Source organism: Sinomonas atrocyanea, from assembly GCF_030811715.1.
In the GTDB taxonomy this organism is placed as follows: domain Bacteria; phylum Actinomycetota; class Actinomycetes; order Actinomycetales; family Micrococcaceae; genus Sinomonas; species Sinomonas atrocyanea_A.
On the sequence record NZ_JAUSRH010000003.1, the window covers coordinates 114,341 to 170,801 of the forward strand.

Below are 56,461 nucleotides of genomic sequence, written 5' to 3' on the forward strand. Positions count from 1 at the left end.
TCGACCCACATGCGGCTCCAGCTTGCCGCGTCGGCAGCCAGGAGCCGCGCAGCGTCAGCGTCGATGGGGCCGTATCCGATGATCTCGCCTGGGGCATCGGAGGTGCCGCACAGGGTGCGCGCCGGGACCGTGACGATGAGTTCCGTGCGTGTCCCGTTGGGCAGGCAGGAGGGAGCACCGTTCGTCGTGCCCGAGCCTCGTGGGATCCGAGGGGCCCCTCCTGGGCCGGTGAGCAGGTCCGCTGGGCCGGTGAGCAGGTCCGTGAAGACGTCGAGGCGGAGCTGGCTGATGCCGCGCGACTCGCTCGGTGCCTGCAGCGAACGGGCGAGCGCCTCAAGCCGTGTGTCGATCGCCGCGCCGGCCTCGAGCGGGAGATAGGCCGTCAGCCAGCACATGCCGTCCGGGGCCGGTTCCAGGTCGACGCGCCGTCGCGCTGCCGCTTCGCGCTTGCGGACCGCGAGCGGCTCCGCGGCGTACTCCTCCACGAGCCGGCGCAGCTTCCGCCGCAGCGCGCCCTGCGATGGGATCAGGTCCGGGTCCTCGGGGCAGGCGTGGGCGAGGGCCCGGGCAGCGAAGGCCGCAACCCTCTCTGCAGGGACGGGCAGCGCTGCCTCGACGATCGCCATGGCGCGTCGATGCGGGAGACGTCCCGCCTCCATGGCATCGAGGACGCCGCTCCATGGCTCCGCCGTGAGCTCGAGGGCCTCGGCGACCTGGGCATGGGCGCTCCGTTGCGGGATCTTCAGCGCGGCCGCCACCTCGGAGGCGGCAATGCCCGGGGCATCGGCGCGGCGCACCGGATCCGATGAGGCCCCGCCCACCGCGACCGTGAGGGCAGCGAGCATGCGGCTCCGCTCGGCGGCCATCTGCGCCTCGCGCGCATCGAGCTCCTTGAGGGCGTCCACGAGCCGGTCCGCTCGCTCGAGCTGTGCTGCGGCGGCGGCCCCAGGAGCGGTGGCACGCTCCCTCCGGTCATCGTCCTCCCACAGCGCCAAGAGCCACGAAGGAGGCACGGGCGGTTCGCCGACCGGGGGATCGTCGGCGAAGCAGTCGAAGCTGTCTTCCCATGCCATAGCTTCACTGTAGAAGAGGGGTCCGACAGTTCTCGCTGCGCGCAGATCCGGTCCGCTCGGCCGGCGCACCTCAGGCGTTGCGTGCGCGGCGGAAGATCCAATGGCGCAGGAGGCTGAAGCGGACGGCGGTCGCGACCCACCCGGCGATCGTCGTCGTCCAGAGCTCCGCCGCGACGTCGGCCGAGGGCTGCACCCAATGCAGTCCCTCGAGGCTGCCCGCCGTCAGCAGCAGGGCGACGGCGAGGGCCACGAGGCCGTTGAGGTGGTCCTGGGCGAGCTTCGCCGTGCCGCGCACCCTGAAGGTGAAGCGCCGGTTCAGCGACGTGTTCATCACCGAGGTGATGATGAGGGCCACCGCGTTCGCGGTCTGCGCCCCGAGCCACGGCCGGCACAGCGCGTACAGCGCGAGCGAGCTCAGCGTGCAGACGATGCCGACCCCGGTGAAGCGCGTGAGCTGGCGGACCACGGGCACGCGCCAGCCCTCCCGCAGCGACCAGCCGCCCCGCAGGAACGGCAGCTTCCCGGGCGACGCGGGCAGCACGCCCCGGGCCGCTCCGCGCAGGCCCCGGGCGCGTGCCGGGGACGAGGGGTCCGCAGCGGCCTCGGGCGGGGTCTGCGGGTTCTCCATGCCCTTCACCCTTTCACGCGGCCCTGTGGCTGTGCTGTGCCGTCAATGTGACCATTGCCACTCGCGGCCTGCCGTCATCGAGGCCGGGCCCCACTGGGAGGCCAGGCCCCCCTGGGAGGGCAGGGCGCCCCCGAGGCGGGCCGCCCCTCAAGGCAGGCCGACGACGGCGCGGTGCGGCGCCGTCGTCGGCCGTCCCCTCGTGGCGCGGGACCGGCTAGTCCCGCCGGGTCCGGTTGGCGACCACGGGGGCTGCGCCGGTGAAGCCGTCCCGTGCTGCGGCGATCTCGTGGATCCGCTCCCGCGAGGCGTACCAGCCGATGACCATGAGGACGCAGGCCACGGCGGTCGCGAGGAGGGTCCAGGGCGAGTCTGCGAGCACCATGATGAAGACGGCGACGAGGAACACGAGCGTGATGTAGCCGGTGTACGGGGCGCCCGGCATCCGGAAGGCGGGGCGTTCCGTCCAGCCCTTCTTGGCCCAGCGGTGGAGCTGCATCTGGCAGACCACGATCGTGAACCAGGTGGAGATGATGCCGACGGAGGCGACGTTGAGGACGATCTCGAAGGCGTCGGCGGGAACGAGGTAGTTCAGCGGGACGCCCAGGAGCGAGACCACCGCGGTGATCGCGATGCCGCCGTAGGGGACGCCTGCCTTGTTCATGCGCAGGGCGAACTTCGGGGCGGAGCCGGCGGCGGCCATGGAGCGCAGGATGCGCCCGGTGGAGTAGAGGCCGGCGTTGAGGGAGGACAGGGCCGCGGTGAGGACCACGAGGTTCATGATCACGTCCACGCCCTGGACCCCGATGGAGCCGAAGAAGGTCACGAAGGGGCTCACGCCCTTCTGGTACGCCGTGTAGGGCAGCAGGAGGGAGAGCAGGACCACGGAGCCGACGTAGAAGACGGCGATGCGGACGACGACCGAGTTGATGGCCCGGGGCATGATCTTCTCCGGGTTCTGGGTCTCGCCGGCCGCGGTGCCGACGAGCTCGACCGAGGCGTAGGCGAACACGACGCCCTGCATCAGCAGGATCATCGGGGCGAGGCCCATGGGGAAGATGCCGCCGTGGTCCGAGATGAGGGAGAACCCGGTGGTGGCACCGGTGGGGGTGCCGAAGAGGACGAAGTAGATGCCGAGGGCGAGGAACGCGAGCAGCGCCGCGACCTTGATCAGCGCGAACCAGAACTCCATCTCGCCGAACACCTTCACCGAGACCAGGTTCAGGGTCAGCACGAGCACGAGGGCGATCAGGGCCCAGGCCCACTGGGGCACGGCCGAGATCCACGGCACGTATTTGCCGAAGAAGTGCATGTAGAGGGCGGCAGCGGTGGTGTCCACGATCGTGGTCATGGCCCAGTTGATCCAGTAGAACCAGCCGGAGATGTACGCGGCCTTCTCGCCGAAGAACTCGCGGGCGTAGGAGACGAACGAGCCGGACGAGGGCCGGTGGAGCACGAGCTCGCCGAGCGCCCGGAGGATGAGGAAGACGAAGGCGCCGCAGATCGCGTACGCGAACACGAGCGAGGGACCGGCTGCGGCGAGCCGGCCGCCGGCGCCCAGGAACAGGCCGGTGCCGATGGCGCCGCCGATGGCGATCATCTGGATCTGGCGCGCCTTGAGGCCCTTGTGGTAGCCGGCATCTTCGGCGTGGATCACATGGTCAGCCGCATGGGCGTGGCCGTGGTCCTCGAGATGGTCGGCGACTTCGGCGCTGCTCGGAGGCTGGGGGCGTGAGGAGGACATGGGTCCCTTTCGGTGTCAGGGGGACGTTCCGGGGTGGGAAAGGGTGCGAGGGGAGCTTTGGAGGAAGGTGGGGGCAGAGGGGCGCCGTCAGGCGCCGAGGTTGGCGAGCCTCTCCGGACGGAGGAGCTCGTCGAGGCGGTCCGCCGTGAGGAGGCCGCGCTCAAGGACGAGCTCGGCGACGCCGCGCCCGCTCGCGAGCGCCTCCTGGGCGATGGCAGTCGCCTGAGCGTACCCGAGATACGGGTTCAGCGCGGTGACGAGGCCGATCGAATGCTCGACGGTGCTGCGCAGCCGCTCGACGTTCGCGGTGATCCCGTCCACGCACCGCTCGGCGAGTGTATGGCACGCGGCTGTGAGGTGCGTGATGCTCTCATGCAGGCTGTGCACGATGATCGGCTCGAACGCGTTGAGCTGCAGCTGCCCGCCCTCGGCCGCCATCGTGATGGTGACGTCGTTGCCGATCACCTCGAACGCGACCTGGTTGACCACCTCCGGGATGACGGGGTTGATCTTGCCGGGCATGATCGAGGACCCCGACTGTACCGCCGGAAGGTTGATCTCCGCGAGCCCGGCTCGCGGGCCGGAGGCGAGAAGGCGGAGATCGTTGCAGATCTTGGAGAGCTTGACCGCGACCCGCTTGAGCACGCCGGAGAGGTGGACGAACGCGCCCATGTCCTGGGTGGCCTCGATGAGGTCGACGGCGGTCACGAGCGGAAGCCCCGTGACCTCGCCGAGGTGCCGGCAGGCGGTCTCGGCGTAGCCTGCGGGCGCGTTGAGGCCGGTGCCGATGGCCGTGGCCCCGAGGTTGATCTCGTGGATGAGGCCGGAGGCCTCGCGCAGCCGCTCGCGGTCCTCGCCGATGGTGACGGCGTAGGTGCCGAACTCCTGGCCCAGGGTCATGGGGACCGCATCCTGCAGCTGCGTGCGCCCCATCTTCACGACCGTGCGGAACTCGCTCGCCTTCGCGGCGAACGCGTCCTCGAGCGCCACGAGGGCCGCGAGGAGGTCCTCGATGCCGAACACGGTCGCGACGCGCACCGCGGTGGGGTAGACGTCGTTGGTCGACTGGCTGAGGTTGACGTGGTCGTTGGGGTGCACGGCCGCGTAGTCGCCCTTGCGCCGTCCGAGGATCTCGAGGGCGCGGTTGGCGATGACCTCGTTGGCGTTCATGTTCGACGACGTTCCGGCGCCGCCCTGGATGACGTCGACGACGAATTCGTCGAGGAGACTGCCGCCGAGGATCTCCTGGCAGGCGCCCTCGATCGCGTCGGACCGCTCGCCGTCGAGCAGGCCGAGTTCGCGGTTGGCCCGGGCGGCGGCGAGCTTGACTGCGGCGAGCCCCCGTACGAGGTGGGGGTTGGTGGAGAGGCGGCGGCCCGTGATGGGGAAGTTCTCCACGGCCCGGAGGGTGTGCACGCCCCAGTACGCCTGGTCGGGGACGAGCCGGTCGCCCAGGAGGTCGTGCTCGGAGCGGTAGCCCTCGGGCACGTCTGCGCCGAGCTCTGTGCCGGTGGATCCCGACTGGTCGTCGCGTGCGACTGCGGCGTCTTCTGCGGCGGTGGTGGGGGAGGCCATGGTGGTGCCTTTCTGGCGTGGCGGGGTCTGGTGGAGCAGGTGGGGTGGCTGGCTGGGCGGCGTGGGGCGCCGCGGCGACCTAGACGGCGGCGGGCGGGAGGGCGCCGTCGAGCGCGGTGAGCACGCCGACGGCACGGCCCCCGCCGAGGACGGGCTGCGTCGCGAGGGCCGCGAGCGGGCCGCCCTCGCCCGCCTCGGGGAGCCCAAGTGCGGCCAGGGAGCGCACGGCGATCGGCATGCGGGCCCGGTCGCCGCCGTCGGAGACCTTGACGCCCACGGCGCGGCCGTCGGGCAGGCCCACGAGCTGGACGCCCTCGAAGCCGTCCTTGGCGACGGCGCCCGGCACCGCCCGCATGAAGGCGGTGACGTCCCTGCCGTCGCCCGCGACCATCTCGGGGTGGAGGCTCATGGCGCGCCCGACGGCGGCCTCCGGGCTGCCGCTGCCCTCTGCGGCGGCGCGGGCGATCCTGCCGTAGGCGCGGGCCATGCCGATCAGGCTGAGCGCCGGCAGCGGGGTGCCGCAGCCGTCGGTGGTCCAGCCTGCGGGCTCCTCGCCCGTCAGCTCGGCCACGGTCTCGGCGACGAGTCGCTGGAGGGGATGCGTCGGGGCGAGGTAGCCGGCGGTCGGCCAGTCGTTGAGGGTGCACACGGCGGCCATGGCGGCGTGCTTTCCTGAGCAGTTCTGGCAGACGCGGTCCGCGTGGCCGCCCGTGGCGATCCACTCCTCGCGCTCGCGGACCCCGTAGGGCAGGTCAGTCGTGTTTGCGAGCACTGCCTCATCGAGGCCATGGAGCGAGAGGATCCGCCGGGTGCCCTCGCGGTGGGCGGGGCCGCCGGAATGGCTTGCGGCCGCGAGGGCCAGCAGTTCGGCCGGCAGGGAGAGGCCGGCGCGGACCAGGGCCACGGCCTGGAGCGGCTTGAGCGCCGAACGGGGGAAGAACGGGGCCTCGGGGCTGCCCGCACCCCAGAGTAGCGCGCCCTCGGCGTCCGTGGCAGCGACCGTGCCGTAGTGCACGCCCTCCACCGCCCCGCCGCGGAGCTGGACGGCGAGGGGCACATGGGCGGGAAGCGCGGCCGCACCGGCGGACGCTGCGGAGCTGTGCGTGGAGGAGGGGGCAGAGGAGGTCATGGCTCGCTAGGGTTCGGGGTGGATGGGACCGTGCGGATGGGACTGTCAGGAGCGGGCGGGGCCGGTCGGGCCTGCGGCGGGCGTGCCCATCACCGCTGGCCGAGCCGCTCGACGGCTTCGTCGACCGCAGCGAGGTGCCTGGCCATCGCGGCCTCGGCGCGTTCGGCGGAGCCGGCTTCGATCGCCTCGAGGATCTCCTCGTGCTCGCGGTCGGAGGCGGCCTGGCGGTCGGCGAGGAGGTTGAGGGTCTCGGACTGGTGGGCCAGGGCCTCCCGCAGGTCGGAGAGGACGTCCTCGAAGACGCGGTTCCCGCTCGCCTTGGCGATGGTGCCGTGGAAGACGGCCTCGAGGGCAACGCGGGCAGCCGGGTCGTCCTCGGCGGCGGTCTCGGCAACGATGCCCTTGAGCGTCGCGAGGTCCTCGTCGGTGCGCCGCAGCGCGGCGAGCCCGGCGGCGGGCACCTCCACGTGGGGGCGGGCCTCCGTGAGGTCCCGGGCCGAGTAGCGCCCCAGCACGAGGTCTCCGGTGGCCCGCGCGGAGACGACGAAGGTCCCCTTGCCGGTGTGCGTCTGGGTGAGCCCGAGAGCTGCGCACGAGCGGAGTGCCTCGCGCACCACGGACCGGCTGACGCCGTAGCGCGCGGCGAGGGCGGCCTCCGAGGGCAGCTTCCCGCCCACGGGGACAGACCCCGCTTCGATCTCGGAGCGCAGGTCTGCGAGGACAGCCTCCGCGGCGCTCACGCGGACGAGGGGGCGGCGCGACGTTGCGCTGTCCTGCTGTCCGCGTGTAAGGCTGTCTGACAGGTTCACGGCGACCACTATGGCAGACGTCACAGCGGGGTGTCAAACAGCGGGAGGGCCGACAGTCGATGCTAGGGTGCCGCCGCCCGGGAGTCGCCCCCGCGACGTCGTCATGCTCCCCGCGGGGCGCGCTCTCCGACCGGGACGTCTGCCGTCAGGCGGTTCTCCGGGCCGGGGAGCGGGCACGCCCACGCCTCGTCGTACGCACAGCTCGGGTTGTAGGCGAAGTTGAAGTCCAGGACATACCTCGCGCCGTCGGCCACGTCGCCGGGGCCGGCGCCGAGGAAGGCGCCCTTGATCGAGTCGAGGAGGTACCGGCCGGCGCCGTAGGAGCCGCCCGGGCGGCCCGCTGTCGCATCGCGGAACGGCACGAACAGCCCGCCTCCGTATCCGGCGTGCTCCCAGGCGGCGAGGCTTCCGAGGCCGGGCAATTCGAAGGTGCCGATCCGGACGAAGGCCACCACGCCGTCGGTTCCGGTGGCGACGCGCCGCTCCTGCCCGGCCCCCTCGGGCGCGAGCGGAACCTCGAAGCGATAGGCAGGGTCATACGGGGCGACGGGCAGCCCGCGGAAGCGCACACGGTCGCGGGGCGGCAGAGGCGAGGCGGGGTGCGTGGCGAACAGGTCGTCGCGCCCGAGCCGCCACAGCTCGTGCCCCTCCCGGGGCGCCGTTGCGCGGACGCGCTCGTACAGCGAGAAGACGCGAAGGCGCCAGTCGGCCACCTGGTGGGGGAGCGGGGCGGTGGCGGGCCGGGCAGCCGCCGGATCGTCCTGTGGGCCGAAGGGATGCTGCTCATCGGGCATGGCGACAGCCTACGGGAAGGGCCCTTCGCTAGGGTTGGACCATGGTCGCCGCCAGCAGCACCGAGCCGCCGCGCAAGTCCCCGCAGGCCGTCCACCGCGGGCGCGGCGCTGTCGGTATGCGCCGCACCGCCCGCGCGCGCCGCACCGCCTGGGCGCTCCGCGCAGCCGCGGTGCTCGCCGCCGCCATGCTCGTTGCCGGCTGCGGCGCCGGCTCCAACGCGCCGGTCTGGACGGGGGTGCCGAGCGCAGGGACGGCGTCCGCCGCGCCCGGCGGTCCCAGCGCCGGAGGCCCGAGCGCGGGCGGTCCGACGCAGAGCGGTACGGCCAGCGGGGCCGGCACGCCCTCGCCCGGGGCCACGAGCGCCACGTGGAAGACGTACACGGACCCGGCGAAGAAGGTCAGGTTCGAGCTGCCCGCCGACTGGATCGTCCAGAGCACCGGGCCCGCCGCCGGCGCCGCGCCGGGCTCGCTGCACATCGAGGTCAAGAAGGCGGACGGCACTTTCGTCGCGGCACTCCAGACCGGCCTGCCCGTCCCCACCTCTGCGCCGTGCGACGCGGCGCAGGCCAAGCCCTATTCCGTCCTGAACAGCGTCCCGGTCACGGTGCCGTTCGCGGACGGCCCGGGCGTCATCACCCCGCGCTTCGTGTTCCGGGTGATCCAGGGCTACAAGTACTTCGGGTCGTTCGGGCTCACCGCGCTCGCGACCTCCGCCCAGGACGGCAAGGCGTGCAGACTCGTCAACATCGTCCCGGGGCCCGCTGGGATCGGCGGCTACTCGTTCGCGGACTCCGTCGAGGTCGTCCCGCCCTCGCCGCAGGCCCAGGTTGCGCCGCTGTCGTCATTCGATACCCTTGCTCAGGCGTCGGCCTATGTCCGCGACTCGGGCGACTTCGCCGACGCGCAGCGCATGATCATGTCGCTGGCCTTCACGCAGAACTAGCCCTCCTGGAGCCCCATGCAGCGCACCGTCGGTGCCCACCTGAAGTTCACGACCGCGCCGCACACCAAGCTGGCCATGGCCATCGCCGTGGCCCGCGTCCCCGGGTACACCTCGTTCGAGGAGGAGCTCGTGGTGACTGCCGGCGACCAGAGGGTGGAACCGCGCGAGCTCCTCGACGGCCACGGCGGCCGCTTCCACGTCCTCGAGCTCGCGGAGCCCACTGAGGTCGAGGTCTCCTACCGGGCGGCCGTCGAGGGGACCGGCGCGGCGGGCCCCGTCGACGAGATGGAGCTCATCCGCTATGTGAGGCCCAGCCGCTACGCGGAGAGCGACCGCCTCCTGCCCACCTCGTACGCCCACTTCGGCCAGCTCGGCGGACTCGAGCTCGTCCAGGCCGTGCGGGACTGGGTCAACGCCCAGCTCGCCTACGTCAGCGGATCCTCGCGGGGGACCGACGGGGCCGTCGAGACCCTCCTGCACCGCCGCGGCGTCTGCCGGGACTTCGCGCACCTGGCCATCGCACTCCTGCGGGCCAAGGACATTCCGGCCCGGCTCGCCGCCGTCTACGCGCCGGGCCTGCGGCCCATGGACTTCCATGCCGTCGCCGAGGCGTTCGTGGACGGCGCGTGGCACGTGCTCGACCCCACCGGGCTGGCACCGCGGGCCTCGATGCTGCGCATCACGGCCGGACGGGACTCCTCGGACACGGCCTTCCTCTCCACGGTCGGCGGACGGCTCACGCTCAAGCAGCTGACCGTGACGGCCGAGGCCGCCGACCTCCCCGCCGAGGATCCCGCGGCGCTCGTGGCCCTCGGCTGAACCCGCGGGCGCCGCCGGCGGGGTCAGAGCGGGTGGTCCGCCACGACGTGCTCGCGCAGCCGCGTGGTGAGGTCGCGCAGCGAGGCGAGGTCGCCGGCGTCGAGCGCGCCGCCCATGATGCGGTTGATCTCCCGCACGTGGGCGCGGCCCACCTCCCGCTGGACGCGCGCCCCCTCCTCGGTGAGGCGGACGACGACGCCGCGGCCGTCCGCCGGGGTGCTCTCCCTCGCCACGAGCCCCTGCCGCTCGAGCCGCTCCACGAGCCTGGACAGGCTGGACTGCGCGAGCAGGACATGGTCGTTGAGCTCGTTGAGCCGGAGCCCGCGTCCCTCGCATCCGCTCAGGGTGAAGAGCACGTCGTAGCTGTTGATGCCGAGCGTGCGGAACGCCGGGTCGCGCTGGAGCCGCCGCATCACGGCGACCTGCGCGCGGAAGAGCGACTCCCATGCCTCGGAGACCTCCCGGACCGACGGCGCCGCGTGGGGCACCGGACCCTCGGCCGTCATTGGGCCGCGGCCTGGGCCACGGCCTCACCGGCAGCGGCCTCCTCGGCGCGGCGTGCAGCCACGCGCGCGGCATGCATCGGCGCCTCGGGGACATCCGCGGGGCGTCCCTCCGCGAAGCCGGCCCGGAGCTCCGGGAGCACCTCGCCGAGCAGGTCGAGCTGCTCGAGGACGGTCTTGAGCGGCAGGCCGGCGTGGTCCACGAGGAACAGCTGCCGCTGGTAGTCGCCGAAGTAGTCGCGGAAGGCGAGGGTCTTCTCGACGAACTCGGCCGGGCTGCCCACCGTCAGCGGCGTCTGGGCGGTGAAGTCCTCCATGGAGGGGCCGTGGCCGTATACCGGGGCGTTGTCGAAGTAGGGCCGGAACTCGCGCTTGGCGTCCTGGGAGTTGGGCCGGATGAAGAACTGCCCGCCCAGGCCCACGGTCGCCTGGTGCGCCTTGCCGTGCCCGTAGTGCTCGAATCGCTCCCGGTAGAGGTTGATGAGCCGGATGTAGTGCTCCTTCGGCCAGAAGATGTTGTTGGCGAAGAACCCGTCGCCGTAGTACGCGGCGAGCTCCGCGATCTGAGGGGTGCGGATCGATCCGTGCCACACGAAGGGGGCGACGCCGTCGAGGGGTCGCGGCGTGACCGTGAAGCCGTTCAGCGGGGTGCGGAACTTGCCGCTCCAGGTGACCACTTCCTCGTCCCAGAGGCGGCGCAGGAGCGCGTAGTTCTCGATCGTGAGCTCGAGGGCGTCCTGGGGGTTCTTGCCGAACCAGGGATAGACCGGGGCCGTGTTGCCGCGCCCGAGCACGAGGTCCGTCCGGCCGCCCACGAGGTGCTGGAGCATGCCGAAGTCCTCGGCGATCTTCACCGGGTCGTTGGTGGTGATGAGCGTCGTGGTGGTGGAGAGGATGAGCTTCTCGGTCTGCGCGCCGATGTAGGCCAACAGGGTCGTGGGGGAGCTCGGGTAGAACGGCGGGTTGTGGTGCTCGCCGGTGGCGAAGACGTCGAGGCCCACCTCCTCGGCGTGCTTGGCAATCGTGACGATCGCCTGGATCCGCTCGCCTTCGGTGGGCAGGTGGCCCGTCGTGGGGTCGAGGGTGACGTCGCCGACGCTGAAGATGCCGAACTGCATGAAACGACCTTTCATCGGGCCCGGGCGGCGGCCGCCCGGCTAGATCAATGCATTTGCATCTATCTCAACGGCGGACCGCCGCCGGACATTCCCGGGGGCGGCGGAGTCAGTCCTTCGCGGCGCGGCGTCCGCTGACCCGCGGCACGGCCCCGGTGGTCCAGTCGCCCTCGGGCTCGGCGCCGTCCTCGTCGGCCGCCTCGGCCACGGGCGTGCGCGTGAGGTCGCGCAGCAGCCTCCGGCGCTCGAGGCCGCCCTCGACGAGCCGGTACAGGACCGGGACCAGCACGAGGGTGAGCGCGGTGGAGGAGACGAGGCCGCCGATCACGACGACGGCGAGCGGCTGGGCGATGAACCCGCCGCCGCCCGTGAGGCCAAGGGCCATGGGCGTGAGGGCGAAGATGGTCGCGAGCGCCGTCATGAGGATCGGGCGGAGGCGCTGGCGCGCGCCCTGCTCGATCGCCTCCGCGAGGGGCAGGGCCCCGCGGCCGGGCGCAGGCCTCCGGTACTGGTTGATGAGGTCGATCAGCACGATGGCGTTCGTCACGACGATGCCCACGAGCATGAGCAGGCCGATGAGGGAGGGCAGTCCGAGGGGGATCCGGGTCGCGAGGAGCAGCAGGATCGCCCCGGTCGCCGCGAACGGCACCGACACCAGGAGCACGAGCGGCTGGAGCAGGCTCTTGAACGCCGCGACCATGATCACGTACACGATCGCGATGGCGGCGAGCAGCGCGAGCCCGAGCTGCTGGAAGGACTGCGCCTGCTGGCTCGCAGCACCGCCCACGGACGCCGTCGCCCCGCCGTCGAGCTCAAGTGCGGCCACGCGCTTGGTGACCTCGCCGCTCACCGAGCCGAGGTTCGCGTCGCCGGGCGTCACGGAGACCGTCGCGGTGCGCTGCCCCGCGGTGCTGGTGACCGTCACCGGGACGTCCACGGCCGCCACGGAGGCGATCTGCCCCAGCGTGAGGCCGCCCGGCGCGCCGGGGATCGGGATGGCCCGGACGGCCCCGATGCTCTGGAACTGCGTGCCCTTGCCGATCCGCACCGGGTAGTCGGTCGTGTCGATGCGCACGGTTCCGGCCGGGATCGGGCTCACCGTCGAGGCCAGCGCGGTGCTGACCTGCTGCTCGTTCAGCCCAGCGGCGGCAGCCTTCGCACGGTCCACCTTGACCTGGACCACAGGCTGGGCCGCCGCGAGGTTGCTCGCCACGTCCGTCGCGCCGGGGACGTCCTTGAGCGCCGCGACCACTGCGTCATTGGCCTTCGCCAGCGAGGCCGAGTCGGGCGCCTTGACGGTCACGTCGACGGTCGACGCCGTGCCGAATCCGCTCTGCTGGCTCCCCACGGAGACGGTCCCGACCCCGGAGAGGCGGCCGACGGCGTCGCGCACCTGCTGCTGGAGCGCCGCCTGGTCCTTCGACTCGTCGGTGATGACGGTGAAGGTGGCGTTCGAGGCGCCCGAGGAGAGGAACGCGCTGAAGCCGGTGGTCGAGTTGCCGATCGTCACCTGGACGGTCTGGACGCCGTCCACGTCCTTGAGCACGTCCTCGACCTTGGCCGCCGCCGCACTCGTCGCGTCCAGGCTCGTGCCCGGGGCGAGCTTCTGCGTGACGGTGAAGTTGTTCTGGCCCGTGTTCCCGAGCAGGTTGGTGGGCAGGAGCGGCGCGAGGGCGAATGTGCCGACGAGGATGAGCGCTCCAGCCACGAGGGTGATGGCCGGGTGCTTCTGGGTGCTGCGGAGGATCGGCAGGTAGCCCCGCTGGAGCGGGCTGCGGCGCTCCTTCTCGTGGGCTTCGGCCTCGACCTCGGCCCGGTTCGCCGCCCCGGTGGGCCTGTGGCCGAGGAACCAGTACGCGAGCACGGGCACGATCGTGAGGGCGACGACGAGCGAGGCGAGCAGCGCCATCGTGACGGTGAGCGCGAACGGCCGGAACAGCTCTCCGGCGAGGTTCCCCACGAACGCAATCGGCAGGAATACCGCCACGGTCGTGAGGGTGGAGGCTGTCACCGCGGCGGCGACTTCGCGCACCGCGTTGAGGATCGCCGTCGTCTTCTCCTCGCCGTAGCTCAGGTGCCTCTTGATGTTCTCGATGACCACGATCGAGTCGTCCACGACGCGCCCGATCGCGATCGTGAGAGCGCCGAGCGTGAGGATGTTCAGCGAGTAGCCCGCGGCGAACAGCCCGATGAACGTGATGAGGAGTGAGAGCGGGATCGAGACCGCCGTGACGAGGGTCGATCGGACCGAGAGCAGGAACACGAGGATCGTCAGGACCGCGAAGCCGAGGCCGAGCGCTCCCTCGGTGGTGAGGTCGCGGATGGACTTCTCGATGAACGGTGCCTGGTCGAATACCGTGGTGAGCTTCGCGTTCGAGCCGAGGTCCGAGGCCAGCTGGGGGAGTGCGTCCCGGACGGCGTGCGAGATGGCGACTGTGTCACCCTCGGGCTTCTTCGTCACGGACAGGGCGAGGGTCGGCTTGCCGTCAGTCCGGGTGATCGACGTCGCGGCATCGTCCTCGATCGTCACGGCGGCGACGTCGCCGACCGTGGTGGGCTGCTTGGCTCCCGTGAGCGGCAGCGACTTGACCGCGTCCGTGGAGTCGACTGGGCTGCCGGCCTGGAGCGAGAGTGACTTCCCCTGGTCCGTGACGGTCCCGATCGGCACGAGCGCGCCGTTGTTCTGCAGGGCCGTGCGGATCGAGCCGATGTCGACGCCGCGGCCCGCCATGGCGGCCGGGTCCGGCTGGATCTGGAGGTGCTGTGTGGCGCCTCCGGTCACGTCCACGCTGCGCACGCCGTCGATCTTCGTGAGCTTCGGAACGGCCTGCTGGATGAGCTGGGCGTCCAGCTGGCTGAGCGGCTTGTCCGAGGAGGCGGCGATGAAGACGATCGGGAAGTCGCTGATGCTGCCGGCGAGCGTGTTGGGGGAGGCGTCGGCGGGCAGCTGGGACTTGACGTTGGAGATGGCCCGGTCGATCTGGTTCCGCGCGCGGTCGAGGTTGGTTCCGTACTGGAACGAGAGCCTGATCGTCGATACCCCGGTGCGGGAGGTCGAAGCGCTGCTCTCGAGTCCCTCGACGGCCTGGAGCGACTTCTCCAGGGGCTGGCCGATCTGCTTGTCCACGACGTCTGGCGAGGCGCCGGGCATCGAGGTGACGACAGTGAGCTGGGGGAACTCGATGGAGGGGATGAGCTCCTGTTTGAGGCTCGTCGCCGTGATGACCCCGAAGACCGAGGCGAAGACCATGATGAGCGCGATGAGCGCCCTGTTCGCCATGGACAGGCGGGCGAGCCGGAACATCGGTGGCCCTTTCACGTGAGGGCGGCCGTTCCGCGGACGGTGGCCGGGAGTCGTGGACTGGTAGCGAAATGGCCCGCGTCCTCAGCCGAGAGGACGCGGGCCGGAGACGGACGCTGGCCTAGTGGGCCGGGGCCGCGAGTCCGAGGGCCGCCGAGGTGGTGGCGGCGATCTCTGCGGCGAGGTCCGGGTGGTCGTTGAGCTTGATGCCGTAGCCGGGCATCATCTCGCTCAGCTTAGGCTCCCAGCCCTTGAAGTTCTTCGGGAACGCGCGCTGCATGAGCTCGAGCATGATCGGCACGGCCGTGGAGGCTCCGGGCGAGGCGCCGAGGAGGGCGCCGATCGAGCCGTCGCGCGAGGTGATGACCTCGGTGCCGAACTGGAGGACGCCGCCCTTGGCCTGGTCCTTCTTGATGATCTGCACGCGCTGGCCGGCCGTGATGAGCTCCCAGCCTTCCCCTGAGGCGTCCGGGTAGTACTCCCGCAGCGCCTCGATCTTCTTCTCGTGGCCCTTGGCGACCTCCTTGACGAGGTAGGCCGTGAGGTCCATGTTGTCCTTCGCGACCGCGAGCATCGGAATGATGTTGCCCGGCCGGATGGAGAGCGGAAGGTCCCAGAGGGAGCCGTTCTTGAGGAAGTTCGTGGAGAAGCCGGCGTACGGGCCGAAGAGCAGGGAGCGCTTGCCGTTGACGTAGCGCGTGTCCAGGTGCGGGACGGACATCGGCGGTGCGCCGACCGAGGCCTGGCCGTAGACCTTCGCATTGTGCCGGAGCGCGATCGACTCGTCCGTGCTGCGCAGGAACTGCCCGGACACGGGGAAGCCGCCGTAGCCCTTGCTCTCGGCGATGCCCGAGTCCTGGAGCAGGTGCAGCGCACCGCCGCCGGCGCCGACGAAGACGAACTTGGCATGGATGCTGCCGCGCTCGCCCGAGGCCTTGTGCCGCGTGGAGACGTTCCAGCCGCCCCGCGCTCGCTCGAGCCCGGCCACGTCGGTGCCGTAGTTGACCTCGACGCCGTTGCCCGCGAGGAACCCGACGAGCTCACGGGTGAGCTGGCCGAAGTCCACGTCGGTGCCCTCGGCGACCCGGGTCGCCGCGACGCGCCCGGCGCCGCGGCCCTCCATGACGAGGGGGGCCCACGCGGCGATCTGGGCCGGGTCCTCGCTGTACTCCATCGTGGAGAAGAGGGTGTTGGGGTGGAGCGCCTCGTAGCGCCTGCGGAGGAAGTCCGCGTGGGCGTCGCCGATGACGAAGCTCATGTGCGGCACGTTGTGGATGAACCCGGACGGGTCGGTGATGCTGCCGTCGGCCACGAGGTGGGACCAGAACTGGCGCGAGAGCTGGAAGCCCTCGTTGATCCCCAGCGCCTTCGCGGGGTTCACGGAGCCGTCCTTGGCCTGCGGGGTGTAGTTGAGCTCGCAGTACGCGGAGTGCCCCGTCCCGGCGTTGTTCCAGGGGTCCGAGCTTTCGAGCCCCGCCTCGTCGAGGCGCTCGAAGAGCACGATGCTCCAGCTCGGTTCGAGCTTCTTGAGGAAGGCGCCGAGGGTGGCGCTCATGATGCCCCCGCCGACCAGAACGACGTCGGCAGATCGGGTGGTGGAAATGAAGGTCACTGAAGTCTCCCTGCACAAATGGACCAGTGGCAGAATATCCCCCGGCCGCCCGGATCGCTAAATCCCCGAAGGGTTGCAGTCAAGACCCCTCCGCAGGATTTTTTTTCGGGCCGTCTATGCGCCGGGGGCGAGCGTCACGTGGTTGAACGTCTCGTTCAGGACGGGCGACGTCGGGTAGGTCGCCACCCGCGCGGAGACCGCCACCGCGGAGATCGGGTACGCGATCGGCACCGCCGGGGCACTCGAGCCGATCTGGCCGTTGACGTTCTGGTACGCCTGGGTGCGCTCGTTGCCGTCCGGCAGCCCGCGGGCGCGTTCGATCTTGCTGAAGATCTGGGCGTCGAAGAAGCCGAACTCTCCGCTCTTGGCCCCGAAGAGGGGCGCGAGGAAGTCGTCGGGGTCGCTGTAGCTCCCGTAGCGGCCCAGCAGGTGGAAGGCGTGGTCCCCGGCGGTCGTGACCTTCTGCAGGTACCCGTCGGCCCAGTCCACCGGCACCGGCTTGATGTTCAGGCCCAGCAGCGTCAGCTGGGCAGAGAGCTCGGCGTAGACCTTCTCGGGGTCGGGCAGGTAGAGCCGTGTGACATTGAGCGGGTAGTAGAAGGGGAGCTCCTCGCCCTTGTAGCCCGCCTCGCTCAGGAGCCGCTTGGCCTTCTCGGGGTCGTAGGCCGGGAAGCCGCCCGCGGCGTTGAAGCCGCTGAGCTTCGGTGGGACGAACTGCGAGGCGGACTTCGTGTCCTCGAGGAAGAACGGCTTGATGACCGCGTCCTTATTGATGCCCATCGCGATGGCCTGGCGCACCTTGTCGTTCTGCAGGAGGGGCACGGCCTGGTTCATCCCGAGGTACATGACCGAGAACGGGTCGCGCCGCACCACCTGCAGGCCCTTGCGGACCAGGGTCTCGATGTTCTGCACGGTCACGGCGTCGTAGCCGTCGATGGTCCCGGCCAGGAGCGCCCGCAGCCGCGCCTGCGGCGTGTCGTACACCACGAGCGTGAGCTGGGAGATCTGGCCCCGGGCGCCCCAATAGGTCGGCGAGGACTCCAGGACCACGGAGTCCTTGGTCCACTGGCGGAACCGGAACGGGCCGGTGCCCACCGGGTGCTGGGCGTAGCGGGAGATCTTCGTCCCCGACGAGGGCTGGTCCTCGACGTCGGCGGTGCCGGCTTTGAGCGCCGCGGGGGAGGAGATCGCGAAGGCGGGGGTGGTCATCGCGGCGAGGAAGCTCGTGAGCGGCTGGGTGAGCTCGATGCGGACCTCGTGCTCGCTCACTACCGTGCACCGCTTGTAGACGGACAGGGACGCCTGGTCGGAGTGGGCCTTGAACACCGCGGTGAAGGCGAGCCCTGTGTGGTTCGAGCGGAACTGCGGCGAGAACGCGTACCACCGGTCGAAGTTCGCCTTCACCGCTGCGGCGTTGAACGGGGTGCCGTCGTGGAAGGTGACGCCCTCCCGGAGGGTGAACGTCCACGAGAGGAGGTCTGTGCTCTGGGTCCACGAGGTGGCGAGGGACGGCGCGGGCGCCCCCGTGTCGGGGTCGCTCGTCACGAGGCATTCGAGGACCTGGCGCGTGACGCGCCATGACTCGATGTCGGCGGTGACGGCCGGATCGAGTGCGATCGGCGGTGCCGGGGTGGCGAAGGTGAAGGACGCGCTGGGCGCAGTGGACCCGCTCGGACTCGGCGACGGCTGCGGATTGGGCGAGGGCGTGCATCCGGTCAGGAGCACCGCCGCCGCTGCCGCCTGGAGGAGTTCCCTCCGCCTCATGGTCCGCGCGCCACTCACGACCTGTCTCACGCCTTTCGCTCCCCGCCGCATGTCCGGCGCCCTTGTGTCCCTGGGTGTCGACCTGCTCGGCCGGGTGTCCGCCCCGAGGAGGCCGGACTGGGGCCGGAGGCGGTGCGCGAGGAGGGACTTGAACCCTCACGTCCGAAGACACAGGAACCTAAATCCTGCGTGTCTGCCAATTCCACCACTCGCGCGGCACCCCGCCTCTGGCGGGGCAACTCGATCAGTGTACCGGCAGGATCTTCAGGTCCCGCTGGAGCTTGGCGACGTGGCCCTTCGCCCGGACGTTGTACTGCGCGAGCTCGATCCGCCCGTCGGCGCCGACCACGAACGTGGACCTGATCAGGCCCTGGTAGGTCCGCCCGTAGTTGACCTTCTCGCCCCACGCCCCGTACGCCTCCGCGACGCTGTGGTCCTCGTCGGCGAGGAGCCGGAACCCGAGGTGCTGATCCGCGGCGAAGCGGCGCACGGCCTCGGCCGGGTCCGGCGAGATGCCCACCACAGTGAGTCCGGCGTCGGCGATCGCCGCGAGGCTGTCGCGGAAGTCGCAGGCCTGCTGCGTGCACGCCGGAGTGTTGGCCTGAGGGTAGAAGTAGACGACGGTCCTCTGGCCCGCGAGGTCCGCGAGCGACGTCGTCCCGCCGTCGGAGTCGGGGAGCGAGAAGGCGGGGGCGGCGTCGCCCGCCGCGAGTCGGTGGGAGGGTCCAGTCGTGGTCACGCACCGAGCCTAGCGTCAGTCGGCGCGGTGCCCCGAGAGACCAGTGCGCGGGCCCCAGCTGCGTGTGAGGCACCTCACCTGCGCAGCCGCCCGGTCGATTTCGCTTTTCGAAAGACGTCCTGTAGAGTTTCATGTCGTTGCGGGGCACGGAGACGGGTCGGAAACGGCCGGTCGGACCGCGGCGAAGATGCGCCTCTAGCTCAACTGGCAGAGCAATTGACTCTTAATCAATGGGTTCCGGGTTCGAGTCCCGGGGGGCGCACCACAACCCCTTCCCGACCCGCGGAAACGCGGACCGGGGAGGGGTTTCTTCGTGTTCGCGCAGCATAGATGCCGAGCTGGTCAGCGAGGCGCTGTCTCCGGGCCCTATTCCTCTGGGGACGGCAACCGCCGGGCGCGACCATTGCATGCGGAGGTGATTCCCATGTTCACTCTTCGCACCCTCGGAGGAATCGGGCTGATCGCAGCAGGAGCCAGCTGGCTTTGGCTCACCCCCGGCTTCGCCAGCCGCGGCGACACGTCCGGCCCCCTGTGGGCGGTCACCACCGGACTGAGCCTCCTGACTGTCCTCGGCTTCTGCATTGCCACCTGGGGACTCTTCGCGCGGTGGGGATGGTGGGAGCAGGCAGCGCTCGCCTCGGCGGCACTGGGCCTCATCGCTGTCGTCTCCTACCTCATCGCCGCGATCAGCGGAGGAGAGGCGCCGTTTGCGGCAGTGTTCGAGGCCATGGTGCACGTCCTCATGGTCGGGGTCGTTGCCGGCCTCCTGCTCGTCCCTTCCCTGGAGCGGTGGGTCAACCACCAGGTCATGGGCTGACATCCTGTGAAATGCGCTACGGCCGGCACAGCTTCGGCCTGTACCTTGATCCCGGCATTGACAGTTCAGAACACGATGGGGATGCGGATGGGACACGGTAGCCAGGCCCTTGGCGGGCGCTACGGGGTGAGGGGCGAGGACCTGCCGGATGGTCGGAGGCTCGTACGCCGCGCGATCTTCGACAGCGTGCAGTCAGCGGCCTTCGCCGCGGACCGGAAGCTGGCGGCGGGGCTCGACGTGGGGCGCCGCGCCGCCCGCGCGGTCTACACCACCGGGAGGGCAGCCGTCGTGGTTCTGGGACTCGTGCTCGGGCTCCTCGTCATCACCGAGAGCATCAGCCCTGTGGCCGCCGCGCTGCTGGCCGTCGCCCTGCTGATCACGCCCGACCTGCTCGCGCGCCTCCACCGGATGTGGGAGGCCAGACAGCAGGGCACCCTTGCCGGCCTCTCCGGGCGTGAGGCGTTCTTCCACCATGCCGGGCCCTGGCTGGCTCCGATCCCCGCGGGGGAGCGGCTGGCGAAGTACCTGGTGCTGCTGACGGCCGGCGAGGTCGCGCTCTCCGGTGTCCTGCTGACCTTGGAGGCTTCTGACGCCGGACCGCTCGCACTGGTCGCGACCACGGTCTGAACCCAGGGGGCCGTCGGAGTGCCGGCGCGTTGACAGTCCTCGCAGTCCTCGGACCTCCGCGCCGCCATCGGATCTCACTGTCCCCTCCACAGGTGGTAGCCGAGGATGAGGAGCGGCCAGGCGACCGTGGCGCCCAGCAGGAAGACCCCACCGGCCGCGACGGCGATGGTCTTGACGACCGACATCAGTGGATATCTTCCTTCTCGTACTGGACTGCCCCGTGCTGGACTGCCTCGTACTGGACTGCCTCGCGGCGGACTGCATGGTCCTCGCGCGTCCCGGATCCGGGGTGGAGGACGGCGGCATGACGCGTCCTCGCCGGGCTGCCGTCGAGACTCGGCAGGGCAGGCAGTTCCGCGAGGTGGCCTCCGCGGTGTCCCGCCCGGAGCTCGCACCTCGACATGAAGCTGGTCTCGTGCAGCTCGAGCTCCGCCCGGTAGGTGCAGCGCTGGCTCTCCGGGAGGGCCGATGATTCCGTCACGGTGGTGTCCATTCCGTCCGGGTGGCCCGCGTTCCGGCCCACTGCCTTCTGATGGCGCGTCGATGCCACAGGGGTGCATGGCATGGGTCACACTCTAGGTCGCCGCCGGCGCGGAGGAGCGCACGCCGGTCGTGTCGCGCCGTGTCGACTGGCGTTCCGGGAGGCCACCGCGAGGGCCCCCGCCCAGAGGATCATCTGGGCGGGGGCCCTTCATCTCGCGCGGCCAGTCATCTCGCGCGGACAGTCGTCTTGCGCGGACAGTTGTCTTGCGCGGACGGTCGTCTCGAGCGGACGGCTGGGGCCGCCGAGGCAGCCTGAGGCGCTGCGCCGGGCTACTGGGCCAGAGGCGTGTTGCCGTAGTTGGCGTGGCACGCACCGCCGGAGAGGACATCACCCGGGGTCACCTTGTAGGTGCGGACGGACGGGTTGACGATGACGGTGTGCGCCGCGCCGTTGGCATCGGTCAGGGTCGAGCCGCACGCGTCGGCGGCCGCCTGGGTCCCGGAGGAGCCGCCGATCCAGACGTCGAACCAGACGGTGGTGCCTGCAGGGGCACCCGAATGGCAGGGCCCGTCCTGGGGGGTGGCCCCGTCGCCGCAGGTGTCCTCGACGATGAGGTACTTCTGCAGGTTGGGGATGTAGAGCCGGGTCCCGGCGGGGTAGTCGAGGGTATCGACGCCGCCCGTGATGGAGTGGCCGACGGCGACCGTGACCGGATCCGCCCAGGTGCCGGTGCCGCCCGCGGTCTTGTGCACGATGGGGTGGGAGACCTCGGCGGATCCCGCGGGGGTGTTGTCCCAGTACCCGTACCCGGTCGTGTACGCGGTGGTGACCACCGTCCCCGTCTCGTGGACGACGGCCGGGGCCTTCGGGGCAGCAGGAGCGGGGATCCGGGCCACCGGGACGGCGGCAGGGGCCGGGGCCACCGGGCGGTTCGCGGCACTGGGGGCCGGCAGGGCCACGGGGGCGGCGGCCGTGGGCGCGGCAGTGCTCGGGGGCGCCGTGGTGGGCTTGGCGGTGTGCTGGGCGGCGGGGGACTTCGTCGCGGTCGGCGTCGCATCGGGGGTGGCACTTGCTCCGGCGGAGCTCGGCAGGGCGGTTCCGTGCTGGGCGGCACCCGCGCACCCGGTCAGGGTGAGCAGCAGGGCGGCCGCGGCGGTGGACAGTTTTCTGGCGTGCTTCATGCAGGAGTTCTCTCTGGGTCTTCGTACTCGACATCGGCGCACGGCCCCCCAGTGCGCCAAGTCCAAGAGCGTAGTCGCGCTCCTGCGCGAGGCGAAACCGAGAGTCTGCCCCCGGCGGTCACTGCAGCGTCGGGGCCTCCCCGAAGTTCGCGTGGCACACCTGGCCCGAGAGGACGTCACCGGGGGTCACCCGGTAGTTGTGGATGCTCGGATCGAGGATGACGGTGTGGATGCCCGTCAACGTGGCCTGGCACTGCCTGGAGTCGGAGTTGCTGCCGGACGCTCCTCCGATCCAGATGTCGAACCATACCGTCGCCCCGCGGCGGGCGGCCCGGCCGAGGTTGTGGCACGGGATGTCCTGCGGGGTGGCCCCGTCCCCGCACGCGTCCTCGACGATGAAGTACTTCTCGAGGCTCGGGATGTACATGCGTGTCCCCGCGGGAAAATCGAGAGTGTCGACGCCGTTGCTGATCGAGTGGCCGACGGCGAGGGTGACGGGGTCCTGCCACGTTCCGGTGCCGCCCGCGCTCTGGTGCAGGACGGGGTTGGAGATGATGGTGGACCCGGGCGGGGTGTTGTCCCAGTATCCGTACCCGGTGGTGTAGGCGGTGCTGATGACCTTGCCGGATTCCTGCGGTGAGACGGTGCGGGCGGCGGAGGCGGACCCGGAGGGGGAGCCGGAGGCAGGAGACGGTCCGGGGCCCGGGGAGCCGGAGCAGCTGGTCGCCGCGAGCAGCACCGCGGCCGCCGCGGTCCAGGCCAGCCTCCTCCGCAGTGTAGTCATGGCGTCAGGCGCCCGCGGCGGGGCGCGGAGGCGCCGGCGTGGTGGCCGACGCCGGGACCGCGCGCACCAGGGGCGCGCGGCCCCGGTGGCGCCCCCGGCGCGCCGTCGAGCGGTCCTCGCGGAGGACCGTCCAGACGGCGAGCGCGAGAAGGATCACACCCGAGATGGCGATGACCACCCAGTCCACGGCAGCCTCCCTGCGTGAGTAGTCGGCACGGCTGAGGCCATTAGACCCTCGCGCCACCCTGCCCGTCCAGAGACTTCTGGGGCACAATCACGCCACCGTGCGCCCCGCCGCCATGGGCTAGAGGCCCACCAGATCGCGCAGGAAGGACGCGAGGTCGGCGGCGTCGTCCTCCTGGGCGAGGGTGACGGCAGAGCCGGCTCCGAGTTCGCAGGCCGGGCGCAGCGTGAAGGTGACCACGCGCCCGGTGCTCGTGGCGACGTCGAAGGCGCCGGGGGCCGGCTCCGAGACATACGCGAGGTTGGTGAGGTCGATCGTCGTCGGCTGTCCGGTCCCCGCGAGGGTCCCCCGGTCGAACGGGGCAAGGACGAGCTCGACGGGCCGGCGGCGGTAGCCGAGGACCAGCCCGGTGGGGACGGGGGCCCCGGGCCGGGGCCCCAACACGGACCCCCCGCACTCCGTCACACACACGAGGTTGTAGTCCCCGTAGTTGGGAATCTGGCTGTCGAAGACGTAATGGAGCGCGGCCTTCAGCGCGTCGTCGGGCTCGGGGGCGCGCCCGGTCGGGGCAGTGCTGCTCACAGTTCTCCTCTCGCCGAAGGCCAGTCTACGTACTCGGGGGCCGCCGGGCCCGGTACCGCACCGTCCACGCCTGTGCACGTGGCTCCGTCCCGAGCACGGCCCGCGAGCGCCTCGCCAGTACCCTGTGCCCATGGACTTCCGCCGACTGCTCCTGCTGAGGGAGCTCGCCGACCGCCGTACGATCGGTGCGACGGCCGATGCACTCGGCATCACCGCCTCGGCCGTCTCCCAGCAGCTCAAGCTCCTGCAGGAGGAACTCGGCGTCGTCCTCATCCAGCGCCAGGGGAGGGGCGTCCGCCTCACCGAGGCCGGAGAGGCGATGGCCGCGGCGGCGGCCGGCGTCGCCGTCGCGATGGCGCGCGCCGAGGCCACCGCCGACGGCTACCGCAGGGGCGAGCAGGCGAGGGTGCAGGCCGTGTTCTTCCCCAGCGCGGCCGAGATGTTCCTCCCCGGCCTGCTCGACCGCGTCGCCGCGTGCGAGGGCCTGCGCCTCGACGCGCGGCTCGAGGACCCCAACGCCCAGGGGTTCGTCGATCTCGCCGCAGACGCCGACCTCGTCCTGGGCCACTCCGTCAACGGCCCGGAGGAGTTCCTCCGCGATGGGCTCGTGGTCGAGCCGCTGCTCGAGGAGCCGCTCGACGTCGCGCTGCCGGGCGACCACCCGCTCGCCGCCCGGGACGTCCTCGAGCCCGACGATGTGGCGTCCTGGCCGTGGATCGGCGTCCCAGCGGGCTTCCCCTTCGACACGGTCCTGCGCCAGATCGAGCTGCAGGCCGGCCGCGTGGTCGACCGCGTCCAGCTCATGCCCGACCTGCGGGCCATGGAGGCGCTCGTCCGCGGCGGCCACGGGCTGAGCCTCCTGCCGCGCTTCACCTCCCGGGGGGCCCTCCGCAGCGGCCTGGTCCTGCGTCCCCTGACCGGCGTGCAGGCGCGCCGCAGCGTCGTCCTCCTGGCCCGCGCCGACGTCGCAGCCCGGCCCACGGTGCGCTCGGTCATGGACATGGTCCACGCCGAGGCCGAAAGGATCGTCCGCGAGGACGCCGCGGAGGCGTGATTCCCGCCACACCGCCGTCCTAGACTGTGCGCCATGACTGAGCAGCAGAGCCCCCCTCAGCAGGTCCAGACCGACGCGGCGCCCACGGGTGCGGACGCCAAACCCCGCAGCCGGGTGGTGACAGACGGCATCCACGCGGCCCCTGCCCGCGGGATGCTGCGGGCGGTGGGGTTCGGCGACGAGGACTTCGCCAAGCCTCAGGTCGGGATCGCGAGCTCGTGGAATGAGATCACCCCGTGCAACCTCTCGCTGGACCGCCTCGCCAAGGCAGCCAAGGAGGGGGTCCACGCCGCCGGCGGGTTCCCAATGCAGTTCGGCACGATCTCGGTCTCGGACGGGATCTCCATGGGCCACGAGGGCATGCACTTCTCGCTCGTCTCCCGCGAGATCATCGCGGACTCGGTCGAGACCGTCATGCAGGCCGAGCGGATCGACGGCCAGGTCCTCCTCGCGGGCTGCGACAAGTCGCTGCCCGGGATGCTCATGGCCGCGGCCCGCCTCGACGTCGCGAGCGTCTTCCTCTACGCGGGCTCGATCATGCCGGGGTGGGTCAAGCTCGAGGACGGCACCGAGAAGGACGTCACGCTCATCGACGCCTTCGAAGCCGTCGGGGCCTGCGCCGCCGGCAAGATGTCCCGGGGAGACCTGGATCGGATCGAACGGGCCATCTGCCCGGGCGAGGGCGCCTGCGGCGGGATGTACACGGCCAACACGATGGCCTCGGCTGCCGAGGCGCTCGGCATGTCGCTGCCCGGCTCCGCGGCGCCGCCGTCCGCCGACCGGCGCCGGGACATGTTCGCCCACCGCTCCGGCGAGGCCGTGGTCAACCTGCTCCGGCGCGGCATCACGGCGCGGGACATCCTCACCCGGGAGGCGTTCGAGAACGCGATCGCGGTGGTCATGGCCTTCGGCGGCTCGACCAACTCGGTCCTGCACCTGCTCGCGATCGCGCGGGAGGCTGAGGTCCGGCTCGAGCTCGAGGACTTCAACCGGATCGGGGACCGGGTCCCGCACCTGGGGGACCTCAAGCCCTTCGGCCGCTATGTCATGTACGACCTCGACCGGGTCGGGGGAGTGCCCGTCGTCATGCGCGCGCTCCTCGACGCGGGGCTGCTGCACGGCGACGCCCTGACGGTCACCGGCAGGACGGTCGCCGAAAACCTCGCCGAGATCTCGCCGCCGGACCTGGACGGGAAGATCGTGCGCGCCATGGACAACCCGATCCACGCCACCGGCGGCCTCTCGATCCTGCACGGCTCGCTCGCCCCGCAGGGCGCCGTCGTCAAGACGGCCGGGTTCGACGCGGAGGTCTTCGAGGGCACCGCCCGCGTGTTCGAGCGGGAGCAGGCAGCGCTCGAGGCGCTCGACCGGGGCCAGATCGCGCCCGGGGACGTCGTCGTCATCCGCTACGAGGGCCCCAAGGGCGGCCCCGGCATGCGCGAGATGCTGGCCATCACCGGCGCGATCAAGGGGGCCGGGCTCGGCAAGGACGTGCTCCTGCTCACCGACGGCCGCTTCTCGGGCGGCACCACCGGGCTCTGCATCGGCCACGTCGCGCCGGAGGCGGTCGACGCCGGCCCGGTCGCCTTCGTGCGCGACGGCGACCGGATCCGCGTGGACATCCCCCGCCGCAGCATCGACCTCCTCGTGGACGAGGACGAGCTGGCTGCGCGCCGGGAGGGCTGGTCGCCGATCCCGGCGAAGTTCACCCGCGGCGTCCTGGCCAAGTACGCCAAGCTCGTGCACTCCGCGAGCGAGGGCGCCGTCCTCGGCTGAGCCGGAGACCGGGGCGCCGCAGGCCGTCTCACGAGCGTCTCACGGTGTGGATGGGAGTCCGCATCGTGAGACGCGCCCTGACCAAATTGACACTCAAAAGCCCAATTCGCGAGACTGTGGGCATGCAGATCGCCCCGACGAGCATGGTGCTCGATGTCGTCCTTGCCCAGCGCGTGGCTCACTGAGCCCGTCTGGCACGATCTGTCACGCGCAACCCCTCGAAACGCCAGGCGGCCGAGGGGTTGTTTTCGTTGGAGCACACCTTCGCCACGAAGATCCTAAGGAAGAGACTGATGAGCAAAGGAACGCCGATCAGCCCATCGCTGATGGCTTCGAAGCCGTCCGCAGCCAAGGCCGCGGATCCTGTCGACACCGTCGACTCTGCCTCTGCCGTCCTGGGGCCCAACCGTGTTGTTGAGCCCACAGAGATGACTGGATCTGAAGCAATTGTCCGCTCGCTCGAGGAACTGGGCGTGGACGATGTCTTTGGTCTACCGGGCGGCGCGATCCTGCCGACCTACGACCCTCTGATGGCTTCGAAGATCAACCACGTGCTGGTGCGCCACGAGCAGGGCGCCGGCCACGCTGCCCAGGGGTACGCGATGGTCACCGGCCGTGTTGGAGTCTGTATCGCGACGTCGGGTCCGGGAGCCACCAATCTGGTGACCGCGATCGCCGACGCGCACATGGACTCCGTTCCCCTCGTCGCCATCACCGGGCAGGTCTCGAGCTCGGTCATCGGCTCGGACGCGTTCCAGGAAGCGGACATCGTCGGCATCACCATGCCGATCACGAAGCACTCCTTCCTCGTGACGAAGGCCGAGGACATCCCGCGCACCCTCGCCGAGGCGTTCCACCTCGCCTCCACCGGCCGCCCGGGTCCCGTCCTCGTCGACGTGACCAAGGACGCCCAGCAGGCCAAGACCATGTTCAGCTGGCCGCCCCGGATCGACCTGCCGGGCTACCGCCCGGTGACCCGCGGGCACAGCAAGCAGGTGCGCGAGGCGGCCCGCCTCATCGCCGCCTCCTCGAAGCCCGTGCTCTACGTCGGCGGCGGCGTCGTCAAGGCCCACGCCTCGGCCGAGCTCCTCGCCCTCGCGGAGGCCACCGGCGCTCCCGTCGTCACGACGCTCACGGCCCGCGGAGCCTTCCCGGACTCCCACCGCCAGCACCTCGGCATGCCCGGCATGCACGGCTCGGTCGCCGCGGTCACGGCCCTGCAGCAGGCCGACCTGCTCATCACCCTCGGCGCGCGCTTCGACGACCGCGTCACGGGGGTCCTGAGCACGTTCGCCCCGAACGCGAAGGTCATCCACGCCGACATCGACCCGGCCGAGATCTCCAAGAACCGCACCGCGGACGTTCCCATCGTCGGCTCGGTGAAGGAGATCCTGCCCGAGCTCACCGAGACGGTCGCGGGGCTGTACGCCAAGGACGGCGCCCCGGACATCACCGCGTGGTGGTCGTTCCTGGACCGGCTGCGCGAGGACTACCCGCTCGGGTGGACCGAGCCCGAGGACGGGCTCCTCGCCCCGCAGCGCGTCATCCAGCGCATCGGCGAGCTCACCGGCCCGGAGGGCATCTACGTGGCCGGCGTCGGACAGCACCAGATGTGGGCGGCCCAGTTCATCAAGTACGAGCGCCCGCACGCCTGGCTCAACTCGGCCGGCCTCGGCACCATGGGCTACTCCGTGCCGGCGGCCATGGGCGCCAAGGTCGGCAACCCGGACCGGCCGGTCTGGGCGATCGACGGCGACGGCTGCTTCCAGATGACCAACCAGGAGCTCGCGACCTGCGCGCTGAACAACATCCCTATCAAGGTCGCGGTCATCAACAACTCCTCCCTGGGCATGGTGCGCCAGTGGCAGACGCTCTTCTACGACGGCCGCTACTCGAACACCGATCTGCAGACCGGCGCGGACACCGTGCGCATCCCGGACTTTGTCAAGCTCGGCGAGGCCTACGGATGCGCCTCCTTCCGCGTGGAACGCGAGGAGGACATCGACACCGTCATCGCGCAGGCGCTCGAGATCAACGACCGCCCCGTGGTCATCGACTTCGTGGTGAGCCCGAACGCGATGGTCTGGCCCATGGTGCCCTCCGGGGTCAGCAATGACCTGATCCAGGTGGCCCGCAATTCCACCCCCGATTGGGAAGAGGAGGACTGAGCATGTCGCGCCACACCCTGTCCGTTCTGGTCGAGGACAAGCCCGGCGTGCTGACCCGCGTCGCGGGCCTCTTCGCCCGCCGCGCGTTCAACATCCACTCGCTCGCCGTGGGGCCCACGGAGGTCGACGGCGTCTCGCGGGTCACCGTGGTCGTCGACGCCGAGGGCGATCTGCTCGAGCAGGTCACCAAGCAGCTGAACAAGCTCGTGAACGTCATCAAGATCGTCGAACTGCTGCCGGAGAACTCGGTCCAGCGCGACCACCTGCTGATCAAGGTGCGGGCAGACGCCGTCACGCGCCTGCAGGTGACCCAGGCCGTGGACCTGTTCCGGGCCTCGATCGTGGACGTCTCGACCGATTCCCTCGTCGTCGAGGCCACGGGCACCTCGGAGAAGATCCAGGCCCTCCTCGCCGTCCTCGAGCCCTTCGGGATCCGCGAGATCGTCCAGTCCGGCACGCTCGCTGTCGGCCGCGGCTCCCGGTCCATGAGCGACCGCGCGCTCCGCGCGAGCTGACCCGCGCCGCGGGCCCCGGACCCGCGGCCGCCCCCACACCTCACAACGCAATCAAGGAGAACCAAGTGACAGAGCTGTACTACGACGACGACGCAGACCTCTCGATCATCCAGGGCCGCAAGGTCGCCGTGATCGGCTACGGCAGCCAGGGCCACGCCCACGCCCTCAACCTCCGTGACTCCGGCGTCGACGTCCGCGTCGGCCTCAAGGAGGGCAGCAAGAGCCGCGCGAAGGCCGAGGAGCAGGGCCTGCGCGTCCTGACCCCGCGCGAGGCCGCGGAGGAGGCCGACGTCGTCGTCATCCTCGCCCCCGACCAGGTGCAGCGCCACCTCTACGCCGAGGACATCGCCCCGGCGCTGAAGGAGGGCGACGCCCTCGTCTTCGGCCACGGCTTCAACATCCGCTTCGGCTACATCCAGCCGCCGGCCGGTGTCGACGTCATCCTCGTCGCACCGAAGGCCCCGGGCCACACCGTCCGCCGCGAGTTCGTCGCCGGCCGCGGCATCCCGGACATCATCGCGGTCGAGCAGGACGCCACGGGCAAGGCCTGGGACCTCGCCAAGTCCTACGCGAAGGGCATCGGCGGCACCCGCGCGGGCGTCATCAAGACCACGTTCACCGAGGAGACCGAGACGGACCTCTTCGGCGAGCAGGCCGTGCTCTGCGGCGGCGTGTCGCACCTCGTCCAGGCCGGCTTCGAGACCCTGACGGAGGCCGGCTACCAGCCGGAGATCGCCTACTTCGAGGTGCTCCACGAGCTCAAGCTCATCGTGGACCTCATGTGGGAGGGCGGCATCGCCAAGCAGCGCTGGAGCATCTCCGACACCGCCGAGTACGGCGACTACGTCTCGGGCCCGCGCATCATCTCGCCGGCCGTGAAGGAGTCCATGAAGGAGGTCCTCGCGGACATCCAGTCCGGCGCCTTCGCCAAGCGCTTCATCGACGACCAGGACAACGGCGCCGTCGAGTTCAAGGCCCTGCGCGAGAAGGAGGCCGGGCACCCGATCGAGGCGACCGGCAAGGCGCTGCGCGCCCACTTCTCCTGGCAGCAGCAGGACGCCGACTACACCGAGGGCTCGGCCGCGCGCTGACCCCGGCACCGCAGCGGCGGGCGAGGCCCTCGCCCGCCGCTGCTCCTCTCTGGGCGCGGCACCCGGCCCCAGAGACTCCATCGCTCCGCCCCGAACCGCCCCACCCCTGCCTGATCTGGAGAGGCCCCCGCCCCGTGACCACCAAGCCTGTCGTCCTCCTCGCCGAAGAACTCTCGCCCGCCACCGTCGCCGCCCTCGGACCGGACTTCGAGATCCGCTACACCGACGGCGCCGACCGCTCCCAGCTGCTGTCCGCGATCGCGGACGTCGACGCGATCCTCGTCCGCTCCGCCACGCAGGTGGACGCCGAGGCGATCGCCGCCGCGAAGAAGCTCAAGGTCATCGCCCGCGCCGGCGTCGGCCTCGACAACGTGGACATCAAGGCCGCCACCCAGGCCGGCGTCATGGTCGTGAACGCCCCGACCTCGAACATCGTCTCCGCCGCCGAGCTCACGTGCGGGCACATCCTCTCCCTCGCCCGCAACATCCCGGCGGCGAACACGTCGCTCAAGGGCGGGGCGTGGAAGCGCTCCAAGTACGCCGGCACCGAGCTGCTGGACAAGAAGCTCGGCGTGATCGGCCTCGGCCGCATCGGTGCCCTCGTGGCCGCACGCATGCAGGCGTTCGAGATGGACGTCCTCGCCTACGACCCGTATGTCACGGCCGCGCGGGCCGCCCAGCTGGGCGTCAAGCTCGTGAGCCTCGACGAGCTCCTCGCCCAGAGCGACTTCATCACCATCCACATGCCCAAGACCCCCGAGACCGTCGGCATGCTGGGCAAGGACGCGTTCGCGAAGATGAAGAACACCGCCTACGTCGTCAACGTGGCCCGCGGCGGCCTTGTCGACGAGGAGGCCCTCGCCCAGGCGCTCGAGGACGGCCAGATCGGCGGTGCCGGCATCGACGTGTTCGCCAAGGAGCCCAGCACGGACCTGCCGTTCTTCGGCCACGAGAACGTCGTCGTCACCCCGCACCTCGGCGCCTCGACGGACGAGGCCCAGGAGAAGGCCGGCATCTCGGTCGCCAAGAGCGTCCGCCTCGCCCTCGCCGGCGAGCTCGTGCCCGACGCCGTGAACGTCGCCGGCGGCGTCATCGCCCCCGACGTCCGCCCGGGCATCCCGCTCATCGAGAAGCTCGGCCGCATCTTCACCGCCCTCGCGCACGACTCGGTCACCCAGATCGAGGTCGAGGTGGCCGGCGAGATCGCCAACCTCGACGTCAAGTCGCTCGAGCTCGCGGCCCTCAAGGGCGTCTTCACCGACGTCGTCTCCGAGAAGGTCTCCTACGTCAACGCCCCGGTGCTCGCAGAGCAGCGCGGCGTGGCCGTGCGGCTGCTCACCACGACCGAGGCGGAGGACTACCGCAACGTCCTGACCATCCGCGGCCTCCTCCAGGACGGCACCCAGGTCTCGGTGGCGGGCACGCTCACCGGCCCCAAGCAGGTCCAGAAGCTCGTGGGCATCAACGGCTACGACGTCGAGATCCCGATCTCCGAGCACCTCGTGGTCATGTTCTACTCCGACCGCCCGGGCGTCATCGGCACGATCGGCCACATCCTCGGCATGAACCAGATCAACATCGCCGGCATGCAGGTGGCCCGCGCCGACGTGGCCGGCCAGGCCATGGCCCTGCTCACCGTCGACTCCGCGATCCCCGCCACCGTCCTCGAGACGGTCAAGAGCGAGATCGGCGCGACCGTCCTGCGCGAGGTCGACCTCGAGGACTGACCGCCCGCTCCTGCCCGCCCAGCCGGGCACGCACGACGGCGACCCCCGCCGCCCGCGGTGGGGGTCGCCGTCGTCCGTGGTCACTTTCGCCGCGTTTCGCTGTGCTTTGGCCGTCGGCCCGGCGGATCCGGTAATTTCTTAGGGTGAGTCCCGCATCTGAGAAGACACCCTTCTACATCACCACCGCCATCACGTACCCGAATGGGGCCCCGCACATCGGGCACGCGTACGAGTACATCTCCGCGGACGCCATGGCGCGCTTCAAGCGGCTCGACGGCTTCGACGTCTTCTTCCTCACGGGCACGGACGAGCACGGGCTCAAGATCGCCCAGACCGCCGAGCGGGAGGGCCTCACCCCCCAGCAGTTCGTGGACCGCCAGGCCGAGGTGTACCGCGAGGTCCACGAGCTGCTCGGCACGAGCTACGACCGCCTCATCCGCACCACCGACGCCGACCACTACGGCGCCGCCCAGTCCATCTGGAAGCGGATGGCGGACGCAGGGGACATCTACCTCGACAAGTACGAGGGCTGGTACTCGGTGCGCGACGAGGCGTTCTACACCGAGGACGAGACCGAGGTGCGCGACGGCGTGCGGTACTCGAAGGAGACCGACACCGAGGTCACCTGGACCGCCGAGGAGAGCTACTTCTTCCGGCTCTCCGCCTACCAGGACCGGCTCCTCGCGTACTACGAGTCCCATCCGGAGTTCGGTGCGCCGCAGTACCGGTTCAACGAGGTCATCTCCTTCGTCAAGCACGGGCTCGAGGACCTCTCCATCTCGCGGACCTCGTTCGACTGGGGCGTCCCCGTCCCCGACGCGCCGGGCCACGTCATGTACGTGTGGGTGGATGCGCTCACCAACTACCTCACGGGCGTGGGCTACCCGGACGTCGAGTCCGAGCAGTTCGAGCGGTTCTGGCCCGCGGACGTGCACATCATCGGCAAGGACATCTCCCGCTTCCACGCGATCTACTGGCCGGCCTTCCTCATGAGCGCGGGCCTCGAGCTGCCCCGGCGGGTCATGATCCACGGCTTCCTGCAGAACAACGGCGTGAAGATGTCCAAGTCGCTCGGCAACGTCGTGGCGCCCGCGGACATGATCGCCCAGTACGGCCTCGACGCCGTCCGCTACTTCTTCCTCCGCGAGGTGCCCTACGGTGCCGACGGCAGCTACAGTCACGAGGCCATCGTCGGACGCATGAACGCGGACCTCGCCAACAACCTCGGCAACCTCGCCCAGCGATCGCTGTCAATGGTCGCGAAGAACCTCGAGGGTGTGGTCCCGGAGCCGGGGGAGTTCACCGACGCCGACCGTGCGGTCCTCGACGCCGCGGCTGCCCTGCTGCCCGCCGTCCGGGGGGCCTTCGACCGGCAGGAGTTCTCCCGCGCGCTCGAGGCGATCTGGTCGGTACTCGGCGACACCAACGCCTACTTCGCCGAGCAGGCCCCGTGGGTGCTGCGCAAGACCGACCCGGCCCGGATGGCCACGGTCCTGTACGTGACGCTCGAGGTGGTCCGCCAGGTCGGCGTGCTCGTCCAGCCCGTCATGCCTGCCTCCGCGGCCCGGCTGCTCGACGTCCTCGGCCAGCCCGAGGGCGAGGCGCGCCTGTTCGCGGCACTCGGCACCCCCATCGCCCCCGGCACCCGGCTGCCCGCCCCGGCGCCCGTCTTCCCGCGCTACGAGGAGCCGGCCGGCGTCTGACGCGCGGAGGCTCCGGGGACGCGCCCGGGGCGCCGCCGCCGATTCACGCGCGGCCCGGCGGGGTACGGTCCTGACATGGTGTCGATCGAGCCCGCGAGGGGACTGTCAGCGGACGCGGCCGCGGAACCGGCAGCCACGGATTCCGCCGCCACGGACTCCACGGCCGCGGACTCCACCGCCGCGGACTCCACGGCGGGGGAGAACATCGCGGAGGCTGCCCGGGCCGCGGCGGGGGAGTGGCCGGGCCGCGCGCTCGGGCTCGCCCGCCGGCTGGGCGGCACCGCACCGTTCCCCGGCGAGGGCCGGACGAGCGAGCTGTGGGACCTGTTGGCCGCCCTCGGGGCCGCTGACCTCTCCGTGGCACGGGTCGTCGAGCCCCACCTCGATGCCCTCGCCATCCTCCGCCAGGCCGGGCTCGGCCGGCCCGAGACCGGGACCGTCTGGGGCGTGTTCGCGGCCGAGGGGCCGGGAGTGAAGCTCAAGGCCCGCCGCACGGCCGAGGGCTGGCGGCTGCAGGGGACCAAGCCCTGGTGCTCGCTCGCGGGGGCGCTCAGCCACGCGATCGTGACCGCGCACACCGGCCCGGACACGAGGCGCGCCTTCGCCGTCGGGCTCGGACACCCCGGGGTGGCGGTCCGCGAGGGCGGGTGGCACGCGCTCGGCCTCCCCGGCATCCCCAGCGGCCCGGTCGAGTTCGACGGCGTGCCCGCCGAGCCTGTGGGCGAGGACGGCTGGTACCTCGAGCGGCCCGGCTTCGCGTGGGGCGGGATCGGCGTCGCGGCCGTCTGGCACGGCGGCGCCCTCGGGGTGGCCCGGCGGCTGTGGGCCGCGGCCTCCCAGCGGACCCCAGACCAGATCGCCCTCGCGCACCTCGGCGCGGCGGACCTCGCGCTCGGGACCGCCCAGGCGGCCCTGGCCGACGCCGCCGCGGCCGTGGATGGGGGCGTGGCCGAAGGGGCCGCGGGGGCGCTCCTGGCGCTGCGCGTGCGGGGAACCGTCGCGGCGGCGGCCGAGACGGTCCTTGGGGTCGTCGACCACGCCCTCGGGCCCGCCCCGCTCGCCTTCGACGCCGAGCACGCCCAGCGGGTCGCGGACCTGCGGCTCTACCTGCGCCAGCACCACGCCGAACGGGACACCGCGGCCCTCGGCCGGGCACTGCTGGAGGCGGGGGAGCAGCCGTGGTGAGCTTCAGCCACCTCGACGCCGGCACCCCTGAGGCCCTCTGGGTCCGTGACGAGCGCCTCGCTGCGACGCCCCCGCTGGACCTCGCGGGGCTCCGCGCCCTCGTGGTCCTCGCCGCCCACCCCGATGACGAGACGCTCGGCGCCGGCGGCCTCATCGCCCACGCCGCCCGCTCGGGCGCCGCGGTGCATGTGGTCGTCGCGACAGACGGCGAGGCCTCCCACCCCGACTCGCCAACCTTCAGTCCCGAGCTGCTCGCCGAGATCCGCCGTGGAGAGGTCCGGGCCGCGGTCGGCGCGCTCGCCCCGTCGGCCACCCTCCGATGCCTCGGCCTCCCCGACGGCGCCCTCGCCGACCACGGCCCGGCACTCGAGCGGGCGCTGGGAGAGGCCGTCCGCGACGCGCTCGGTGAGGAGGCCGCCGGAGGGGACTGGGCCGGCGTCGTGCTCGCGGCACCGTGGCGGCACGACGCCCACACGGATCACGACGCCGCGGGCGCCGTGGCCGCGCGCGTGGCGGGCGAGGCCGGCGTGGCGCTGCTGGAGTACCCCGTGTGGATGTGGCACTGGGCCGCCCCCGGGAGCCCGCAGGTTCCGTGGGCAGAGGCCCGGCGGCTCGAGCTCGCCCCTGCGGTCAGGAGCGCCAAGGAGCGGGCCCTCGCGCTGCACGTCAGCCAGACGTCGCCGCTGTCGGAGCACTCCGGCGACGAGGCGCTGCTCAGCCCCGGCATGCAGGAGCACTTCGAGCGCGGCTTCGAGCTCTACTTCGCCTCGCCTCCGCGGGACGCCGGGGCGACCTTCGACGCGGTGCACGCCGCGAGCCCGGACCCTTGGAACTTCACGACCAGCTGGTACGAGCGGCGCAAGCGGGCCGTCACCCTCGCGGCCCTCCCGGCCGCGCGGTACCGGCGGGCGCTTGAGGTGGGCTGCTCGATCGGCGTCCTCACCGGTGAGCTGGCCGAGCGGGCCGATGAGGTCGTCGCGACCGACGTCAGCCCGCGGGCCCTCGAGCGGGCGGCGGAGCGCCTGCCCCACGCCGCTGCCATCAGCTGGGAGCACCGCCGCCTGCCGCAGGAATGGCCCGAGGGCGCCTTCGACCTCATCGTCGCCTCGGAGGTCGGCTACTACTTCGGCCCCGCCGAGCTGGACGAGTTCGTGCGGCGGTGCCTCGGGAGCCTCACGGACGACGGCGCGCTGGTCGCGTGCCACTGGCTCGGCGCCATCGACGGCTGGCAGCTCACCGGCGAGGACGTGCACGCGCGCCTGCGGGCCGAGGCTGGCCTCGAGACCGTGGTGCACCACCGAGAGCGGGACTTCCTGCTCGAGGTCTTCGCGAAGCCCCCCGCAGCGTCCGTGGCGCAGCGCGAGGGCCTCGCATGAGCGGAAGGCACGCGATCTCGGACGTCGTGGTGGTCATCCCGGCCAAGGACGAGGAGGAACTGCTTCCGGGCTGCCTGCAGTCGGTCGAGGTGGCCGTGCGCGAGCTCGCGGCGGCGGCCCCCCGTGTCCGCGTGGGCGTGACCGTTGTCCTGGACGGCTGCCGCGACGGATCGGCGGATGCCGTGGCGCGGTGGCCCCGGGCGCGGACGGTCGAGGGCGAGGCCGGGGGCGCGGGCGCGGCGCGGCGCCTCGGGGTGCGGCATGCGCTGTCCCGGGCAGGGGCGCCGAGGGATCGGGTCTGGATCGCCTCGACCGATGCGGACAGCAGGGTGCCGCGGGACTGGCTCGTCGAGCACGTGGCCCTCGCGGAGTCCGGCGTCGGGCTCCTGCTGGGCACCGTGGTGCCCGACCCCGCGGACCTCGATCCGGAGCGCCTCGCCGCCTGGCACGGCGCCCACCGGCTCGCCGACGGACACGGCCACGTCTTCGGGGCGAATCTCGGCGTACGGGCGGACGTCTACGGTGCGGCCGGGGGATTCCCCGCGCGGGCCTCGGGGGAGGACGAGGCGCTCGTCCTGGCCGCGAAGGCGCTCGGCGTGCGGTGGCGGGCCACCGACGCCTGCCGGGTGGTCACCTCGGGGCGGCTGCGCGGACGGGCGCCCGGCGGCTTCGCCGACTACCTCGCGGCCGCCCTGCCCTCCTAGCCCGATCCCGCGAGGTCACCCCGTGGGTGCGCGAGGTCACCGGGTGGGTGCGCGAGGTCACCGGGTGGGTGCGTGAGGTCACCCCGTGGGTGCTGTACAGGGCGGTACCCGGTCAGCAGGGCCTGTTGCTACGCAGCCGGAAACAGGGCGTGCGGGGTCGTGAGGAAGGCGCGCACCTTCGCACGGAGCGCTACCGGATCGTCGAGTTCCGGCCAGTAGATGTTGAGTACGCGCCACCCGGCGGCCACCAGCCGGGCTTCTCGTTCCTGCTGAGCGGACACCTTGGCATCCGGCGGCCCGTAATCAAAGTACTTGGCGTATCCGTGGACCTCGATGACGACCCGGCGATCGACCCAGGCGAAGTCGACGCGCTCGCGGCCGCGCGCCGTCGTGATCCACCGCTGGAGTTCCGGCTCTGGAAGGTTCCATTCCTCCAACAGCAGCCGGAGCCTGGTCTCAGCGGGTGACTCTGACCGGCCGTCGGCCGCCTCAAGGACCTCGCGTGCCCTCCTGATTCCGCGGGTCCCCTTGGCGTCAGCGACGAGCTGACGCAGGACGAGGTGGTCGGCGCCGTGGGCGAGCCCAGAGTCGGCGATGACGACGGCGAGTTCGAACGGCAGCATGCGGGCGCAGTCGAGGATGGTGCGCTCGAGCGAGGTTACCGCCAGGCCGTTGACAATGCGGATCTGCGTCTCAGGGATGCGCTGGTTGTGGCGCACCACGTCGTCGTTCGGACCGCAATCGCCGCGGCGTCCGGCGTGCGCGACATGGACGAGAGGGCGGCAGCGCCAGACTGAAAGTCCCCAGATCAGGGCAGCAGAGGTGTAGGAGTAGACGTGCGAGCCGCCGGTTGCGGCTGCGTTGTGCGCGCAGATGCGGACAACCATGGGATCCGGCGTCCCCGCCAGCGGCGCCGTATAGATGCCTCGCTCGCGCCGCACCAGGTCCCCGGATTCGGTCAGGGCACGGATGGCGCCGGGACTGATCCCGGCGGAGACCAGCATTGATCGCTGCAGCATCGGGACAGGAGAGAGCGCGTCGTCGCCGAGTTCTTGGAGCACGCGGCGCTCATGGGGATTGAGGTTGAGGTCCATGCCTGGAGTCTGGCGCAGCAGTCCCGTTCTTAGACCGACTGGGATGCTGTATGTGGACAACCGGTGCGGATCGGTTGCCCTACAGGGTGACCTCGCGCCTCCGCGGGGTGACGTCGCGGGCCTTTGGGGTGACCTGGCGCCTCCGCGGGGTGACCTCGCGGCTCTGCGGGGTGACTTCGCGGCTGCCCCGGCGAACCGTCCGAATAGCGAGACTGCGTGCCCAGCATGTGGATGCCTTCGCTAGGCTGACCCCATGACGCAGACGCAGCTCGACCTCGCAGTGATCCCCGGAGACGGCATCGGCCCCGAAGTGACGGCCGAGGCGCTCAAGGTCCTCCACCGCGCCCTCGAGGGCACCGGCCTGGAGGTCAAGGAGACGCACTACAGCCTCGGCGCGCAGCACTGGCTCGAGACCGGCGAGACCCTCTCCGAGGAGACGCTCGCGGACATCCGCGGCCGCGACGCGATCCTGTTCGGCGCCGTCGGCGCGGCCCCGGGCGATGCCCGCATCCCCTCGGGCATCCTCGAGCGCGAGGTCCTGCTCAAGCTCCGCTTCAGCCTCGACCACTGCGTCAACCTCCGCCCGTCGACGCTGTACGCCGGGGTGCCCACCCCCCTGGCGGCGCCGGGCACCATCGACTTCGTGGTGGTCCGCGAGGGCACCGAGGGCCCGTACACCGGCAATGGGGGCGCCCTGCGCACGGGGACGCCCCACGAGATCGCCACAGAGGTCTCCGTCAACACCGCCTACGGGGTCGAGCGCGTGGTGCGGGACGCCTTCCGCCGCGCGACCACGCGCCGGAACAAGGTCACCCTCGTCCACAAGCACAACGTCCTGGTCTACGCCGGCCACCTCTGGAAGCGCACCGTCGAGGCCGTCGCGGCGGAGTTCCCCGGCGTCGAGCACGACTACCTGCACGTCGACGCCGCGACGATCTTCCTCGTCACCGACCCGTCGCGCTTCGACGTCATCGTCACGGACAACCTCTTCGGCGACATCCTCACCGACCTCGCCGGCGCCGTCACCGGCGGCATCGGGCTCGCCGCCTCCGGCAACATCAACCTCGATGGCACGGCGCCGAGCATGTTCGAGCCGGTCCACGGCTCGGCCCCGGACATCGCCGGCCAGCAGAAGGCCGACCCGACGGCGGCGATCCTCTCGGCCGCGCTCCTGCTCGAGCACATCGGCCAGGCCGAGGCGGCGGCGCGCATCCAGTCGGCGGTCCGCGCCGACGTCGAGTCCCGAGCCCAGGCCGGCGCCCGCACCACTGCCCAGATCGGCGACGCGATCGCGGCCCGCCTCTGAACCGGCGCTGGCGGGACGGCCGACGGCGGGTGCCCACCCGCCGTCGTCCGTCCCTCCGTCCGGACACTGCGCAGGCGTAAGCTGGTGGAACTGACAGGCCCCGGGCCCCGGCAGCGACGCCGTCTGCCCGACTGATGTGGAGGAATCATGACTCAGAACGCCCTCGGCGTTGAATTCGAACGGCGGCTCTCGGAGACCCCGAAGAGCGCCGAGGAGCGTGCCGCGGTCCTGGCGAACCCGGGCTTCGGCGACTACTTCACGGACCACACGGCGGTCATCGACTGGAAGGTCGATGCCGAGGGCAACGGCGGCTGGCAGAACGCGCGCATCGAGCCCTACGGCCCGATCGCCATGGACCCGGCCGCCGCCGTGCTGCACTACGGCCAGGAGATCTTCGAGGGCCTCAAGGCCTACCGGCATGCCGACGGCACGGTGTGGACGTTCCGCCCCGAGGCGAACGCGCGCCGCTTCAACAAGTCGGCCCGGCGCCTGGCGCTGCCCGAGCTTCCGACCGAGGTCTTCCTCGAGTCCCTGCGCCAGCTGGTCTCCGTGGACCGCGACTGGGTTCCCTCCGGAGACGGGGAGTCGCTCTACCTGCGCCCCTTCATGATCGCGACCGAGGCCTTCCTCGGCGTGCGCCCGGCCCGTGAGGTGTCCTACCGGGTCATCGCGTCGCCGGCCGGCAACTACTTCGGCGGCGAGCTCAAGCCCGTGTCGATCTGGCTGTCCGAGAACTACGCCCGCGCCGGCCACGGCGGCACCGGCGAGGCCAAGTGCGGCGGCAACTACGCGGCGTCGCTCGCGGCCCAGCTCGAGGCCGAGGCGAACGGCTGCAAGCAGGTGCTCTTCCTCGACCCGACCAACGACTTCGCGGTCGAGGAGCTCGGCGGGATGAACATCTTCTTCGTCTTCAAGGACGGCACGCTCGTCACCCCCGCGCTCAACGGCAACATCCTCCACGGCGTCACCCGCGACTCCGTGCTCCAGCTGGCCGCCGACCGCGGCCTCACCGTCGAGGAGCGCAAGATCACCATCGACGAGTGGCGCCAGGCCGTCGCCGACGGCACCCTCGCCGAGGTCTTCGCGTGCGGGACCGCCGCGGTCATCACGCCGATCGGCGAGCTCAAGACGGCCGAGGGCTCGCTGGTCACGCCCGAGCTGGGCGCCGATTCGGTCGCCATGAGCATCCGCGAGCAGCTGCTCGGCATCCAGACCGGCAAGGTCGAGGACCTGCACGGCTGGCTGACCCAGCTCGCCTGAGCCCTTGGGCCCCGGGCCCTGAGCACTTGGGCCCTGAGCCCGGCCCCCTTCCGGGCTCCGCGCGAAGGCGCACGACGGCGCGTCCCCGCCCAGGCGGGGGCGCGCCGCTCTTCGTGGGGGATCCGCAGCCGCCGGAGCGCCCGTCAGCGGTCGGCGAGCGCCACGGTGGCCCCCGCGGTCGCGGCGACCAGGCCGGCGTCGTGCGAGGCCATGACGATCGCCGTCCCGGACTCGCGGCGGCCCGCGAGGAGGGCGCCGAGCGCGTGGGTCCGCTCGGCGTCGAGCCCCTGCTCGGGCTCGTCGAGGACGAGCAGTGAGGCCGGCTGCACGAGGGCGAACGTGATCCCGGCGGCCTGGCGCTCCCCGGCGGAGAGCTCCGAGGGGAAACGGTGCAGGATGCGGGTCAGGCGCAGCGCCTCGAGGACCGCGGCGAACCGGCCCGTGGCCGCCTCCCCGCCCCAGCTGACCGTCAGGAGCGTGAGGTGCTCCTCGAGCGTGAGGTCCTCGTAGAACGGCGGCGCGCCGAGGGCGGAGCCGATGTGGGTGTTCCGCCGCCTGGCGAGCGGGCCGCCGTAGGTCAGGGTGCCGGTGGTGGGCGTGTCGCGGCCGAGGATGAGGCGCAGGAGGGTCGTCTTCCCGGAGCCGTTGGGGCCGGTCACCGCGACGCACTCGCCGGCCGCCACCGAGAAGCTGACCGGGTCCAGGAGCGGCTCGCCGGCGACCTCCTTCCCGAGCGAGTCGGCGATCAGGAGGGGTACGTCGGTCGGGGTCGCCACCCGTTCGACTCTAGGGGAGCGCGCGCGGCGCGCCCAAGGCGGGACCTCCGCCGCCCCGGGCTCCGGGCCCGTCCCGGCACCTGCGGGCGGCCCGGGGACGCCGCGGTAGGGTAAGGCCCATGCGCATTGCCCGTTGTGTCAGCATCTCGGCCGCGGACGCGGCCCCCTTCTACGGCGTGGTCCAGGGAGAGCCCGGCCACGAGACGGTCGCCGCCATCAAGGGCGATCCGTTCTTCAACGGCGTCGAGCCCACGGGGGAGACCCATCCGCTCGAGGACGTCCGCCTCCTGGCGCCCATCATTCCCCGCAGCAAGGTTGTCGGGATCGGGCGCAACTACGCGGACCATGCCAAGGAGATGGGCAGCGACCTGCCCACCGAGCCGTCCATGTTCCTCGTCGCGAACACGGCCGTGGTCGGCCCCGGCGATCCCGTGGTGCTGCCCGAGTGGAGCGAGGAGGTCTCCTACGAGGGCGAGCTGTGCGTGGTGATCGGACGGATCTGCAAGGACGTGCCCGCCGAGAAGGCCGCGGACGTCATCTTCGGGTACACGGTCGGCAACGACTTCACGGCCCGTGACAAGCAGCGCACGGACCTCCAGTGGGCTCGCGCCAAGTCCTTCGACACGTCCAAGCCGCTGGGGCCGTGGATCGAGACGGACCTCGACGTCGAGGACCTCCGCCTCACCACGACGCTCAACGGCCAGACCAAGCAGGACGGCACGACCGCGGACATGGTGTTCGGCGTCAACGAGCTCGTGGCCGCGGTGTCCGCCGCGTTCACCCTCCTCCCCGGCGACGTCATCATGACGGGGACGCCGGCCGGCGTCGGCCTCGTGCGCGACGGCGACCGCGTCGAGGTCGAGATCGAGGGCCTGGGCGCCCTCGCCAACCCCGTCGTGCGGCGGTAGCGGGGCCGGAGGTCCAGGAGGTGGCTTCCGGACGCCCCTAGAATGGGGAGCACTATGACTTCCTCGCCCGCTGAGCCCCTGCTCGATCCCGCCTCGATCCCGTCCGTCATGCCCCACACCCCGGTGCGCGTGCGCTTCTGCCCGTCCCCGACCGGGACCCCGCACGTGGGCATGGTCCGCACTGCCCTCTTCAACTGGGCGTACGCCCGGCACACGGGGGGCACGTTCGTGTTCCGCATCGAGGACACGGATGCTCAGCGCGACACGGAGGAGAGCTACCAGCAGATCGTCGAGGCCCTGCGCTGGCTGGGCCTGACCTGGGACGAGGGCATCGACGTCGGCGGCCCGCACGAGCCGTACCGCCAGTCCCACCGCCTGGACCTCTACAAGGACGTGGCCGCCAAGCTCAAGGACGCCGGCTTCCTCTACGAGTCGTTCTCGACTCCGGACGAGATCGAGGCCCGCCACCGGGCCGCCGGCCGGGACCCCAAGCTCGGCTACGACAACTCGGACCGCGACCTCACCGAGGAGCAGAAGGCCGCGTTCCGCGCCGACGGCCGCGAGCCCGTCCTGCGGTTCCGGATGCCGGCGGAGGACGTGGTCTTCGACGACCTCATCCGCGGGGAGATCCGCTTCAAGGCCGGCTCGGTGCCGGACTTCGTGGTCGTGCGCGCGGACGGCTCGCCCCTGTACACGCTCGTGAACCCGGTGGACGATGCGCTCATGGGCATCACCCACGTGCTCCGCGGCGAGGACCTCCTCTCCTCGACGCCGCGCCAGGTCGCGCTCTACCACGCGCTGCACGCCGTGGGCGTCGCGAGCTACATGCCGATCTTCGGGCACCTGCCCTACGTCATGGGCGAGGGCAACAAGAAGCTCTCCAAGCGCGACCCGCAGTCGAACCTGTTCCACCACCGGGACCGCGGCTTCATCCCCGAGGGCCTCCTGAACTACCTCGCGCTCCTGGGCTGGTCGCTGTCCGCCGACGAGGACATCTTCACCGTGGACCAGCTCGTGCAGCACTTCGACATCGCCGACGTGCTGCCCAACCCGGCCCGCTTCGACCAGAAGAAGGCCGAGGCCATCAACGGCACCCACGTGCGCATGCTCGAACCGGCCGACTTCCGGGACCGGCTCGTCCCCTACCTCCGCGCCGCGGGACTCGTGGGGGAGGCCCTCACGCCGCGCCAGGAGGAGATCCTCACCGAGGCCGCGCCCCTCGTCCAGGAGCGCATCGCCCTCCTCGGCGAGGCCCCGGAGATGCTCGGCTTCCTCTTCACCGAGGACTCCGACATCACGATCGCCGAGGACGCGCTCAAGGGCATGCCGGCCAACCTCGCCGAGGTGCTCGACGCGGCCCTGGCCGCCCTCGAGCCGCTCGCCGAGTGGACGGCCGAGGCCATCCAGGACGCCCTGCGGTCCGCCCTCGTCGACGGCCTCGGCATCAAGCCCCGCCTGGCCTTCGGCCCGGTCCGCACGGCCATCTCCGGCCGCCGGATCTCCCCGCCGCTGTTCGAGTCGATGGTCATCCTCGGCAAGGAGTCCTCGCTCGCGCGCATCAAGGCCTTCCGTGGCTGAGCTCACCGCCGCTGCCCCGGCCCAGACGGCGGCGACATACGACGGCGGGGCCGCACCCGCCGTCGTACGCCGCCCTCCGGCGGACCGCACCGCGCTCGTGAAGGGGGTCCTGCTCGACATCGACGAGACGCTCGTGGACCTCGAGGGCGCGATGGACCGCGCGCTGCGCGAGGTGAGCGCGGCGCTGCTGCCGGGCCTGGACGACGCGGGATGGACCACGTTCTGCAGGATCTTCACCCGCGGCTCCGACGACATCTACGAGCGGTACGTGGCACGCGAGATCACCTTCGCCCAGCAGCGCGTGCTGCGGGCCGAGCGCTGCCTCGCGCACTTCGGGCGCGCGTTCGCCTCGGACGCCGAGTCGGCGGCGTGGCTCGAGGCGTACGAGACGGCCCAGCCTGCCTACGTCCGCGCGTTCGACGACGTCGTGCCGCTCCTGGACGCGCTGGACGCCGCGGGCGTCGCGTACGGGGCCGTGAGCAACAACGTCCACGACTACCAGCGCGCCAAGCTCGACACGGCCGGCCTCCAGCGCATCGGCGTCCTCGTGGGCATCGACGCGGTCGGGGTGGCCAAGCCGGACCCCGCGATCTTCCACGAGGGGCTGCGCCGGCTGGGGACCGCCGCGCAGGAGACGGTGTACATCGGGGACAACCCCGCGCACGACGTGATTGGCGCGGCCTCCGCGGGCCTGCGGGGGATCTGGCTCAACCGCCGGTCCACCGTCCTGGACGCCGCGATGGCGCCGTCCGTGCCCGACCAGGTCACCGGACTCGAGCAGGTCCCGGCGCTCCTCGGCCTGGGCTGACCTCGTCTGCGGGGCGCCGGCGGGCCGAGGGCGCGCCGATTTGTGGCGTGCGGGAGCTTCGGGTAAAGTAATTACTCGTGCTGAGGGGCACGGAGCGCATCGGAGGGATCCGGTGGGCGCGGCCCGGAAGACACAGTGGGATATGGTGTAATTGGCAACACTACGGTTTCTGGTACCGTCATTCTAGGTTCGAGTCCTGGTATCCCAGCTCCGGATGTCCTGCCCCCGGGCAGTGCGGAAGGATCGCTCACTTCTGAGCACGGTAAAGTACCACGGCCCCATCGTATAGCGGCCTAGTACGCCGCCCTCTCACGGCGGTAACGCGGGTTCGAATCCCGCTGGGGTCACTGAAGGTCCGGCAGCAGCCGGTCCTTCGACAAAGCCATCCACTGCGGATGGCCGGAGCGCGCGCCATCTCGGCGCGTGCAGTGCGAGGCCCCATCGTATAGCGGCCTAGTACGCCGCCCTCTCACGGCGGTAACGCGGGTTCGAATCCCGCTGGGGTCACCTCATGGAGGGCTCGGTCTTCGGACCGGGCCCTCTCTGCGTGCCTCAATCTGCAGGCCCCGGAAGGGGCATCAGTCGAACGCCGCCTGGACCTTCTCGAGGGTGCGGAGATTGCGCGTCGTCGTGGTGGCCTTGAAGGCAGGCTTGGCCGTCGCCTTGGACAGCGGCGCGTCGAGGGTGGACCCCTTGGGGCAGCGCCAGGCGAGGGCCAGCGGGCCCAGGCGCACGTGGGCACCGTCCTCGTCCTCCCCGCTGGAGGCGCCCGCGTCCAGGAGCACGACGAGCCGGTCGAGGGCCGCGGGATCCGAGGACAGGGTGACGTAGGCGTGCACGTCCGGGTTGTCCGGCGGGTACGGGCACGAGCGCACGAGGGCCTCGACGTCCTGCCGCGCGAGGACGATCACCCAGGCGTCATAGCCGAAGGCCGCGCGCAGGGCCTCCTCGATCCGATCCTTCAGGGCGGCCGCGTCCAGGTCGGTGGACAGCACGGCGTTCCCGCTCGCGAGCAGCGTCTTCACTCCGCTCACGGGCAGCGCGCCGAGGACCTCGCGCAGCTGAGCCATCTTGATGGTGATGCCGCCGACGTTCACGCCGCGCAAGAAGACCGCGAAATCGGCCACAGGGCCTCCCCCCGCTCCGGTGGGTGGTCCGGTCCGGCTAGTCGTTGCCCTTGCGCAGGGCCTCGGTCAGCAGCCGTCCGGCGTTGCAGATGACCTCAGCATGCTGGCGGCCCGGCTGACGGGTCAAGCGCTCGATCGGGCCCGAGATCGACACGGCGGCGATCACCCGTCCGGAGGGCCCGCGGACCGGGGCGGAGACGGAGGCGACCCCGGGTTCGCGTTCGCCGAGCGACTGGGCCCAGCCGCGGCGTCGGACGCCGGCGAGCACGGTGGGGGTGAATCGGGCGTTGTTGAGGCCTTCGAGGAGCCGGTCGTGGTCCTCCCAGGCGACGAGGATCTGGGCCGCGGAGCCGGCCTTCATGCTCAGCTGCGTGCCCACGGGGATCGTGTCGCGCAGCCCCACGGGACGCTCCGCGGACGCCACGCACACGCGCCAGTCGCCCTGGCGGCGGAAGATCTGCGCGCTCTCTCCCGTCGCATCGCGCAGCTGCATCAGGATGGGGCCGGCCGCCGCGATGAGCCGGTCTTCCCCGGCCGCGGAGGCGAGCTCCACGAGGCGGGACCCGAGCACGAACCGGCCCTGCATGTCCCGCGCCACGAGGCGGTGGTGCACGAGGGCAAGCGCCAAGCGGTGGACCGTGGGGCGGGCGAGGCCCGTGGCCGCCACGAGTTGGGCGAGCGTGGTGGGCCCCGCCTCCAGCGCATCGAGTACGAGGGCAGCCTTGTCGATCACGCCGACGCCACTAGTATTGTCCATAGGTTGATATTGGCGTCTCAATATCTGAGATGCAAGTCGACGAGGTGGCCAGCGCGGCCGGCTCGCTGGTCCACTGGTACCAGGCAGCCAGGAGGCGGGCCAGGCGAGCACTGGCCTGATCGGCGCTGGACGATCAGCACTGGCCTGATTGGCACTGGACATCAGCACTGGACATCAGCACTGGCACGAGTCGGAGGGAGCAGGCCGTGGGACGCACACTGGCCGAGAAGGTCTGGGACGCACACGTGGTGCGCAAGGGCGAGGACGGGCAGCCCGATCTGCTCTACATCGACCTCCACCTCGTGCACGAGGTCACCTCCCCGCAGGCGTTCGAGGGCCTCCGCCTCGCGGGCCGGAGGCTCCGCCGCCCGGATCTGACGATCGCGACCGAGGACCACAACACGCCGACGATCGACATCGACAAGCCGATCGCGGACCCGACGAGCCGGACCCAGATCGAGACCCTGCGGGCCAACTGCGCCGAGTTCGGGGTGCGCCTGCACTCGCTCGGCGACAAGGAGCAGGGCATCGTGCACGTCGTCGGCCCCCAGCTCGGCCTCACCCAGCCGGGGCTGACCATCGTCTGCGGCGACTCGCACACCTCGACCCACGGCGCGTTCGGGGCCCTCGCGATGGGCATCGGCACCTCCGAGGTCGAGCACGTCATGGCGACCCAGACGCTGCCGCTGAAGCCCTTCAAGACGATGGCCATCACGGTGGAGGGAACCCTCAAGCCCGGCGTGAGCAGCAAGGACATCATCCTCGCCGTCATCGCCAAGATCGGCACCGGCGGGGGCCAGGGATACGTCCTCGAATACCGGGGGTCGGCGATCCGGTCCCTGTCGATGGAGGCCCGCATGACCATCTGCAACATGTCGATCGAGGCCGGCGCGCGCGCGGGGATGGTCGCCCCGGACGAGACGACCTATGCCTTCATGAAGGGCCGCCCGCACGCCCCGCAGGGCGCGGAGTGGGACGCGGCGGTCGACTACTGGAACACCCTCCGCACGGACGACGACGCGGTCTTCGACGCCGAGGTCTTCCTCGATGCCGACGAGCTCGAGCCGTTCGTCACGTGGGGCACCAACCCCGGCCAGGGGGTGTCCCTCTCGCAGTCCGTCCCCGACCCGGAGAAGATGGCGGACGAGAACGCCAAGGCCAACGCCCGCCGCGCCCTGGAGTACATGGGGCTCGCCGCGGGCACGCCCATGAAGGACATCCGCGTCGACACCGTCTTCCTCGGCTCGTGCACGAACTCGCGCCTCGAGGACCTGCGCGCTGCCGCGGAGATCATCCGCGGCCGCACCAAGGACCCGAACGTGCGGATGATGGTGGTTCCCGGCTCCGCCCGGGTGCGCCTCGAGGCCGAGGCCGAGGGGCTGGACAAGGTCTTCACCGAGTTCGGGGCCGAGTGGCGCTTCGCCGGCTGCTCGATGTGCCTGGGCATGAACCCGGACCAGCTCCAGCCGGGGGAGCGGTGCGCATCCACCTCGAACCGCAACTTCGAGGGCCGCCAGGGCAAGGGCGGGCGCACGCACCTCGTCTCGCCCGTCGTCGCTGCGGCCACCGCGGTCCGCGGGACGCTCTCGTCGCCGTCGGACCTCGACCCCATCCCCGCGGACACCGCCGCCGGCGCGGCAGCCTAAGGAAGGACCCAGCCATGGAGAAGTTCACCACCCACACCGGCATCGGCGTGCCGCTGCGCCAGTCCAATGTGGACACCGACCAGATCATCCCCGCGGTGTTCCTCAAGCGCATCACCCGCACCGGGTTCGAGGACGCCCTCTTCGCCTCGTGGCGCAAGGACGAGTCCTTCATCCTCAACCAGGCCCCCTTCGACGCAGGCTCCGTGCTCGTGGCCGGACCCGACTTCGGCACTGGCTCCTCCCGCGAGCACGCCGTGTGGGCGCTGAAGGACTATGGCTTCAAGGTGGTCCTCTCGTCCCGGTTCGCGGACATCTTCCGCGGCAACTCCGGCAAGCAGGGGCTCCTCGCCGCCGTCGTGGCCCAGGACGACATCGAGCTCATCTGGAAGGAGCTCGAGAACCACCCCGGCACGCAGGTCACGGTCGACCTTGCCTCCAAGACCGTCACGTGCGCGAACATCGTGGCCCCGTTCGAGATCGACGACTACACGCGCTGGCGACTGCTCGAGGGCCTCGACGACATCGGCCTGACCCTCCAGCACGAGGAGGCCATCACCGCGTACGAGGCCTCGCGGCCCTCCTTCAAGCCCACCACCCTCCCCGAGCCCACCACCCTGCCCGCCAAGGCCTGAGCGGGCCGACGCGCCAAGGAAGCTCGCCCCGGGGTTTTCACTGCCCCGGGCGCGAGCTTCTATGCTTAGCAGGGTCTCCGCGCGGGCGGAGCTGCAGCAGTGGCTATGGGGGCCAGTGAGGAAAAGGTGCGCATGAGCAGTGTTCTGACCATCCGGGGCGGCATCCCCCTTTCGGGCAAGGTGACGGTCCGGGGCGCGAAGAACCTCGTCCCCAAGGCCATGGTGGCCGCCCTCCTCGGCAACGAGCCGTCGAGGCTCCGCAATGTGCCGGAGATCCAGGACGTCGACATCGTCACGAGCCTGCTCCAGCTGCACGGCGTCGCCGTCGAGCGCGATGCCGCCACAGGCGACCTCACGCTGGACCCGACGAACGCCAAGACCGCCAAGGTCGCGGACATCGACGCCCACGCCGGCGACTCCCGCATCCCGATCCTGCTCTGCGGGCCGCTCATCCACTCGATCGGGGAGGCGTTCATCCCCGACCTGGGCGGCTGCCGGATCGGCGACCGCCCCATCGACTACCACCTCGACGTCCTGCGCCAGTTCGGCGCCGTCGTCGACAAGCGCCCCGGCGGCATCAGCATCTCCGCGCCGCGCGGACTCAGGGGCGCCAAGATCACGCTCCCGTACCCGAGCGTGGGGGCGACGGAGCAGGTGCTCCTCACCGCGACGCGGGCCGAGGGCGTCACCGAGCTCAAGGGCGCGGCGATCGAGCCCGAGATCATGGATCTCGTCGCGGTGCTGCAGAAGATGGGCGCGATCATCGCCGTCCTCAACGACCGCACCATCCGCATCGAGGGCGTGCGCGAGCTCGGCGGCTACACCCACCGCGCCCTCTCGGACCGCAACGAGGCGGCGTCCTGGGCCTCGGCGGCCCTCGCGACCCACGGCGACATCTTCGTTGAGGGCGCGAGCCAGCGCGACATGGTGACCTTCCTGAACGTCTACCGCAAGCTCGGTGGCGGCCTCTCGATCGAGGACGAGGGCATCCGGTTCTTCCACCCGGGCGGGAAGCTCTCGCCCCTCGTGCTCGAGACAGACGTCCACCCCGGCTTCATGACCGACTGGCAGCAGCCCCTCGTCGTCGCCCTGACCCAGGCCGAGGGCGTGTCGATCGTGCACGAGACCGTGTACGAGAACCGCTTCGGCTTCACCGAGGCCCTCGGCCGCATGGGCGCGACCATCCAGCTGCACCGCGAGTGCCTGGGCAGCGTGCCCTGCCGGTTCGGGCAGCGGAACTTCCTGCATTCGGCGGTCATCTCGGGCGCCACGCCACTGCACGGCGCCGACTTCGACGTCCCGGACCTCCGCGGCGGCTTCAGCCACCTCATCGCGGCCCTCGCGGCCGACGGCGTCTCCCGCGCCACCGGGGTGGGCGTCATCCGCCGCGGGTACGAGTACTTCACCGAGAAGCTGGGCGCCCTCGGCGCCGACTTCGACCTCGAGGAGGGCCAGTGAGCCGCGCGCCGAAGACGGCCCTGAGGGAGAGCACCGGCGAACGGGTCGCGTTCGCGATCGCCGGCGCCGTGGTCCGGCCCCTCCTGAACCTCCTGATGCGCAAGGAGTGGCGCGGCACGGAGAAGCTCGTCGGCCTGCCGGGGCGCGGCGGGTTCATCGCGTGCGTGAACCACTGCACCGAGATCGATCCGCTCACCGTGGGCCACATGCTCTACAACCAGGGGCGCCCGCCGCACTTCCTGGCCAAGGCGGGCCTGTTCAAGCCCCCGGTGCTCGGCCAGATCATGAAGGGCACCAAGCAGATCCCCGTGGACCGCGGGGGCACCGGAGCCGGCGCGTCCCTCGAGGTCGCCCGCGAGGTGATCGACGAGGGCGGGGCGATCATCGTCTATCCCGAGGGCACCCTCACCCGCGACCCGGGGCTGTGGCCCATGAAGGGCCACACGGGCGCCGCCCGGCTGGCCCTCAAGACCGGCGCCCCCGTGGTCCCGATCGCCCACTGGGGGGACCACGAGCTGTTCCCGCGCTACGCCAAGCGGCTCTACCCCTTCCCGCGCAAGAAGGCCGTGGTCCTCGTAGGGGACCCCGTGGACCTGTCCGACCTCGTAGGTCGTCCGCTGGACAAGACCACCCTCGTCGAGGCCACCGAGCGGATCATGGACGCGATCACGGCGCTCCTGGCGGAGCTGCGCGGCGAGCAGCCGCCCGCGCAGCGGTGGGACCCTGCCCAGCACCAGCAGTCCCTCCACGGGCGCGACGTCGAGCGCGGCGGGGCCTGAGGGTGGCCGCGGAGCATCGGGGCCGCGGGCCGCTCGAGCGCATCGCCGTCATGGGCGCCGGGAGCTGGGGGACCACCTTCGCCAAAGTCCTCGGCGATGCCGCGGCGAACCACGGCAGCACCCGCTCGGTCCGCCTCTGGGGCCGCAGCCCCGAGGTGGTCGCCGACGTGGCCCGCCACCGGAACGCCCGCTACCTCGGCGACATCGAGCTGCCCGCCTGCATCACCGCGACCCTCGACCCGGCCGAGGCTCTCGAGGGGGCGCAGCTCGTGGTCCTCGCCGTCCCCGCGCAGTCCCTGCGCGCCCAGCTCGCCGCCTGGAGCGCGCACGTGCCGCGCGACGCCGTCGTGCTCTCCCTCATGAAGGGGCTCGAGCTGGGCACGGACAAGCGGATGAGCGAGGTCATCGCCGAGGTCACCTCACTGCCCCCCGAGCAGATCGCCGTGCTTTCAGGCCCCAACCTCGCGCTCGAGATCGCGCGCTCCCAGCCCACCGGCGCGGTCGTCGCGTGCACCGACCACGCCACCGCCCAGTGGATCGCCGAGTCCTGCACGGCGCCGTACTTCCGGCCCTACATGAGCACGGACGTGACCGGAGTGGAGATCGGCGGCATCGTCAAGAACGTGATCGCCCTCGCCGTCGGGATCTGCGAGGGCAAGGAGATGGGCGACAACACGAAGGCCACCGTCATCACGCGGGGCCTGGCCGAGACCACGCGGCTCGCCGTGGCGCTCGGGGCCGACCTCACCACGATGGCCGGGCTCGCCGGGCTGGGCGACCTCGTGGCCACCTGCTCGTCCAAGCTCTCCCGCAACCACACGGCCGGGCGGCTCCTGGGCCAGGGGCTCGACACCGAGGCCGTGGGCGCCCGCATGACCCAGGTCGCCGAGGGCATCAAGTCCGCCCCGGCCGTCCTGGAGCTCGCACAGCGCCACGGCGTGGACATGCCCATCACCGCCGGAGTCGTGGCCGTCCTGCGGGGCGAGCTGCCGGTGGAGAAGCTCGAACCGCTGCTGCTGGCGCGGCAGCTCAAGTCAGAAGGCGACTAACCGTGACAGAGACCAGGAAGACCCGCGTTGCCCTCCTCTTCGGGGGCCGCTCGAGCGAGCACGCCGTGAGCTGCGTGACCGCCGCGGGCGTCATGGGCGCGATCGACACGGACAAGTACGAGGTCGTGCCCGTCGGCATCACCCGGTCGGGGCAATGGGTCCTCTCCCAGGGGGACTGGCACCAGTGGGCCCTCGACTCCGGCCGGCTGCCGGAGGTCGAGGCCGCCGAGGCCACCGTCCGGCTCGCCGAGAACGACGGCGCGGCCCGGCTCCTCGTCAGCGAGCCCGGCCAGGTGCCGCGGGAGCTCGGCGAGGTCGACGTCGTCTTCCCGCTCCTGCACGGCGCCTTCGGTGAAGACGGCACGATCCAGGGCCTCCTCGAGCTCGCCGACGTCCACTACGTCGGCGCGGGCGTCCTCGCCTCCGCGGTCGGGATGGACAAGCACTTCATGAAGGTCGCCTTCGCGGCGGCAGGCCTCGCCGTCGGCCCGTACACCACGGTGACCGACAAGCAGTGGCGGCGCGACCCGCAGCAGGTGCGGGACGCCGTCGCGCGCCTCGGCTACCCCGTGTTCGTCAAGCCGTGCCGCGCGGGCTCATCGGTGGGCATCTCCAAGGTGGACCGCCCGGAGGAGCTCGACGCCGCCATCGCCGAAGCGCGGCGGCACGACCTGCGCCTCGTGATCGAGGCCGCGATCGTGGGCCGCGAGATCGAGTGCGGCGTGCTCGAGGGCCGCGGCTGCGACGCCCCGCGCACGTCCCTCCCGGGCGAGATCGTGGTCCAGGGCGGCGCGCACACGTTCTACGACTTCGCCGCGAAGTACGTCGAGAACGACGCCGCGTCGCTCTCGTGCCCGGCCGACCTGCCGCCGGAGGCGATCGAGCAGGTCCGCGAGCTCGCGGCGACCGCCTTCGACGCCGTCTCCGCTGAGGGACTCAGCCGCGTGGACTTCTTCTACACGCCCGAGGGCGAGTTCGTCATCAACGAGATCAACACCATGCCCGGGTTCACGCCGATCAGCATGTACCCCGCAATGTGGGCGGCGACGGGGCTGGGCTACCGGGAGCTGATCGACGAGCTCATCCAGCTGGCCCTCGACCGCCCCACAGGGCTGCGGTAGCGCCCGGCGCGCGGCTCAGCCGTTCGCCGGCAGGGTGGCCAGGTCCTCCTGCCCCACGCAGTGGCGGGTGGCCGGGACCTTGGAGACGGCCGGGGACAGGGTCGCCAGGACGGTCGCGGAACTCGCCCGGCTCGCGTCCAGGAGCAGCTCCGTGGCGGGCTCGCGACCGAACGTGGTGAGCGTGTAGGTGCCCCCGTCGCCCGTCCCGGGCGAGCCGCCGGTCCCGGGCGAGCCGCCCGCCCCGGCGGGCGACGGTGCGCCCGGGGTTCCGGGGGAGTCCTGCCTGATCACCCAGTCCACGCCGTTCACGCTCACGCACCGGTCCGTGGTCGGGCCCGGCGCGGGGACGCCGCAGCGGAGCACGACGGCGGCCGGGTCGCCCCACGCCGCCGTGGCCTGGCTCGTCGTGGTGCGCAGCCGGGCGTCGCCGATCGCGTCCGGGAGGGCGAGCATGAGCGGTGCGCACGCGGGATCCGCCGCGCCCGCGGCCGGCTGCACGGAGACCGGGGCGGAGCATCCGGCGAGTGCGGCGACCAGGGCAACGAGGGCCGCCGGGATGCCGTACCGGGCTGCGCGGGGGTGGCTTCGTGCGGACATGCTTCTCCATCCGGGGGGCGAGGGGGTCCTTCCAGACTACCGCCGCCGCGGACGCCGCCCGCGCCGATAGGCTGGGTGCGTGACAGATTCCCAGCGTCTGGCGGCGCGCGTGAGCGAGGTGAGCGAGCGGGAGCTGCTCGAGCGGATCTTCCCCCGGCTGGCGGTCCTCGGATCGCCGATCCTCGGCCCGGGCGACGACGCAGCGGTGCTCGCCGCCCCGGACGGCCGCGTGGTGGTCAGCACCGACACGCAGACCGAGGGACAGGACTTCCGGCTCGCCTGGCCCAACGGGTACCGCACCAGCGGAGCGGACGTGGGCTGGAAGGCCGCGGCGCAGAACCTCAGCGACATCAACGCCATGGGAGCGGTCGCGACCGGCATGGTGGTGAGCCTCACCCTGCCGGCCGAGACGGAGATCGCCTGGGTCGAGGGCCTCGCCGACGGCCTCGTCGAGGCCATCGTCGGGCTCGGCGCCCCCGGCTGCACGGTGGCCGGAGGAGACCTCGGCCTCGGCGGCGAGCTGTCGGTGACCGTCACGGTCCTCGGGAGCCTCGAGGGCCGCGCGCCCGTGCTGCGCTCCGGGGCACGGCCAGGAGACGTCGTCGCCGTCGCCGGACGCCTCGGGCCCGCCGCCGCCGGACTGGCCCTCCTGGAGCACGGCCCCCGGTACGCCGAGCTCGATCAGGAGGCCCTCGGCGTCATCCGTTCCTTCTGCCGACCGAGGCCGCCCCTTGCCGCGGGGCCCGACGCGGCACGCGCCGGGGCCACAGCCCTCATGGACCTCTCCGACGGCCTGCTCAAGGACGGCGACCGCCTGGGGCGGGCGAGCGGCGTCGTGCTCGACCTCGACCCGGCCGCGCTCGCGGCCCACGCGGCGCTCCTGGCGGGGCCGGCAGCGGCCGTCGGCGCGGATCCCCTCCGCTGGGTCCTGGGCGGGGGAGAGGACCACGGCCTGCTCGCGGCGTTCCCGCCGTCCTCACAGCTGCCTCAGGGATTCACTGCGATAGGCTCGGTGGTGCCCCCGGCCGGCGGGCCGGGTGGGGTGGCCATCGGCGGGCGCCCCGCGGAACCGAGCGGATGGGACCACTTTGCACGCTAAGATCGCCTCGAACGCCGCTGCGATGCGGCGGTGGCTCGCCGATGCCGAGACCGCGCTCGCCAACCACAGCGACCGGCTCAACGCGATCAACATCTTCCCCGTGGCCGACGGCGACACCGGCACGAACCTCTATCACACCGTCCGCGCCGCCTCCACGACCGCTGCCGCGACCGAGGGTACCGATCTCGGCCTGCTCCTCGGCGCCGCGGGCCAGGCCGCCATGGAGGAGGCGTGGGGCAATTCCGGGACCCTCTTCGCCGTCTTCCTCGACGCCTTCGCGGCGGCGCTGGCGGGCCACACGCGGCTCAGCGCGCCCCTGCTGGCCCGCGCCCTCCACCGTGCCCAGATCCGGGCGTGGTCTGCCCTCAGCGAGCCGGTCGGCGGGACCATGCTCAGCGTCCTCGAGGCCGCCGCCGACGGCGCCGCGGCCGCGGCCGGCGCCGGGGCCCACGAGGACAGCAACCTCGCGCTCGCTGCGGCGCTCGACGGCGCGGTCGAGGCAGCCCTCGGCGCAGTGGTCGAGACCGAGGCCCAGCTGGGCGTCCTGACGAACGCCCGCGTGGTCGACGCCGGCGGCGTCGGCCTGCTCCTCGTCCTCGCCGCACTGCGCACCACGGTCCTCGGACAGGGGATCCCGGAGGACACCCTCGAGACCCTCCACGGCTTCCGGGTCCAGGACCCCCACATCCACGGTGCGCAGCCCGAGGCGCTCGGCGTCGAGATCATGTGCACCATCCAGCTCAGCCCGCTCGATGCCGCGGTCCTGCGCCAGCGGCTCGACGAGATCGGCGAGTCTGTGATCATGAGTCCCGTCGGTGCGTTCGACGACGAGGCGGGCCTGTGCCGCTGGCGCGTGCACGTCCACGTCCTGGACCCGGACGCCGCCGTCGGCCTCATCCGCGAGATCGGCGAGCCCGAGCGGGTCGCGTTCACGGAGCTGCGCTCGCAGGGCCCCGGCGCCGACGATCCCGCCGGGCAGGTCACCGAGGACAGCCGTGGCCACTGAACGCGGCCGGGACCTCACGCGGCTCGTGGGAGGAGCCTCCGCGAAGAAGCTCAAGGACCACCTCGGCCTCGTCACCGCGGGCGACCTGCTCGACTACTTCCCGCGGCGGTACGCCGAGCGCGGCGAGCTGACCAGCATCGCCGGGCTGCCGCTCGACTCGGACGTGACCCTGCTCGCGCGCGTCGTGAAGGCCACGAGTCGGAAGATGGCCACGCGCAAGGGCACTATCACGGACGTGGTGGTCACGGACGGTGCCGAGGGCGCCCTCGACACCATCAGCCTGACGTTCTTCAACAGCTTCGCGGCCTCCCGGCAGCTGCGGCCGGGAACGGTGGCGATGTTCTCCGGGCGCGTGGGCTCCTACCGCGGACGGCTCCAGCTGACCAACCCGGACTACGTCCTGCTCGACGGCGAGGCCGAGGACGGCTCGAGCGCCGAGGAGCTGGCCGGGAAGCCGATCCCGGTCTACCCGGCCACGGCGAAGCTGCCGAGCTGGCGGATCGCCCAGGCGGTCGCAACGGTCCTCGGGCAGGTCGACCTCGAGAGCCTCGAGGACCCGCTGCCGGAGCAGCTGCGCTCGAAGCACCGCCTGCCCGGGATCGCCGAGGCCTACCGGATGATCCACATCCCCGCCACCGCCGAGGAGTGGGCGGCTGCCCGGCGCAGGTTCCAGTATGAGGAGGCCCTCGTACTGCAGACCGCGCTCGCCCGGCGCAAGGCCCAGCACGCCCAGCTCCCCTCGCGGCCGAGCCCCGCGCGCCGGGGCGGGATGCTCGACGCGTTCGACGCCGGACTGCCGTTCACGCTCACCGACGGCCAGCGGGAGGTCGGCGAGGTCCTCGCACGCGAGCTCTCCGCGGCGCACCCGATGAACCGGCTCCTGCAGGGCGAGGTCGGTTCGGGCAAGACCGTCGTGGCCCTGCGCGCCATGCTGCAGGTGGTCGACGACGGCGGGC

At 71.7% G+C, this 56,461-nt stretch carries 51 protein-coding genes and 5 tRNA genes (2 of these 56 cut by a window edge); 32 read left to right on the forward strand and 24 right to left on the reverse strand.

The window, feature by feature from the left end; genetic code table 11:
- The 7 genes from J2W21_RS05985 to J2W21_RS06015 form a co-directional block, all read right to left on the reverse strand.
- Window positions 1-1,073 carry the 5' portion of an HNH endonuclease signature motif containing protein gene (locus tag J2W21_RS05985; RefSeq protein ID WP_307113598.1) on the reverse strand. The gene continues 433 nt to the left of window position 1, outside the view, so the window shows 1,073 of its 1,506 coding nt (coding positions 1-1,073); its start codon is at window positions 1,071-1,073; its stop codon lies beyond the left edge, outside the window.
- A 70-nt stretch (window positions 1,074-1,143) separates the two neighbouring features.
- Window positions 1,144-1,701 (reverse strand): GtrA family protein, encoded by a 558-nt coding sequence (locus J2W21_RS05990; RefSeq protein WP_307113599.1) that lies wholly within the window; start codon window positions 1,699-1,701, stop codon window positions 1,144-1,146.
- Between the two features lie 214 nt (window positions 1,702-1,915).
- A complete protein-coding gene (locus J2W21_RS05995; protein WP_307113600.1) occupies window positions 1,916-3,442 on the reverse strand; it encodes an amino acid permease in 1,527 nt (508 codons plus the stop codon).
- Between the two features lie 87 nt (window positions 3,443-3,529).
- Window positions 3,530-5,017, reverse strand: coding sequence for an aspartate ammonia-lyase (aspA, locus tag J2W21_RS06000; protein WP_307113601.1), 1,488 nt, complete (start codon window positions 5,015-5,017; stop codon window positions 3,530-3,532).
- Between the two features lie 79 nt (window positions 5,018-5,096).
- Window positions 5,097-6,146, reverse strand: coding sequence for an asparaginase (locus tag J2W21_RS06005; protein ID WP_307113602.1), 1,050 nt, complete (start codon window positions 6,144-6,146; stop codon window positions 5,097-5,099).
- Window positions 6,147-6,235: 89 nt separating this feature from the next.
- Window positions 6,236-6,955: a FadR/GntR family transcriptional regulator gene (locus J2W21_RS06010; RefSeq protein ID WP_307113603.1), complete on the reverse strand. Its 720-nt coding sequence runs from the start codon at window positions 6,953-6,955 to the stop codon at window positions 6,236-6,238.
- 101 nt (window positions 6,956-7,056) lie between these two features.
- Window positions 7,057-7,749 (reverse strand): DUF1684 domain-containing protein, encoded by a 693-nt coding sequence (locus tag J2W21_RS06015; protein WP_307113604.1) that lies wholly within the window; start codon window positions 7,747-7,749, stop codon window positions 7,057-7,059.
- A gap of 41 nt (window positions 7,750-7,790) precedes the next feature.
- Here J2W21_RS06015 and J2W21_RS06020 point away from each other — a divergent pair, with 41 nt between their 5' ends.
- Both J2W21_RS06020 and J2W21_RS06025 read left to right on the forward strand, forming a co-directional pair.
- On the forward strand, window positions 7,791-8,693 hold the full coding sequence (locus J2W21_RS06020) for a hypothetical protein (protein ID WP_307113605.1): 903 nt from the start codon (window positions 7,791-7,793) through the stop codon (window positions 8,691-8,693).
- A 15-nt stretch (window positions 8,694-8,708) separates the two neighbouring features.
- Window positions 8,709-9,512, forward strand: a complete 804-nt coding sequence (locus J2W21_RS06025; protein ID WP_307113606.1) for a transglutaminase-like domain-containing protein — start codon at window positions 8,709-8,711, stop codon at window positions 9,510-9,512.
- 23 nt (window positions 9,513-9,535) lie between these two features.
- Here J2W21_RS06025 and J2W21_RS06030 read toward each other — a convergent pair whose 3' ends face one another.
- The 7 genes from J2W21_RS06030 to bcp form a co-directional block, all read right to left on the reverse strand.
- On the reverse strand, window positions 9,536-10,018 hold the full coding sequence (locus J2W21_RS06030; protein ID WP_307113607.1) for a MarR family winged helix-turn-helix transcriptional regulator: 483 nt from the start codon (window positions 10,016-10,018) through the stop codon (window positions 9,536-9,538).
- A complete protein-coding gene (locus tag J2W21_RS06035) occupies window positions 10,015-11,133 on the reverse strand; it encodes a CE1758 family FMN-dependent luciferase-like monooxygenase (RefSeq protein ID WP_307113608.1) in 1,119 nt (372 codons plus the stop codon). The genes J2W21_RS06030 and J2W21_RS06035 overlap by 4 nt, the downstream gene beginning before the upstream one ends.
- 106 nt (window positions 11,134-11,239) lie before the next feature.
- The gene (locus J2W21_RS06040; protein WP_307113609.1) at window positions 11,240-14,434 is read right to left on the reverse strand and encodes an efflux RND transporter permease subunit; all 3,195 of its coding nucleotides are present in this window, start codon (window positions 14,432-14,434) and stop codon (window positions 11,240-11,242) included.
- Window positions 14,435-14,552: 118 nt separating this feature from the next.
- Complete coding sequence (locus J2W21_RS06045; RefSeq protein WP_307113610.1) at window positions 14,553-16,043, reverse strand: malate:quinone oxidoreductase; 1,491 nt, start codon at window positions 16,041-16,043, stop codon at window positions 14,553-14,555.
- Window positions 16,044-16,157: 114 nt separating this feature from the next.
- On the reverse strand, window positions 16,158-17,807 hold the full coding sequence (locus J2W21_RS06050; RefSeq protein ID WP_307113611.1) for an ABC transporter substrate-binding protein: 1,650 nt from the start codon (window positions 17,805-17,807) through the stop codon (window positions 16,158-16,160).
- Window positions 17,808-17,940: 133 nt separating this feature from the next.
- Window positions 17,941-18,022 (reverse strand) — tRNA-Leu (locus tag J2W21_RS06055).
- 29 nt (window positions 18,023-18,051) lie between these two features.
- Complete coding sequence (bcp, locus tag J2W21_RS06060; RefSeq protein ID WP_307113612.1) at window positions 18,052-18,546, reverse strand: thioredoxin-dependent thiol peroxidase; 495 nt, start codon at window positions 18,544-18,546, stop codon at window positions 18,052-18,054.
- Window positions 18,547-18,735: 189 nt separating this feature from the next.
- Between bcp and J2W21_RS06065 the strand changes: the two genes are divergently transcribed.
- The 3 genes from J2W21_RS06065 (at window position 18,736) to J2W21_RS06075 (ending at window position 19,990) form a co-directional block, all read left to right on the forward strand.
- Window positions 18,736-18,811 (forward strand) — tRNA-Lys (locus J2W21_RS06065).
- Between the two features lie 159 nt (window positions 18,812-18,970).
- Window positions 18,971-19,363 carry a hypothetical protein gene (locus J2W21_RS06070; RefSeq protein WP_307113613.1) on the forward strand — a complete coding sequence of 131 codons (393 nt, stop codon included), beginning with the start codon at window positions 18,971-18,973 and terminating at the stop codon, window positions 19,361-19,363.
- Between the two features lie 87 nt (window positions 19,364-19,450).
- On the forward strand, window positions 19,451-19,990 hold the full coding sequence (locus tag J2W21_RS06075; RefSeq protein ID WP_307113614.1) for a hypothetical protein: 540 nt from the start codon (window positions 19,451-19,453) through the stop codon (window positions 19,988-19,990).
- 184 nt (window positions 19,991-20,174) lie between these two features.
- Here the strand turns inward: J2W21_RS06075 and J2W21_RS06080 are convergent, their stop codons facing one another.
- From J2W21_RS06080 to J2W21_RS06100, 5 genes are all read right to left on the reverse strand, one after another.
- Window positions 20,175-20,471: a hypothetical protein gene (locus J2W21_RS06080; protein WP_307113615.1), complete on the reverse strand. Its 297-nt coding sequence runs from the start codon at window positions 20,469-20,471 to the stop codon at window positions 20,175-20,177.
- A gap of 332 nt (window positions 20,472-20,803) precedes the next feature.
- Window positions 20,804-21,655, reverse strand: coding sequence for a hypothetical protein (locus tag J2W21_RS06085; RefSeq protein WP_307113616.1), 852 nt, complete (start codon window positions 21,653-21,655; stop codon window positions 20,804-20,806).
- A gap of 118 nt (window positions 21,656-21,773) precedes the next feature.
- Window positions 21,774-22,439: a hypothetical protein gene (locus J2W21_RS06090; RefSeq protein ID WP_307113617.1), complete on the reverse strand. Its 666-nt coding sequence runs from the start codon at window positions 22,437-22,439 to the stop codon at window positions 21,774-21,776.
- Window positions 22,440-22,443: 4 nt separating this feature from the next.
- Window positions 22,444-22,626 carry a hypothetical protein gene (locus J2W21_RS06095; protein WP_307113618.1) on the reverse strand — a complete coding sequence of 61 codons (183 nt, stop codon included), beginning with the start codon at window positions 22,624-22,626 and terminating at the stop codon, window positions 22,444-22,446.
- 117 nt (window positions 22,627-22,743) lie between these two features.
- Window positions 22,744-23,205, reverse strand: a complete 462-nt coding sequence (locus J2W21_RS06100) for a hypothetical protein (RefSeq protein ID WP_307113619.1) — start codon at window positions 23,203-23,205, stop codon at window positions 22,744-22,746.
- A gap of 130 nt (window positions 23,206-23,335) precedes the next feature.
- On the opposite strand from J2W21_RS06100, the gene J2W21_RS06105 reads away from it, so the two are divergent.
- From J2W21_RS06105 to J2W21_RS06150, 10 genes are all read left to right on the forward strand, one after another.
- Window positions 23,336-24,259: a LysR family transcriptional regulator gene (locus J2W21_RS06105; protein WP_307113620.1), complete on the forward strand. Its 924-nt coding sequence runs from the start codon at window positions 23,336-23,338 to the stop codon at window positions 24,257-24,259.
- Window positions 24,260-24,292: 33 nt separating this feature from the next.
- Entirely contained in the window at window positions 24,293-26,035 is a 1,743-nt protein-coding gene (gene ilvD / locus J2W21_RS06110) for a dihydroxy-acid dehydratase (protein ID WP_307113621.1), read from the forward strand.
- 293 nt (window positions 26,036-26,328) lie between these two features.
- Entirely contained in the window at window positions 26,329-28,203 is a 1,875-nt protein-coding gene (locus J2W21_RS06115) for an acetolactate synthase large subunit (RefSeq protein WP_307113622.1), read from the forward strand.
- A gap of 2 nt (window positions 28,204-28,205) precedes the next feature.
- Window positions 28,206-28,718 (forward strand): acetolactate synthase small subunit, encoded by a 513-nt coding sequence (gene ilvN, locus J2W21_RS06120; protein WP_307003605.1) that lies wholly within the window; start codon window positions 28,206-28,208, stop codon window positions 28,716-28,718.
- Window positions 28,719-28,783: 65 nt separating this feature from the next.
- The gene (ilvC, locus tag J2W21_RS06125) at window positions 28,784-29,809 is read left to right on the forward strand and encodes a ketol-acid reductoisomerase (RefSeq protein ID WP_307113623.1); all 1,026 of its coding nucleotides are present in this window, start codon (window positions 28,784-28,786) and stop codon (window positions 29,807-29,809) included.
- Window positions 29,810-29,943: 134 nt separating this feature from the next.
- Window positions 29,944-31,536: a phosphoglycerate dehydrogenase gene (serA, locus tag J2W21_RS06130; RefSeq protein WP_307113624.1), complete on the forward strand. Its 1,593-nt coding sequence runs from the start codon at window positions 29,944-29,946 to the stop codon at window positions 31,534-31,536.
- A 143-nt stretch (window positions 31,537-31,679) separates the two neighbouring features.
- Window positions 31,680-33,239 carry a methionine--tRNA ligase gene (metG, locus tag J2W21_RS06135; RefSeq protein ID WP_307113625.1) on the forward strand — a complete coding sequence of 520 codons (1,560 nt, stop codon included), beginning with the start codon at window positions 31,680-31,682 and terminating at the stop codon, window positions 33,237-33,239.
- Window positions 33,240-33,314: 75 nt separating this feature from the next.
- On the forward strand, window positions 33,315-34,424 hold the full coding sequence (locus tag J2W21_RS06140) for an acyl-CoA dehydrogenase family protein (protein WP_307113626.1): 1,110 nt from the start codon (window positions 33,315-33,317) through the stop codon (window positions 34,422-34,424).
- Entirely contained in the window at window positions 34,418-35,800 is a 1,383-nt protein-coding gene (locus J2W21_RS06145) for a PIG-L family deacetylase (protein WP_307113627.1), read from the forward strand. The genes J2W21_RS06140 and J2W21_RS06145 overlap by 7 nt, the downstream gene beginning before the upstream one ends.
- Entirely contained in the window at window positions 35,797-36,504 is a 708-nt protein-coding gene (locus J2W21_RS06150; protein WP_307113628.1) for a glycosyltransferase, read from the forward strand. Before J2W21_RS06145 ends, J2W21_RS06150 begins: the two co-directional genes overlap by 4 nt.
- Window positions 36,505-36,632: 128 nt before the next feature.
- Here J2W21_RS06150 and J2W21_RS06155 read toward each other — a convergent pair whose 3' ends face one another.
- Window positions 36,633-37,598: a type IV toxin-antitoxin system AbiEi family antitoxin domain-containing protein gene (locus tag J2W21_RS06155; protein WP_307113629.1), complete on the reverse strand. Its 966-nt coding sequence runs from the start codon at window positions 37,596-37,598 to the stop codon at window positions 36,633-36,635.
- Between the two features lie 253 nt (window positions 37,599-37,851).
- On the opposite strand from J2W21_RS06155, the gene J2W21_RS06160 reads away from it, so the two are divergent.
- Entirely contained in the window at window positions 37,852-38,904 is a 1,053-nt protein-coding gene (locus J2W21_RS06160) for a 3-isopropylmalate dehydrogenase (protein ID WP_307113630.1), read from the forward strand.
- 147 nt (window positions 38,905-39,051) lie between these two features.
- A complete protein-coding gene (locus tag J2W21_RS06165; RefSeq protein ID WP_307113631.1) occupies window positions 39,052-40,164 on the forward strand; it encodes a branched-chain amino acid aminotransferase in 1,113 nt (370 codons plus the stop codon).
- 143 nt (window positions 40,165-40,307) lie between these two features.
- On the opposite strand, the gene J2W21_RS06170 is transcribed toward J2W21_RS06165, so the two are convergent.
- Window positions 40,308-40,940, reverse strand: coding sequence for an ABC transporter ATP-binding protein (locus J2W21_RS06170; protein ID WP_307113632.1), 633 nt, complete (start codon window positions 40,938-40,940; stop codon window positions 40,308-40,310).
- Between the two features lie 119 nt (window positions 40,941-41,059).
- Here J2W21_RS06170 and J2W21_RS06175 point away from each other — a divergent pair, with 119 nt between their 5' ends.
- From J2W21_RS06175 to J2W21_RS06200, 6 genes are all read left to right on the forward strand, one after another.
- The gene (locus tag J2W21_RS06175; RefSeq protein WP_307113633.1) at window positions 41,060-41,848 is read left to right on the forward strand and encodes a fumarylacetoacetate hydrolase family protein; all 789 of its coding nucleotides are present in this window, start codon (window positions 41,060-41,062) and stop codon (window positions 41,846-41,848) included.
- A gap of 54 nt (window positions 41,849-41,902) precedes the next feature.
- The gene (gltX, locus tag J2W21_RS06180) at window positions 41,903-43,426 is read left to right on the forward strand and encodes a glutamate--tRNA ligase (protein WP_307113634.1); all 1,524 of its coding nucleotides are present in this window, start codon (window positions 41,903-41,905) and stop codon (window positions 43,424-43,426) included.
- Window positions 43,427-43,523: 97 nt separating this feature from the next.
- Complete coding sequence (locus J2W21_RS06185) at window positions 43,524-44,234, forward strand: HAD family hydrolase (RefSeq protein WP_307113966.1); 711 nt, start codon at window positions 43,524-43,526, stop codon at window positions 44,232-44,234.
- Between the two features lie 136 nt (window positions 44,235-44,370).
- Window positions 44,371-44,442: transfer RNA gene (locus tag J2W21_RS06190), tRNA-Gln, on the forward strand.
- A 66-nt stretch (window positions 44,443-44,508) separates the two neighbouring features.
- Window positions 44,509-44,581: transfer RNA gene (locus tag J2W21_RS06195), tRNA-Glu, on the forward strand.
- 87 nt (window positions 44,582-44,668) lie between these two features.
- Window positions 44,669-44,741: transfer RNA gene (locus J2W21_RS06200), tRNA-Glu, on the forward strand.
- Window positions 44,742-44,812: 71 nt separating this feature from the next.
- Here the strand turns inward: J2W21_RS06200 and J2W21_RS06205 are convergent.
- Both J2W21_RS06205 and J2W21_RS06210 read right to left on the reverse strand, forming a co-directional pair.
- Window positions 44,813-45,361 carry a DUF1697 domain-containing protein gene (locus tag J2W21_RS06205; RefSeq protein ID WP_307113635.1) on the reverse strand — a complete coding sequence of 183 codons (549 nt, stop codon included), beginning with the start codon at window positions 45,359-45,361 and terminating at the stop codon, window positions 44,813-44,815.
- Between the two features lie 37 nt (window positions 45,362-45,398).
- Window positions 45,399-46,118, reverse strand: coding sequence for an IclR family transcriptional regulator (locus tag J2W21_RS06210; protein WP_307113636.1), 720 nt, complete (start codon window positions 46,116-46,118; stop codon window positions 45,399-45,401).
- A 206-nt stretch (window positions 46,119-46,324) separates the two neighbouring features.
- Here J2W21_RS06210 and leuC point away from each other — a divergent pair, with 206 nt between their 5' ends.
- The 6 genes from leuC to J2W21_RS06240 all read left to right on the forward strand — a co-directional run bounded on the left by leuC (window position 46,325) and on the right by J2W21_RS06240 (window position 52,803).
- Window positions 46,325-47,764 (forward strand): 3-isopropylmalate dehydratase large subunit, encoded by a 1,440-nt coding sequence (leuC, locus tag J2W21_RS06215; protein WP_307113637.1) that lies wholly within the window; start codon window positions 46,325-46,327, stop codon window positions 47,762-47,764.
- Window positions 47,765-47,778: 14 nt separating this feature from the next.
- Window positions 47,779-48,396, forward strand: a complete 618-nt coding sequence (gene leuD / locus J2W21_RS06220; RefSeq protein WP_307113638.1) for a 3-isopropylmalate dehydratase small subunit — start codon at window positions 47,779-47,781, stop codon at window positions 48,394-48,396.
- Between the two features lie 132 nt (window positions 48,397-48,528).
- On the forward strand, window positions 48,529-49,854 hold the full coding sequence (murA, locus tag J2W21_RS06225; RefSeq protein ID WP_307113639.1) for a UDP-N-acetylglucosamine 1-carboxyvinyltransferase: 1,326 nt from the start codon (window positions 48,529-48,531) through the stop codon (window positions 49,852-49,854).
- Between the two features lie 95 nt (window positions 49,855-49,949).
- Entirely contained in the window at window positions 49,950-50,633 is a 684-nt protein-coding gene (locus tag J2W21_RS06230; protein ID WP_307113967.1) for a lysophospholipid acyltransferase family protein, read from the forward strand.
- Window positions 50,634-50,683: 50 nt separating this feature from the next.
- Entirely contained in the window at window positions 50,684-51,682 is a 999-nt protein-coding gene (locus J2W21_RS06235) for an NAD(P)H-dependent glycerol-3-phosphate dehydrogenase (RefSeq protein WP_307113968.1), read from the forward strand.
- 2 nt (window positions 51,683-51,684) lie between these two features.
- Complete coding sequence (locus J2W21_RS06240; RefSeq protein ID WP_307113640.1) at window positions 51,685-52,803, forward strand: D-alanine--D-alanine ligase family protein; 1,119 nt, start codon at window positions 51,685-51,687, stop codon at window positions 52,801-52,803.
- Window positions 52,804-52,818: 15 nt separating this feature from the next.
- Here J2W21_RS06240 and J2W21_RS06245 read toward each other — a convergent pair whose 3' ends face one another.
- Window positions 52,819-53,400 (reverse strand): DUF3515 family protein, encoded by a 582-nt coding sequence (locus J2W21_RS06245; protein WP_307113641.1) that lies wholly within the window; start codon window positions 53,398-53,400, stop codon window positions 52,819-52,821.
- Between the two features lie 79 nt (window positions 53,401-53,479).
- Between J2W21_RS06245 and J2W21_RS06250 the strand changes: the two genes are divergently transcribed.
- The 3 genes in view from J2W21_RS06250 to J2W21_RS06260 are tightly spaced (at most 22 nt apart) and all read left to right on the forward strand, a layout consistent with a single transcriptional unit that may run on beyond the window.
- Window positions 53,480-54,499 carry a thiamine-phosphate kinase gene (locus J2W21_RS06250; RefSeq protein ID WP_307113642.1) on the forward strand — a complete coding sequence of 340 codons (1,020 nt, stop codon included), beginning with the start codon at window positions 53,480-53,482 and terminating at the stop codon, window positions 54,497-54,499.
- Between the two features lie 22 nt (window positions 54,500-54,521).
- Window positions 54,522-55,505: a DAK2 domain-containing protein gene (locus J2W21_RS06255; protein ID WP_307113969.1), complete on the forward strand. Its 984-nt coding sequence runs from the start codon at window positions 54,522-54,524 to the stop codon at window positions 55,503-55,505.
- Window positions 55,495-56,461 carry the 5' end (the start) of an ATP-dependent DNA helicase RecG gene (locus tag J2W21_RS06260; RefSeq protein WP_307113643.1) on the forward strand. Its footprint extends 1,259 nt past the window's final position, so only the first 967 of its 2,226 coding nucleotides appear in the window; the start codon lies at window positions 55,495-55,497; the stop codon falls past the right edge of the window. Before J2W21_RS06255 ends, J2W21_RS06260 begins: the two co-directional genes overlap by 11 nt.

Bases quoted from the DNA above. Each gene is read 5' to 3' on its own strand.
- J2W21_RS05990 (WP_307113599.1), bottom strand. From the start codon at position 1,701: ATGGAGAACCCGCAGACCCCGCCCGAGGCCGCTGCGGACCCCTCGTCC.
- J2W21_RS05995 (WP_307113600.1), bottom strand. From the start codon at position 3,442: ATGTCCTCCTCACGCCCCCAGCCTCCGAGCAGCGCCGAAGTCGCCGAC.
- aspA (WP_307113601.1), bottom strand. From the start codon at position 5,017: ATGGCCTCCCCCACCACCGCCGCAGAAGACGCCGCAGTCGCACGCGAC.
- J2W21_RS06005 (WP_307113602.1), bottom strand. From the start codon at position 6,146: ATGACCTCCTCTGCCCCCTCCTCCACGCACAGCTCCGCAGCGTCCGCC.
- J2W21_RS06015 (WP_307113604.1), bottom strand. From the start codon at position 7,749: ATGCCCGATGAGCAGCATCCCTTCGGCCCACAGGACGATCCGGCGGCT.
- J2W21_RS06020 (WP_307113605.1), top strand. From the start codon at position 7,791: ATGGTCGCCGCCAGCAGCACCGAGCCGCCGCGCAAGTCCCCGCAGGCC.
- J2W21_RS06025 (WP_307113606.1), top strand. From the start codon at position 8,709: ATGCAGCGCACCGTCGGTGCCCACCTGAAGTTCACGACCGCGCCGCAC.
- J2W21_RS06030 (WP_307113607.1), bottom strand. From the start codon at position 10,018: ATGACGGCCGAGGGTCCGGTGCCCCACGCGGCGCCGTCGGTCCGGGAG.
- J2W21_RS06035 (WP_307113608.1), bottom strand. From the start codon at position 11,133: ATGCAGTTCGGCATCTTCAGCGTCGGCGACGTCACCCTCGACCCCACG.
- J2W21_RS06040 (WP_307113609.1), bottom strand. From the start codon at position 14,434: ATGTTCCGGCTCGCCCGCCTGTCCATGGCGAACAGGGCGCTCATCGCG.
- J2W21_RS06050 (WP_307113611.1), bottom strand. From the start codon at position 17,807: ATGAGGCGGAGGGAACTCCTCCAGGCGGCAGCGGCGGCGGTGCTCCTG.
- J2W21_RS06070 (WP_307113613.1), top strand. From the start codon at position 18,971: ATGTTCACTCTTCGCACCCTCGGAGGAATCGGGCTGATCGCAGCAGGA.
- J2W21_RS06075 (WP_307113614.1), top strand. From the start codon at position 19,451: ATGGGACACGGTAGCCAGGCCCTTGGCGGGCGCTACGGGGTGAGGGGC.
- J2W21_RS06085 (WP_307113616.1), bottom strand. From the start codon at position 21,655: ATGAAGCACGCCAGAAAACTGTCCACCGCCGCGGCCGCCCTGCTGCTC.
- J2W21_RS06090 (WP_307113617.1), bottom strand. From the start codon at position 22,439: ATGACTACACTGCGGAGGAGGCTGGCCTGGACCGCGGCGGCCGCGGTG.
- J2W21_RS06105 (WP_307113620.1), top strand. From the start codon at position 23,336: ATGGACTTCCGCCGACTGCTCCTGCTGAGGGAGCTCGCCGACCGCCGT.
- ilvD (WP_307113621.1), top strand. From the start codon at position 24,293: ATGACTGAGCAGCAGAGCCCCCCTCAGCAGGTCCAGACCGACGCGGCG.
- J2W21_RS06115 (WP_307113622.1), top strand. From the start codon at position 26,329: ATGAGCAAAGGAACGCCGATCAGCCCATCGCTGATGGCTTCGAAGCCG.
- ilvN (WP_307003605.1), top strand. From the start codon at position 28,206: ATGTCGCGCCACACCCTGTCCGTTCTGGTCGAGGACAAGCCCGGCGTG.
- J2W21_RS06140 (WP_307113626.1), top strand. From the start codon at position 33,315: ATGGTGTCGATCGAGCCCGCGAGGGGACTGTCAGCGGACGCGGCCGCG.
- J2W21_RS06150 (WP_307113628.1), top strand. From the start codon at position 35,797: ATGAGCGGAAGGCACGCGATCTCGGACGTCGTGGTGGTCATCCCGGCC.
- J2W21_RS06155 (WP_307113629.1), bottom strand. From the start codon at position 37,598: ATGGACCTCAACCTCAATCCCCATGAGCGCCGCGTGCTCCAAGAACTC.
- J2W21_RS06160 (WP_307113630.1), top strand. From the start codon at position 37,852: ATGACGCAGACGCAGCTCGACCTCGCAGTGATCCCCGGAGACGGCATC.
- J2W21_RS06165 (WP_307113631.1), top strand. From the start codon at position 39,052: ATGACTCAGAACGCCCTCGGCGTTGAATTCGAACGGCGGCTCTCGGAG.
- J2W21_RS06175 (WP_307113633.1), top strand. From the start codon at position 41,060: ATGCGCATTGCCCGTTGTGTCAGCATCTCGGCCGCGGACGCGGCCCCC.
- gltX (WP_307113634.1), top strand. From the start codon at position 41,903: ATGACTTCCTCGCCCGCTGAGCCCCTGCTCGATCCCGCCTCGATCCCG.
- J2W21_RS06210 (WP_307113636.1), bottom strand. From the start codon at position 46,118: ATGGACAATACTAGTGGCGTCGGCGTGATCGACAAGGCTGCCCTCGTA.
- leuD (WP_307113638.1), top strand. From the start codon at position 47,779: ATGGAGAAGTTCACCACCCACACCGGCATCGGCGTGCCGCTGCGCCAG.
- murA (WP_307113639.1), top strand. From the start codon at position 48,529: ATGAGCAGTGTTCTGACCATCCGGGGCGGCATCCCCCTTTCGGGCAAG.
- J2W21_RS06230 (WP_307113967.1), top strand. From the start codon at position 49,950: ATGCGCAAGGAGTGGCGCGGCACGGAGAAGCTCGTCGGCCTGCCGGGG.
- J2W21_RS06235 (WP_307113968.1), top strand. From the start codon at position 50,684: ATGGGCGCCGGGAGCTGGGGGACCACCTTCGCCAAAGTCCTCGGCGAT.
- J2W21_RS06245 (WP_307113641.1), bottom strand. From the start codon at position 53,400: ATGTCCGCACGAAGCCACCCCCGCGCAGCCCGGTACGGCATCCCGGCG.
- J2W21_RS06255 (WP_307113969.1), top strand. From the start codon at position 54,522: ATGCGGCGGTGGCTCGCCGATGCCGAGACCGCGCTCGCCAACCACAGC.